Raw genomic sequence first — 57,671 nt, forward strand, 5'->3', positions numbered from 1 at the left:
GACGAGCAGCGCGAGTTCCTACGCGAATGGCGCGGTTCCGGATACTCGCGCTGCTCGTCGCGGAACGGAAGCCACAGGATTTCCGCGCTACATTTCACGCCGCCTGAGTAGCACCTACTGCGGCATCGTGATCTTGAAGATCTGGTAAGGCTCGGTGCGCTGCGAGCGGGGAATGTGCAGCTGCGAGGTGGTAACGTAGAGCCCACCGTCGGGGCCGATAGAGAAGCTGTCGGGCCACTTCAGTTGCTGGTCCCGGGCTACAATCTGAAACTGCCCTTCCGGCGTGATGCGGGTCACGGCGTTCAGCTCTAGATTGGTAAGATACAGATTGCCAGCGGGGTCGAAAATCATGCCGTCGACGGGGCCGGTGTCCCCTACCAGCTCGACGCGCTGGCCTAGCTGCGAAGCCGATAACGCTTCATCGAGCAAGTACTGCGTCCGGATGCGGTAGAGCGTCCGGGCCGTGAGGGCGTGGTAGTAGAGATACTCGCGGTCCGGCGAAAGCGCAATGCCATCGGAGTCGAGGGACGGAAGCTTGCCGCTACGGTTGCGCCACACCCGGCCTTCCACCGTCAGAATCAGGTTCTCCGACTTAGTGGACGGATGATTGCCCAACAGGCGCCGGCTGCGGCCCGTGGTTAGGTTCACTACGATGATGGCGCCCTGGTTGGAGTCGGTGAGGTAGGCCACGTTGCGTTCCGTATCCACGCGGACGTCGTTGAGGTAGCTGGTGGGGTAAGCCACCGTTTCATCGAAATCGATGCGCTGCACCAGCTGGCGGGTGTTGCTGTCGAACTTGAGCAGCTTGGCCCCACCGCGCACCACACCCCGCATTTGGGGCGAAGCCGCGTCGAGCACCCACAGAAAGTTATTGGCATCGGTGTACACGCTCTGCACGCACACAAAGCGGTTTTGGGCCGGCAACGACGGTTTCCAGTTGTTCCAGGTGGTATCGGGGAACGGAATGGCCTGCTGCCCCCGAATTTCAGCCACCGAATACGGCACTGTGTCGGTTTCCATGCGGGGGAAGTTGGCAAAGATGCGGCCGTCGCGCAGCACGGCTACGCCGGTCCACTGCACTTGCGAAGTAGCCGTTTGGGTTAGCGTTGCGCCCGGAACGGTAGGAGTATCGGGCTGTTCGTCGTCGTCGTTGTGGCAGCTGGTGAGCAGGGGTAAGCTGGTGAGGGCAACCAACAACGGAAGTAAAAAGCGTTTCATAGCAGCAGTGGCAAAAGGGCGCAAAAGCGTTTTCCCTACGCAAGGCCACCAGCGGGAGGTTGAAAGCCAAGCTGGCTTCTGTTTGATTTTAAGTATTCATACTCAGTAAGTTTGTGGCAAATACGTATGGCTCAGCTTATACGTTTAAGCAACCAGGGCCAGTATTAGGTCGAGCAGAAGCGCCCCTTGAGTGGCCGCCGTACCACAGGTTTCCCAAGGGAGAGGGTACCTAACTACACACCCTGCACAACCCCACCACAAGCTGAGCCGTAACAGCCGCCTGTATAGGCATGTTGCTATATGTACTTTTCCTCGATGCTTTCACTTATGCACAAGACCTTGCTCTTCCTCTTGGCCGCTGCCACCCTCACGGCTACTTCCTGCACCCAAGACAAACCCGCCGCTGTTGATGCAGCAACCACGCCCTCGGCCGATACGGCCGTAGTGGCCAGCAACGCCGACACGGCCGCCTACCGCTCCGACGCTGATGCCCTTGCTGCCCGCGTGGCCGGCGACCTCAAACTCAACGATACGGTGGTGGTAACGCGCATCCAGCGAACCTACTACACCCGGGGCCGTCGCCTCAACGAGGCCACCACCCGCTACACCACCGACACTACCGGCCGCTACGCCGCCCTGCGCACCATCAACGATGAAACCGACCAGCAGGTGCGCACCATCATCCCCGATCAGTACGACACCTACACCACCAACCGCGCCACCTACTACGACGGCACGCCCTACACCGACGCACCGGCGCCTACCGCCACGGCAGTTGCCGCTCCACCTCGCCGCCGGGGTCCCGCCATCGAGAAGTACGACCGGAAAGCCAACGGCTCAACCAAAATCAAGTACGCCAACGGCAAAACCGTGAAAATCGACAAGGATGGCGACACGAAAGTGGAGTACCCCAACGGCACCAAAGTAAAGCGCGACGCCGACGACGGCGAGCGGAAAGTGAAAAACTAGCTTTTCAGATCAACAGAGACAATAGCGCGAAGCCTGCGCTTCACGTGTCGTAGAACGACGGGCACTGCTGATGTAGCAACGGCCTCGTTCCACGACACGCGAAGCGCAGGCTTCGCGCTACAGTCTTTTATATTCACCGGTAAACGGCTGTGGCTTTATTGAGCGGTTGACACCCTCTACGGCTGGCCGCTTAGCGCCGTCTGCGGCTTGCTGCTAGGCGAGTGGAGCAGTTCCAGGGTATGGTCAAGCAGGCTGGCATTGCCCCATTGCCCATGGCCGGGTACAACCAAGGCAACTTTCGGATAACGGGCGGCCACTTTGCGCACCGCTACCGGCCATTGTTTCAGGTTGGCATCATCGATATTGCCGAGCGTGGTAGCATCGGCACCTTTTACCAGGCAGCCGCCGAAAAGCACCTGCTGATTAGGAAGCCAAGCCACCATGTTGTCGGGGGAGTGGCCGGGGCCGGGGTAGAACAGCTCGAGCCGGGTACGGCCCGCCCGGACGACGGTGTAAGGCTTGATGGCCGGGGTAGGCACGCCAAACGGCAAAGTAGCCGCATGCTCGGCGGTAGGAGGCGTGCAATACACCTTGATATTGTTGGCTTGCAGCACGGGCAGCCCGCCCAGCCGGTCTTCGTGAGCGTGGGTGATAACCACCAGCCGCACGCGCTGGTGCAAGGTATCGGCCACCCAGCGCAGCAGCTCCATGGTTTGGTCGGGGTCCCAGGCGGTGTCAACTACCAGGGCACCCGTTTTAGTTTTGATGATAAGGCCATTGGATGGCACCGGTACCGGGTTGCCGGGGTAGTAATGATAGGAGGTGTGCACATACACATCCGGGGCTATAGCGTGTACCCGCAGGTGCAGCGTGGGCTGCTTCGGGGTAGGCGGGGCGCCAGCCAGCAATAGCAAAGAACAAGCTAAGAAGAGGGTTGCCAGACTTAGCCGGCGCAAAGGAAACGGAAAACGTAAAGGCAAAACGGGCATTCAAAAAGTAAAAGACAAGCTAGCTTAACGTACTGCCGCTGCAAATAGTGTCTTTGCCTTCAGAGTGGCTTTACAGCCAGTAGCTTAAATTATTTGGGCAGCTTAGCACCTAGCTGCAACAGCCAACTACTTGCGCAGTAAGAAAGAGCAGAGGCACCGGCCCGAAGCCTTTGGGAAGCAGTAAAACTTTGAACGATACACAACAGTTGGCAATTCCAGGAAAGCTGCCAACCTTACGTAGTGCTTCCCGCCTTCAGCCCTTGCCCATGGAACCCCTTGTCTCTCCTGTGTTGTCTTCACTTGAAACCTCTGAGCTGCTGCAGCTCTTTCAGCGGCAAAAGGCCCGCTCAGAAGCCCTGCGCCGCGAAGATGCCGGTCCGCGGGCGGCGCGCCTGCGCAAGCTAGGCCAGTGGCTAGACCAAAACCGAACCGCCATCCAGGAAGCGCTGTACGCCGATTTTCGCAAGCCCCCCACCGAAACCGACGTTACTGAATTCTGGCCCTCGCAAACCGAGCTGAAGCACACTCTCAAGCACCTCAAGCAGTGGACTGCAGTGCAGCCCGTTGATACCCCCCTGGCGCTAATGGGCGCGCGGGGCTGGAAGCAGGCCGAGCCCAAAGGTGTCTGTCTCATCATTGCGCCCTGGAATTACCCTTTCTACCTGGCCATCGACCCGCTAATATCGGCATTGGCGGCCGGCAATTGCGCTATCATCAAACCTTCCGAAATGACGCCCGCCGTGGCGGCCCTGCTTGGCCGTATGGCCCGCGAAATTTTCGATCCGGCGGAAGTAGCCGTGGTGGAAGGCGACAAAGAAGTAGCCACCGCCCTGCTCAAGCTGCCCTTCGACCATATCTTCTTCACGGGCAGCCCGCAGGTAGGCAAAATAGTAATGCGCGCCGCCGCCGAGCACCTCACCAGCGTCACGCTGGAGCTAGGTGGCAAAAGCCCCGCCATCGTCGACGAAACCGCCGACCTGCGCGACGCCGCCGAGAAAATTGTGTGGGGCAAAGGCATCAACGCCGGCCAGACCTGCGTAGCCCCCGATTACGTGCTGGTGCACGAGTCGGTGCAGGAGCCACTGCTGGCGGAAATGCGAGCTGTGGTGCAGCGCTTCTATAATCCTGACGGGCAAGGCGTAGCCACTTCCGAGTCGTTTGCGCGCATTGTCAATCAGCACCACTTCGAGCGGGTGGCGGGCCTGCTGGAAGACGCGCAGCAGCACGGCGCCACCGTGGCCATGGGTGGCCACGTCGATGCCCGGCAACGCTTCATCGAGCCCACCGTCCTCCTGAACCCGGCCGCCAACAGCCGCGTGATGCAGGAAGAAATCTTCGGGCCGCTGCTGCCCATTCGCACCTTCCGCACTCTCATGGAAGCCACCGACGAAGTGAACTCGCGGCCCCGGCCGCTGGCGCTCTACGTCTTCACTCAAAGCAAAGAAAACCAGCGTTATCTGCTGCGCAACATCCCGGCCGGCGGCGCGGCCGTCAACGAAACCATCCTGCAACTGGCCCACCCCGAACTACCTTTCGGTGGCGCCGGCAACAGCGGCATCGGCCGCGCCCATGGCTACGCGGGGTTCCTGGCTTTCTCCAACGAGAAATCGGTGCTTAAGCAGCGTACCGGCTTCACGGGCATCAAGAACTTCTACCCACCCTACACCCCCAAGGTGCAGCGCATGGTTGGCTGGCTGCTGCGCTGGCTGTAGGTGAGATTGTGAAATGGTGAGTGGTGAGTTTGATGTGCTGCTTGCTAGTCTTGCGCAGTTGGAACAGTCAACTCACAACTTCGCAACTTCACAATCTCGCCATTTCGTATGCAAGCCGAGTATTTTCACTGAAAAGGTCTTATATTTTCAGACCCCTTCCGCTTCCCAAAGCCAGCAAATTCCCCGCCTTGCCTTTTCGAGTAGTATGATCTTCACCGAAGCCCAGCGCGTCACGCTCCGCGCCCTTGCCGACACTTTTGTTCCGCCCATGGAAGGCCCCCCTGAACAGGCCGCCTACTGGCAGCGCCGCGGTTCCGAAGGCGTGGATCTCAATAAGATAGGAGAGGTGCTGGACGAGCAGCCCGTGGCAGCGCGGGCTGAGTTTCTGAAACTGCTAGACTTACTCGATACCGTCGCGCTGGGCCTGACTTGGTTTGGACCGTTGCGGCCGTTCAGCCACTTACAGCCTGCCCAGCGCGAGAAAATGCTGCAAAGCTGGTCGCAGAGCAACCTGCCGCAGCTCCGCAAAGGCTTTCACGCCCTGCGCAAGCTGTTCGTGTTTCTGTACTATGGCAGCTCCTCAGCCGAAGCCGGTAACCCGGTGTGGGAAAGCATCGGGTACGAGGGGCCGCTACCAGCTGACAACGTGGTCGACACGCCCAAACCCATCCGGACCCTACAACCCACCCAGGACGTCACCTACGACTGCGAGGTGCTGGTGATTGGCAGCGGCGCGGGCGGCGGCGTAGTAGCCGGCGAGCTGGCTGCCGCCGGCCACGACGTGCTGGTGCTGGAAAAAGGTCCCTACTGCCACGGCTGCGACTTCACCCAGCGCGAAGTGGATATGCTCGGCAAGCTCTACGACGGCAAAGGCGCGCTCAGCACCCAGGACGGCAGCATCAGCCTGCTGGCGGGTTCCTGCCTCGGCGGCGGCACCACCATCAACTGGGCCGGCGCCTTTCGCACCCCCGACTACGTGCTGCAGGAGTGGGCACACGAGCATTTGGTGCCGCATTTCACGTCGCCCGATTTCCAGAGCAGCGTAGACGCCGTGAGCCAGGCCCTAAGCGTAAATACCGATTACCCGCGTCACAACGGCCAAAACCAAGCCCTTTGGGACGGCTCGACCAAGCTCGGGCAGCACGTAAAACTAATTCCGCGCAACGAAAAGGGACTCAACAATTCAGAAGCGCACTTTCGGGGCCTTGGCTACAGCACCATGGGCGACGCCTACGGCATCAAGCAGGGTACGCTGAACACCTACTTGCTACGGGCCTTCGAGCACGGTGCCCGGCTGCTGGCCGATACCCGCGTGGAGCGCGTAACCATTGCCAATGGCCGGGCTACGGGAGCCATGGCTGTGTATACGACAGCCGCCGGCCAGCAAGTGCGCGTAACAGTGCGGGCCCGGCGGGTGGTGGTAGCAGGCGGGGCCATTCAGACGCCGGCCTTGCTGTTGCGCAGTGGTTTGAAGCACCCACACCTGGGCCGGCACCTCAATCTGCACCCTACGGTGGTGGTATCGGCGCTGTACGAGCAGGCGATGCACTCCTGGTTCGGGCCGAGCATGTCGGTAGTAAACGACAGCTTCACCAAGCTCAGTGGCACCAACTACGGCGCCAAGCTAGAAACCCCACCGGCCCACGCCGGCCTGATGAGCATGGTGCTGCCCTGGCTGTCGGGCGCACAACACAAGCAAATGATGCAGCAGGTCGCCCACATGGGCTCGTTCATCGTTCTGACCCGGGACCGGGACGGGGGCCGCGTCAACATCGACAAGCACGGGCATGTGCTGGTTGATTATACCCTCAGCGAGTACGACCGCCACCACATGCTGACCGGCGTGCGGGGCGCCGCCGAAATACACGCGGCTGCCGGGGCGCACACCATTTTTCTGCCGCACGGCACCTTGCCCACCCTGCACGCACAGCAGGGCCAGATCCAGAACCCCGAGGTGCTGGATCGGCTCCCGCACCTTAGCTGGAAATCCAACCAGTACGGCCTCTACAGTGCCCACCAGATGAGTAGCTGCCGTATGGGCGGCGACTCGTTCACCCACCCCGTTAGCCCCGCTGGCGAAACCTACGAAGTGAAAAACCTGTTCGTGGCCGATGCCTCGGCCTTCCCGGCTTGCAGTGGGGTAAACCCCATGCTCACGACGATGGCCTTGGCGCACTACACGGCCCAGCACCTGAAAACCAGCAGCGTAGTGGGAATAGCGGCCACGTCCGCAGCTAATGCATCCCTTGCGGCTACGGCATCTTGAATGCCGAGGTAGAAGATATAGGTCATTCGGAATAGACGACTAATGCGATTTTCGCGTATGGGGTCCACATACCCCTACTTTTTCTTCTTTATGTCCTTTTCCCGCCCTCTTCTCGCCCTCTGCCTGCTGGTTAGCCTAGCCAGCGGCTGTGCCCGTCGCAACAAAAATATTCCCGAAGCTAAGTCCGTAAGCGTAGCCCCGGCTCCAACTCCCACCGTAGCCCCCACCGCCGCCCGCGACCTGACCGACGTCATGACCGACGAGCTGAAGCTGCGCCCCGACCAGCAGCAGAAGGTTCGGGCCATTTTGACTAGCACCGCCCAGCAAGCCAACACCGCTCAAAAGCAATACGCCACCAACCGGCCGGCCCTGATGGCAGAGCTGAAACGCATCAATGCGGCTTCCAACCAGCAAATGCAGCAGGTGCTCACGCCCACGCAATACCAGCAGCTCAAAACCAAGCAGCGCCAGATGCAAGCTGAAATGCAAAACCGAAAATCCGGCCAGTAAGCTTAGCTGTTAACCTCTTGATTTTCTGACTGTTGCTGTCTCGTGGCGCATTACGCGGCTACACAAGCTAATTTGAAAAGTATAACGCGTCTTACAGCCGTTTCGTGAACGATGTAGAGACGCGACACTTAGCTGCGCCGACCTTTGGTTCGCGTCTCGTCGTTGCTGATGTTGTTTAGCCCGCTATGCTCTATGTGGGTCGTTCAACGCCGAAACGCGAACCGAAGGTCGGCGCAGCTAAGTGTCGCGTCTCTACATCGTTCAGATGATTACTATAAGCTGCTTTTAGCAGTTGTGCGTCAACAGGAGCGTGGCTGTAAGATAGCGCGCTTCGGCGCGGATAAGCAGGCAAGTAGTGGGTACAGTAACTTCCTAATTATTGGCTGAGTCAGGTACGGGCTGTTGCATTGGATGCTAAGTTGCACCTTGGGTTCCAGTTAAATAATAGTTGAGTTTCTACACGGTTGAGGACTGGGTTGAAAGAGCTGGTTCATCTTGCCTCACAAAACAAAGTGAGCAGCTCCCGAGTATGCTGTTGCCTGAATTCATCTTTTGTTAGCTGCTCTCCCTCTTATGGCTTTACTCCGCACGCCCGAATCTACGTATCGTGTTCATTTTCAGGACTGCGACATGATGGGTCACCTCAACAACGCCCGTTACCTCGACTATTTCCTCAACGCGCGCGAAGACCACACCACCGAGCACTACGCCCTCAACCTAGGAGCGCTTACCCGGGAGCTAGGCAGCAGCTGGGTTATTACCAAGCACCACATCAGCTACCTGCGCCCGGCCAACCACAACGAAACGGTGCTGGTCCGCAGCCAGCTTATTCATTTTGACAACTCCAACCTGGTAGTGGAAATGCAGATGCTCAGCGAAGACGGCCAACGCCTGAAAGCGTTGCTGTGGTCGGAAATGGCTTTTGTAGCGGTGAAGGCCGGTACCCGCACCGAACACCCCGATGCCCTGATGGACATGCTGGAAGAGCTGGACGTACCCGACATAGAATACGACCCCGACGGCTTCGATGATCGGGTGAAGCGGGTGCGCAAACAACTCAAGCAGTTCCGCCAGGAATAGCGGCCTGCCACTTGGTGCATAACTCGGGCAGAAACTAATAGAGACCAAACCCCTCGCGGAAGCCAGGCGTAAGAAAAATAGGCGCGGATACCCCGCCGCCCTGTTTTTTCTAACAAGTATATAGCATGAGTATCTTCAGCAGCGACAAACTGAAAGGCAAAAAAATAGCCATCGTAGCCACCGACGGCTTCGAGCAGGTAGAGCTTACCGAGCCAAAAAGTTACCTGGAAGGCGAAGGGGCCGAGGTAGACGTTATTTCCTTGAAAAGCGGCTCCATCAAGGGTTGGGACAAAACCGATTGGGGCGACAAAGTGGACGTCGATAAGCTGATCGGGGACGCCCGCGTAGCCGACTACGACGCCCTGGTGCTACCCGGTGGCCAAATCAACCCCGACAAGCTGCGCGTCGAGCAAAGCGTGGTCGATTTTGTGAGCGAGTTTATGCGCTCCGGCAAAGTGGTGGCCGCCATCTGTCACGGCCCCTGGACCCTCATTGAAACCGGCCTGGTGCACGGCAAGAAAATGACCAGTTTCCCGAGCATCAAAACCGACCTTAAAAATGCCGGTGCCCAATGGGAAGATTCCGAAGTAGTGGTCGATAAAGGCCTCATCACCAGCCGCAACCCCGACGATATTCCCGCCTTCAACAAGAAAATAGTAGAGGAAATACTGGAGGGCACCCACGCCCCACGCAGCTAGTAGGCTAGCTGGCTATATAGGCGCTGTAGCGCGGAAATCCGTTCCGCGCCGAGCAACGCGAGTATCCGGTGCTGCACCGAGCGGCTCATACGCGTAGGATACTCGCTCCGCTCGTCGCGGAACGGATTTCCGCGCTACAGCGTGCCCTATCTTTAACTCAGCAGTGCCAATAGCTTAGCGGCTTGCTGGTGATAGACGAGGTAGAAACTTAAGTCAAACAGCAGCAGAAACGCGCCTTGTAGCCAGAGCGAGCGGCCAAAACCTAATAATCGTTCTGGAAGCTTGGGGGCCGTAGCTGCGCGAGCACGAAGCCAACTCCCAATGCACAGGTACGCCACGTCAAGGCCCGCATTGAAGAGCAGAATTTTCTCGAAGTTGAACTGCGCCATGAGGCTGTCGGGCAAGGTGAGGCCCGCTACTTGGTTGGGATGCGCCTGCAACATGCCCCACACGGCTAGCAGTACATTCACGAAGTTCCAGCCCAGGTTCATTTGGTGAAAGTACGTGGCCTCTGTGCGCACTCCCGACTGGTTTATGTTGTAGCCGCTCACCAACAAGTTCAGCAGGGCCCAAGCGCCGAGCACCGCCATGCCGCGCTCGGCCAGCAGTTCGCGACTGTGGTTGATGGCAGGCAATAAATCGAGGAGAAGTGTCATAAGGTGGCAACGTACAATAGGCCAACAACAAACAAAAGGGAAGCCGGCGCGGCTTCCCTTTTGTTTGTTGTTGCGGTACTAGAGAATATCAGTTGGTGAAGCCTATGCCCACATATAATTGGAAGACCCCGTTCTTTACGTCCTTGTATATCGATTGACTGGCACTACTAGAATCTTTGTAGATATCGGCTAGGCCCAGATCATAGCGGGCACCTACACGGGCAGGACCTACGCGGGCCTCAAGGCCACCTACTACGCCGTAGTCCAAGCTGTGGAATCCGCCGCTAGCAATGCTTTTCTCTTCTCCAGCGTCCTTCACGCGCACTAGCAATGAGGCCTGTGGTCCAATATGCACGCTCACATTGTCGAGGAAGTTGTAGACGAACAGCACCGGTACTTGAATGTAGTCGAGGCGGGTTTCGCGGCGGGTTGAACTAACCGGCGGAGTTGGGCCAGGGCCAATAACCATCACTGGACCTTCCTTATCATCAAAGCCCTTGCGGCTGAGCAGCAGCTCAGGCTGAATAGAAATTTTGTCGTTGATGCCGAACTGGGCATACACGCCAGCATGGAAGGTCTTTAAGTTCGACAAGTCGGTGTACTTCTCGGTGTCACTGCCGTGCAAGTCAACCAGATTGAAGCCGCCCTTGATACCGAAGCCGTTGTTGCGTGAGTCGCTGGTAGAAGGAGCGTAATCGGTGGAAGACCGCACGCCGTCAACGCTTTGCTGCGCCGTTGCGGCAAAGCTGCAACTGCAAATAGCCAGTAAGAGAAATAGTTTTTTCATGGGTGGTATAGGTTAAGAGAGAAAGCAGAAGGGTCGCGCGTTGAGGTGGAAGAGCGTAGACCCAACTAAGCCCCTATACTTGGGGCGCTGGGTAAAGTTGCGTGGCCCTTACATTCGTAGCATAAAAGTTTCACCAAGGAGCTAGCATCTTTAAGAACAGTTACTATCTTTGGCTCTTTACGGCCGCCGCCAGCCGATTTGCGGGGTGTTAGCTCAGTTGGTTTAGAGCACTACCTCGACAAGGTAGGGGTCACTGGTTCGAGCCCAGTACGCCCCACGCAAATCGCCCCGAATCCGAAATAACCGTCTGGAAAGACGGTTATTATCGTTTTAAGGGGTTGGAGTAGAACGGAAAGTTTGGAACTCAGAACAAAGAGACGAACTAGGCGCTGCTCATATTAAGTGGAAATATCAAGGCTTCTTTTAAGCTCTAAGTTCTTCTATCTCGCTTCTCTATCGAATGCTTTCTGTTGCTTGGGCACCACTTTACGCTCATCCGTTGCCCGCCAACCACCGCTTTCCCATGCTGAAGTACGAGTTGCTGCCCGAGCAGCTTGTGCGGGAAGGCACCGTGCCAGAAAGTGCCTTTTTTCCTCCTGCGGCACCAGCACCCGCCGACATCCTGCGCACCCACGACCAAGACTACTACCAACGGCTGCGCACCGGCAACCTTACCCGCCAGGAAGAACGAGCCACCGGCTTCCCGTGGAGCCCGCAGTTGTTTGAGCGCGAAGTAACCATCTTGGGTGGTACCCTCGAATGTGCCCGCCGGGCTCTGCGCAGCGGCATTGCGCTCAACATTGCAGGCGGTACCCATCACGCATTCCGCGACCGGGGCGAAGGATTTTGCCTGCTCAACGACCAAGCCGCCGCCGCCGATTACCTGCTGGCCAGCCCAGAACTAGGCATTAGTAAGATTCTTATCGTTGACCTTGATGTGCACCAGGGCAACGGTACGGCCGCCATTTTCCAGCACGAGCCGCGGGTGTTTACCTTCTCGATGCACGGGGCCCGCAACTACCCGCACCGCAAAGAGCACTCCGACCTCGACTTGCCCCTGCCCGACGGCACCGACGATGCCGCTTACCTCGCCTTACTTCATAACACCCTGCCGCGCCTCCTCGACGAAGTACAGCCCGATTTTGTGTTCTACCTCAGTGGCGTCGATGTCCTGGCCACCGACAAGCTCGGCCACCTGGCCCTAACTCGCGAAGGCTGCCGCCAGCGCGACCAGTTCGTGCTTGCCCTCTGCCATCGTCACGCGCTACCGGTGGTCGTGTGCATGGGCGGCGGCTACTCCCCCCGCATTGCCGACATCATCGAAGCCCACGCCAACACCTTCCGTGTAGCAGCGGATCTGTGGTGATATGGTGAAGTTGTGAAATTGTGGGGCTATGAATTGCCCAAAGGGGTTCGTGGTACCGTTATCGTTGGACAATTTATCTTGCTCAACATTGAACAGGCATCAGCAACGATAGTGGCACCACAACTTCACAAGCTCACAACTTCACCATATCACCACTTGCCACCGAAACGCCCAGCGCCAGCGCAACGTGTAGCGGCTGATGCCTGCCTGCTGCAACAGCCGCTGCCAGTCAGCCCTGCTGAAGGAGCGGGCTACAGACAGCGGAGCGTCATTTTGCACCAGGTAGGAGCCACGAAACAAGCGCGTTATCCATTTGATGCTGTAATAAGCCAGCGCATGGCGGTGTAAGTCGTTGATGATAACAGCGGTAGTGGCCTGCGTGTGGCACTGCGCCAATAGCTGCGCCAGGGCTTCATCGGGGAAGTGGTGGCAGAACAGGCTGCAGGTAATAACGTCGAAGCGCTGCTGTTGAAAGGCCGGGGAGAATATATCGTACTGTTGAAAACTGATTTCAGGATATTCGCGGGCCTTGGCCGCGGCGTATTCCAGCATAAAGGCGTTGGCATCAATGCCAATCAACTCCACTGGAATCTGGTGTCGGCGCGCCCAACGAGCCACGTGCCGCAGCGTATCGCCGCCGCCGCTACCTAAGTCGGCGAGGCGCAATGGCCGGTTTGCCGGGAACTGTGGGCGCAGGCGCTCCAGCGCGTTTAGCACCGGGGCGTAGCCACCTAACCACGTATTGATGGTTTCCAACTCGTCCAGGTTCTGGCGCAACGCATCCGTGGCCAGCGAGTGGTCGTCCATCAACTCTTCTTCGGTAGCTCGGCGCGAGAAGTCAACTGGCATTATGACATTTAGCAATTACCATTTAACAATTAACAGATGGTCCAGCAGGCGAGGATTCTACGAATTACGCACTGGATAATTCGCAGAATCACACGGCTATGCCGCCGCGCCATTCAACAACCAACAGCCAATAAGTAGCAACCAACTGAAACGGCAACACCTAGCAACCCTCTTTTTCAGGCTGCAAAAGCGGCCAATTGACTGATAAATGTTAAATGATAATCGTTAACCGGCAAATGTCACCCGTAGCAGCATCGCTTCCAGCGTTAGGCCTGGCCCAAAGGCAAAGCTAAGGATAGGCGCCCCGGCATCAGCGGTGGTAAACGTTTTCAGTAATTCGTGCAGCACAAACAGCACCGTGGCCGACGACATGTTGCCGTATTCGCGCAATACGTGGTAGGCGCAGGCATTGTCGGCGCGGCTTAGGTTTAGCTCGTTCTCGATGGCTTCCAGAATACGCCGCCCGCCCGGATGAATGGCAAAGTGCCGGATGTCGGTGAGCTTGACCGGCAACTGACGCAGCAAGTCGTCGGTGAGTTGCCGGATGCCGCGTTGAATCAGCTTGGGCACGTAGGAGGAAAGCGTCATTTCAAAGCCGAAGTCGTTGACGTGCCAAGCCATATCGGCGTGGCCGTCGGGCTCCAGGCCGCAGTGGAAGGCTTCTAGCGCTAAGTGGGGCCTCGTGCCTGAGGGGCGGCCAAGCACCAGCGCGGCCGCGGCGCCATCTCCAAACAAGGCATTGGAAACCAGATGGTCTTCTTCGTGGTGCTTCTGAAAATGCAGGGTACACAGCTCGGTGCACACCACCAGCACCCTTGCCTCCACATCGGCGCGGCAAATAGCATCGGCGAGCTTTAGGGCATTGAAGGCCGCGTAGCAACCCATGAAGTTTACGCAGGTGCGCTGCACATTCGGCCGCAGCCCCAAGCCGTTCACCAACTCGATATCCAAGCCCGGTGCGTACATGCCCGTGCAACTCACCGAAATCAGGTGCGTGAGAGATGCCGCCGAAATTTCGGGTGCGTTTTGCAGGCAGTTTTCCGCCGCCGCCGTTGCCAGGGGCAGCGCTTCTCGCCGATACGCTTGCATGCGCGCGCCTACCGAGGGAAAAGGCTCTAAGTCAGGGGTATTAGGAAAGAAAGTAAAGTCGCCGTTTTGGCGTCCGTAGTCGGGCAGGGCCGTGTACCGATGCCCGATGCCCGAAACTCGGTACAAAGCCCGCAGCTTGCGGGTGGCGGTTTCGTCGAATTGCAGGGCCCGCGCCATGAATTCGCCGATTGAAGCTTGGGGTAGACGGTGCGGTGGGTTGGCCGTGCCAATGGCACTGAGGTAGCTGGTCATTAAGTGCAGTATACGGAAATACTTACGCGAGGGACTGAGGAACTATGTGCAGCATCCTGGCCGAAAAGTGTAATTAGCCTGCCTAAGCAGCACGCCTCTGGCACCGGGCTAAGTATCCTTACCCTGTAACAGAAATGTCAAGGGCTTGTCCTAGTGTTGAGATTAGGTTAAAGGAGCCGCCGCAAATTGCCAAGCCACCTCAGAACTCCTGCCCGTGGGTGCGGCGCATCAGCGTCCGAACTCCACCGGGCCAGTGCCGCAGCCCCCCTACCACGGCTTCGCTGAGCAAGGGTTTGCCAAACAGTCCCTGAACCAGCCGCCCCACCTGCAACCGCTGCCCAAACTGCTGCTGCCAGTCGCGGCGGTAGCGGGCCTCAAGCGTGGCGCGCGTAGTGCGGCCTTGCAAAAAGTCATGGATATGGGCACTGGCAATCTGTGCGCCGTGCAGAGCCATGGCCATGCCGTTGCCGCAAAGCGGCGTAATCAGGCCGGCGGCATCCCCACACAAGAGTACGTGGTCTTCCACACTGCTTTTAGGGGCAAATGATATTTCGTTGATGACCTCGGGTTGCGGATACAGGAATTCGGCATCCGTAAGAATGGCCCGCAACAAAGGATTGGCCGCCAACACGTTCTGTTCCAGCGCCGCAATGGTACCTTGCTGCTTCAGGTTTTGGCGGGTGGTCAGGTAACAGAAACAATAGCGCCCATCTTCCACTGCCGAAATACCCGCGTAGCCATCAGCGAAATTGTGTAGCGCAATCAAGTCGGGTGCGTAATCGAGGCGCAGGTGGTGCTTCACCCCGAGGTAGGGCGAGCGTTGTTGAAAAAAAGACCGTTGCCGGTCGAGGGAACTGCGTTTGCCATACGCGCCAAGTACCGTGCGCGTGGTCAGGGTGCGGCCGTCGGCCAGCGTGGTGGTATGCGAATCGGTGGCCGGGTTGTAGGTTACCGCCGCCACGGTGGCTCGCTGCAGTACCGTGACGCCCCGCGCTTCGGCCAGTTGAAATAAATAATGGTCGAGGGCGAAACGGCTGACGCCAAAACCTCCTAAGTCCAGCGGCGCCGATAAGGTGCGGCCAGCCGGGGAGGAAAGCAGGAAGCGGGTAATGCGGGCCGGATGCAGCGCCGCAGGGTCGGCCTGGAGCCGGCGCAGGTACGGCAGCACTTCATTAGACACGTATTCGCCGCACACCCGGTGAAAGGGATACTGCTTTTTTTCTACTACCGTCACTTGGTGGCCACGGGCTCTTAGGTCAAGCGCCGCCGTCAGGCCCCCGAGCCCTCCCCCAATAATAAGAACGTCCAACTTTTTTTGTCCAGTAAAGAAGTGAATTTCTAGTAGAGAAACGAGGATTAGTAGCGAAAGTGTTATATTTTACATACTTAATTAAGATTCATCGGGTATCTTTGCAAACCAAATCAGATAGACAACGTTTTATGCTACTATCTGAGCGCGCTGACTTTCTGCTCCAATTCCCCTTATGATGAGACTCTTACGCTACTTTCTTTTAACGCTACTGCTGGTCTTTGGCCCTTTATGCAGCAGCTTGCCTTCTGCTTTCGCCAAGCCTACTCTCGATGGTACCCGGCCCGCTGGTAAACAGTCTGAAGAACGAAATTTGCTGGTATACCCAAATCCAAGTACTGGTATTGTTCATATTGCCATCAACGGCTTTGAAGGACGCAAGCTTGAGCTGCGGGTGCTAAACGTAATTGGCTCGGTAATCTACCGCGAAGCCATTACCGAGTTCAACGACCGATTCACGAAAACCCTCGACCTAAGCAAATTTGCCAGCGGCCTCTACTACGTACGGCTCGAAGGTGATAATGCCAGTCAAATGCGCAAACTGGTTATCCGCTAGTTTACCGCTACCAGTAGGCTGATGCTCGTCGCGAGGTGAGTTATCAACAAAAAGCCCCGCCTGAAAACAGGCGGGGCTTTTTGTTGATAACTCACGGAGAGCAAAAGAGAATCGACCGGAATTAGCTACGGTTATTGTTGGCGCGAACGGGCACCGGCTTCAACGAAGCTTTCAGTTGGTCGAAGGTATTCATTGCAAGGAGGGCGGTTGCAAGTGCAATTCCCAAAAAGATCAACAGGGACATACGAATGGAGTTAAGAGACGAAAGAAACACAACAACCAACTCAAGTTGCAAAACCACACAATACTGTTGTTGGTAACTGTAAAGCTAACCATAAACAAGCATAACTAGTTGCAGTATAATTATGTGCTTTTTATAAGTTTTGCACCACAAATTCGGCGTCAGGTCCAGCGCCCCCCATCAGGGCCGAGCTGCGGCTGTTCAGCCAAGGCAGCCCCAAGAAGGCTAATCCCGGCGCTTCGGTAAGACCCCGCTTATGCCGTGGAACGCCATCTGCGTCGAAGATAGGCAGCTTAATCCAAGTATAGTCAGGGCGGAATCCGGTGGCCCATACTACGGCATCGAGGGGTGGCGTAGCCCTGCGTCGGGCCAGCAAAGCTCCCGCAGGCGTGGCCCCGGTAGCCCGACCAACAAATTCAACATTTGTAAAATGCCGGAGTCGTTGCAGGTCGCCGCTCACGACTGGCTCGGGGCTGTGCATCATACGGCGGCCCAAAGCATTGTAGCGCGAGAGTTGCAGCAGGCCGGTGCTCTTCAGCAGCACCCACATGAGCTGGTTGTTGGGTAGGGCGCCCGTTTTTTCGTCGAAAGCCACGAACACCGGTCGGCCTGTGCCGGCTAGGTCGGCGGCAATCTGGAGGGCCGAGTTGCCACTCCCAACTACCGCTACCGGGCCGGGGCCGGTAATTTGGCTGGGCTGTTGGTAGAGGCTACTGTGTAGCTGTTGCACCTGCGGCGGCAAATCGGTGGCAAAGGCGGGCACTTTGGGCGCAGTGTAGGCGCCGGTGCTCACAATAACGTGCTGCGCCTGGTACGTAGCCCCGGTGGCGGTTTCAACTACATAGCCCACTCCATCGGCAGGCCTTAAAATAGTTGCCCGTCGGCCTAAGTGCACCGGAAAATTGAAGTGGGCAGCATAGTTGCGCAGGTAAGCAGCGGCTTCGTCTTTGGACGGATAGTGCAGCTTTGAACCCGACCAAGAACAACCCGGCAGCCCACTTACCCAAGCCGGTGAAAACAGGCGCAACGCATCGAAACGGGTGGCCCACACTTCGCCTACGGCGGTCCGCTCATCGAGCACCACAAACGCTACGCCGCGCTGCTGCAAGTAATACGCTGCGGCCAAGCCCGCCTGCCCGGCTCCAATAACGAGCGTGTCCACAGTGGTGACCGTCATGCTTTCTTCTTGAATGAAATAATGCTTAACGCTTCGCCAATAATATTTAGCTGTACTCTACAAGCAAAAAGTCCGGGACTTGGTTTGCGTCCCGTGGCTTTAGCGGCTGGTAGTACGTCGCAGACAACGGTGGTTTTGCTGGTGTATATGAACAGTAAGTGAAAACTGGTTTCAAATTCAAAAAGCAAAGAACGTCCTGCTGAGCACAATCGAAGCATCTCGCTCGTGTGGTAAACTCAACCTCAGTACGCGAGATGCTTCGACTGTGCTCAGCAGGACGTTCTTTGCTTTACTGACTGTCTAAACACTTTAGGGCGGCTCCGCTATAGTCCCGGGAAATCCTGCCGCAGACCTTCCATCACTTGCTCCGTCACGTTGTGGACCAGCGTCACCAGTAACTGAATTTCGTCAGGTGGCAGGGTGGTGTCGCGGCAGGCTTCCAGGCGGCGGATGGGAGCGTGCAGCTGGCGGATGTGCAAGCCGTCGAGCGAACTTTTCAGGTTGTGCGCCGAGGCTGACAGCTTTTGACAGTCGCCGGAGGCAGCGTGCTGCTCCATGTCGCGCACGGCCGGTGGGGTGGTTTGCACGAAAAGCTGCGCTAGTCGCCGCACAAACTCTTCGTTGCCGTGGGCCAGCCGCCGGATACCGCTTAAGCTGTAGAGGGAGGTAGCGGGCGGCGTTTCCTTGAGAGGCTCTTCTTTGGGCGTGATGAATACCGCTGGCCGCTGGCCTAGCGCAGCGGATATAGTTTGGAACAATTCTTCTTCACGGAAAGGCTTGGAGAGATACCCGGAAAACCCGGAGGCTAAGTAGCGCTCCGCTTCGCCGCGCAGGGCGTGCGCCGTCAAAGCCAGAATAGGCGTTGTCGCACGGGCCGGCTCGGGGTGCTGCCGCAGGAGTCGCATGGCCGTTTCCCCGTCCATGCCGGGCATCTGAATATCCATCAACACGATATCATAGAAGTTCCGCCCAAACAAGGTCAGCGCTTCAGGGCCAGTGTTGGCCGTATCTACACTCCACCCCCAGTTGCGCAACAACGATTCCACCAGAAACTGGTTAATGGCATTGTCTTCGGCCAGCAAGACCCGGCGCGGCCCCAAACTCCGGTAGTCGAGGGCAGGAGCGTACGATTCGCGCGTGATGGTCGCATTGGTGGAACGGAAGGGCAGCGTGAACAGGAAGGTGCTCCCTTCGTTTAGCTGGCTTTCGGCCGTCATGGTGCCGCCCATTAGCTCCACAAGCCCCCTCGAAATACTTAAGCCAAGACCTGAACCTCCAAATTCGCGGGCGGTACTGGCCGAAGCTTGCGTAAAGGGCTCGAACATGTCCTGCAACTGGTGCGTTGGGATGCCCGGACCGGTATCCTGCACCGAAAAGTGAAACAGCAGCTTTTCGCCTGGCTTGCTGAGCAAACGGCAAGTCAGGGCTACTTGGCCTCGCTCCGTAAACTTAACCGCGTTAGACAGCAGGTTCAGCAAAATCTGGCGTAAGCGGTACGGGTCGCCGAGCACGGTAGTGGGCACTTCGGTGGGCGGTAGGTTCAGAGTAAGACCAATTCCTTTCTCTTCGGCCCGGGGCAGCAACGACTCTTGGCTGGCTTGCAACACGTCGCGCAGGTCGAACGGAATGGTTTCGGTTCGAATCTTCCCAGCTCCTAGCTGCGCCATGGCCAACACATCGTTGATGACCACCAACAGGTGGTCGGCAGAGTGCCGGATGTGACCCAGGTACTGGCTTTGCTGGTCGTCGAGCGGAGTTTTGGCCAGCAGCCCGGCAATGCCCAGGATGCCGTTGAGAGGCGTGCGGATTTCGTGGCTCATGTTGGCCAAGAAATTCTGCTTGGCTTGCGCGTTTTCCTCGGCCGCCTCTTTGGCTGCCCGCAGGTCTAGCTGCATGCGCTTGAGCTCGGTGATATTACTGTCGATGCCTAACACCTGTACGCTGCCATCGGCCAGCACGAAGGGCCGCTTGATACTATAAAACCAAAGCAGGGAGCCGTCGGGCCGGGTGAAGGTTTCTTCTTGCGCCAACTCTTTGCCCGTGCGAATCACTTGCTCGTCTTGGCTGCGGTAGCGTTGGCTGTCGGCCAGGCTTATGGGCCGCTGGCCAAGCTGTGTGTTTACTACCTGGGCAGGCGTCATGCCATAGAGCTCGGCCGTAGCGCGGTTGGCCAGCAAGTAATGGCCTTGGGTGTCTTTAAGGTAAATCAGGTGAGGCGTTGTATCAATTACCTGTCGGAACAGCCGGTTTTGTTCGGCTAGTCGGCGGTTGGCCGTGCGGCGCTGCTCGTCGGCTACTTTCCAGCGGGTGATGTCTTCGGCGGTACCTACTATCTGTCGTACCCGGCCTTGCTCGTCGCGCTCAAAGGGAGTGGTGGTAATGCGCAGCCAACGCACGGAGCCGTTGAGATGGGTAAGGTGGTACTCCAGCGTTACCACTTCGCCATCTTCGGCATTTGCCATCTGCATCACGTGCTGGCGCAGCTTCTGGGCCTCTCCCTCGGGCATCAGCTTCAGGAAAGCCTCGTCCCCCATAGCTATGATTTCGGCCTCCTTGTAACCCGTAATGGTTTCGATGTAGCGGTTGCAGTAAATCGTACGCTGCCGCTGGTAGTCGTAGATGTAAATCAGGTTGGGAATGGTGTTGGCTACACGCTCCTGGCGGCGCCGTATGCGGCGTAGTGACTCCTCTGCTGCTCTACGCTCCGTCATGTCCTCGGCGCTGCCCACTAACTGTCGAATCGAGCCATTGGCATCGCGCAAAAAAGCGTTGCCCTGAATGCGCAGCCAGCGCCAGCTGCCATTTTTGTGGCGTACCCAAAACTCGTAGTTGATAGTTTGGTCGTCGGTAAGGGTGGCTAGCTGTTCCGGGAGGCTAAACAGCTGCTGCTGCCCATCGGCGTCTAGCAGGTACGGAATAACACTGCTGCCTAGCTCCAGAATCTCGTGCTCGGAGTAGCCCATGATGCGCTCTACTTGCCGATTGACGTACACAATGCGCTGCTCCTGCACATCGAACAGCAGCACGATGACGGGTACGGTGTCGTTGATGCGCGAAGCAAAAAGCTGGCTGTGTCGCAGTTCTTTTTCGGCCTGGCGACGGGCGGTAATGTCGGTGAGGTAGATGTTGGCCGCTGCTTCACCGGCTAGCGGCACCACGGTCCAGAGGTAGTGCTGGTCAGCCAAGCCATGCTCGACGGTGCGCGGCGTGTTGGCGACTAAAGCTTCCGCTACTGCATCCCGCATAAAATCGTAGGTGGCGCGCCACCTGGGCAGTGCGAGTGCCTCCAGCACGTGGCTGGCAGCAGAGTTGGCATAGCGTGCTTGTCCATCGTTGCCGAAACAGATGATGGGAGCCGGGCTTTGCTCGGCTAGCTGCGAAAGTTCTCGTACCCGCGCCAGCACTTTCTGCTGCTCCGTTACATCCTCATAGCTCCATAAGTGCAACACCGTGTGACCGTCTTGCACCAAAGGCAGATATTCCCGTTGCAGAATAGTGCCGTTGGTTAACGGCACAAGCTCCATAATGCGTTGCTGGTCTTGCATAGCTTGCCGCGCCTGCTGCCGTATTTGCTCGGCATTGCAGAATTGGGTGCCCTGCGGGAAAAAATCGTCACATTCGATACCGATATACGTGGCCGCCGGCTCCGATAAGCTTAATAGCTCACACAAACGGTCATTCACAAGTACTATGCGCAGGTTCTCATCCTGTGCTAGTATACCAGTGCTCATCGTTTGCAATAAGGCCTTCAACTGGCTGGCGGCTTGCTCGCTCTGCTGCTGTAGTTGCTGCCGCAGTTCCTGAAGCTGCTGTTGAGCAGCCCGGTGCATGGTTCGTGCCTGCCGCAGTTGACGTTGCTGCTGACGGTGTACAATAGAGGTCATAGGATATAATCACTGAGATTTGCGTGCTCTTGTTGTATTATACGATAACAAGTTAGGTTTAGAGCAAGAGGCCCATAAGCACTACTCGAAAAATAATTTTCCCTGGGTAGCCCAGCCATTGCCGAACAGGCGTAATTTCGTAATATTTGAATTGCAAGCTGGCTATCACTGACTATCACTGACTATCACAAGGCAACAAGCCAGCCTAAGCACTAAGCCGGTAGCAGCATACCCACGATTAACTTATCAGCAGAGCTTATAGTGCCACTACTAGCGCAGCTTCACTTCGTTGTTTTGAGCCATCCGATAAATAGTGGATTTGCCAATTTGTAATTTGGCTGCTACCTGCAAAATATTGCCTTGATGCGCATCTAAGTACCGTTGCACAATAGTAGCTACTTGCACTCGCAGCGACTCGTTGCCCGTTAGCAGTGCGTTAGAGCCATTCGAGCTAGCTTGCGCACGTAGCGACAGATCTTGTGGTTGAATGGTATCGTTTTCAGCTAGCACGGCAGCAAGTTCCACCACAGCCCTCAATTCGCGCACATTGCCCGGGAAAGGATAGTGTAGCATCAGATCCTGCGCCTCGCGTGAGAAAGTGCAGTTAGCCATCTTGTTTTGACTGCAGAAGTCTTTTAAAAACGACTCGGCCAGCAGCAAAATGTCTTGGCCCCGCTCCCGAAGCGGGGGTAGCATAATAGGAAGTCCGAGCAGGCGGTAATACAAGTCTTCGCGGAAGCGCCCAAGTTTCACTTCCTCGCTCATGTTGCGGTGGGTGGCTACTATCAGGCGTGCATCGAAAGGAATAGGTTGCCCTCCGCCCACGCGCTGGACTTCGCGTTCCTGTAGCACCCGCAAAAGTTTGGCTTGCAAATCCAACGGCAGCTCGCCGATTTCATCGAGGAAGAGCGTGCCCTGATGCGCTTCTTCGAAGCGGCCGATGCGGCGGCTGATAGCTCCTGTAAAAGCGCCTTTCTCGTGCCCGAACAATTCACTTTCCAGCAATTCATGCGGAATGGCAGCCACGTTCACCGCTACAAAAGATCGGTTTCGCCGGGGCGACTGGTAATGAATGCCTTTGGCTACCAGTTCTTTACCCGTTCCGGTTTCGCCACTGACTGAAACGGTGATGTTGGTGCGGGCCGCTTTTTCGATTAAGGAAGCAAGTTGCTGCATTTGAGGACTCTCGCCCAGGATGGCACGGCTCGGATCGTATTTCTGCCCGATTTGCTCCCGTAGCCGCTCGTTTTCGCGGCGTAGCTGCAATTGTTTGCGCACGTTGCCTACTACATTCCACAAACGGTCAGCGGTTTCCTCGTCTTTCACCAAGTAGTCGTAAGCTCCTTGGCGAAGCAAGCCAATAGCCGTACGGACATCTTCTTGGCCGGAAATAACGATGACGGCCACATCAGGAAGCCGCTCTTTGATCTGACGCAACACCTCGTCGCCCTTGCCGTCGGGCAGATTATAGTCTAAGGTGATGAGGTCTGGCTGCTCGTAAAGATGAGCTAAGCAGGCCTGTGCCGTAGTAAAGCGCTGAATCTGGTAGTCAGGGTTCTGCGCTAATTTATATTCGAGTAACTCGCCGTACCAGGCATTGTCCTCAACTATAAAGATGTTAACAGGTAATGAAGTAGACATTTGGAAAGGGAAAACTTAACCGAGCACCAATGAAAGCAATCGGTCTGCATGCTGCCAACAGACAGGCTTTTGAATGGAAGGAGCCATTGCGATTGTGGAAGTTTCAGGGACCGGTACTTGGTGGGAGGAAGGGTGCGAGTATAATAGGGAAAAGTGGGCTTTGCCATATTTTCCCGAATTAGGAGGAGGAGTCTAATAAGGAGAAGATATACATTAATATATATGTACGTAAAATTCTGTAAATCAGATATGTTTAGTGGAATTTGTATGTTGGCAGCCTGATTGTACTGTGCTAAGGACTGACGGGCGAATGTACTGCACCAATCCTTATTGCAATGAAATATAGTTCTTACTTCCGCATACTACCCATTTTGAGCCTGTGCTTGCTTGGAGTGTTCCAGATTCAGGCACAGCAAACAGGTCCTGCTTATTATTCTAATACTGGGCGCTCTAGTTTTCAACGAACTTGCCCCTTGGGTGGTTTGCTCGGCGGTGCTATCTGCGGAAGCGTTAGCAATGAAGCTGGTGCAGTGGACGCGAATTTCGACTCATTTGCCACCTTACGTTCTTCAATACTGTTAGGGCCGGTTGCGTTGCGCATGGACATGTCAGGCGTCGTGCCCAAAAACCATCGGGCAGGGGTAGTGATAGGAGCCAATACAGGCCTGTCAACTATCGGCACAGTTATACTACGAACCTACCTAGGCTCCGATGCAAAGCAAACCCTGGACGTTACGTCGCTTGCGCTAGCAGCATTGGGTTCCACTCGGCCAGGGCGGGTGGAATTCTTAGCTACTGAAGCCTTCGACAAAATCGAAATCGAAACCGGCTCGTTGGTTAATGTCAGCTACGATGTTAAGGTTTACTACGCTTATGGCATTGATGCCAATCTAGTAGAAACGGCCCATGGGGTGGCGTCTCGTTTTACCACGGCTACAGAGGGGGTTAACTACAGCACAGCAGTAGTCGACAACAACGTAACCGTATGTACCAATTCCGGCGTGCTTAACCCAGAGCGAGCTGCTGATCAAACGCTGACTAACTACGCCACCTTCACTACGCTGGCAGGAGTAAGTTGCCCCAGCGCTTTGCGCGTAAAATTGGAAGCTCCTTCGCCGGCTGGCTACTATGCGGGTTTTGTGGTGGGCGAGCGGGGTGTGCTTGATTTGAACGCTCTGGCTAGCATGCGCATTACCACTTACAAAAATGGGGTAGCACAAGAAACGGCTACCGGTGCTCAGCTGCTGCAAGTAACGCTGCTCCCGGACGGTAAGCAACAGGTAAGCTTTCCAACTACCTTGAGCTTTGATGAAGTGCAAATAACTCGCACCTCGGTAGTTAGCGCCCTCGATAACCTGAGTGTATATTATGGTTTTGGATTGGAGCCTAGTGTTTTTCGCGACCAAACACCAGTGCTGTCTAACTTCTCAAGTGGCGCAGGTCAGTTCACCGTTTCATCCGACGGCGTGCTGTGTGTGTTGTGCGCCAACACCAGCGTACTCAACCCCGAGCGGGCTGCCGATAGCAATACAAGCAACAACGACTATGCTACCATGCGCACGGGTTTAGTAGGAGCTCTGACTTCTACGGCGCTACGCCTGAACCTGAACGGGTCGGGAGTGGCTGGCAACTCGGCCGGCATGGTACTTAATCAGGGCAGTGGCTTGCTTAATACGCAGTTGCTCAACGGCATCACGCTGCGCACCTACGGCGGCCCCAATGGCGACCAACTACTGGAAACTGCTAGCGGGGCAAGCTTGCTGCAACAGGGGCTGTTACCTGATGGCCGCGTGGAAGTTTTCTTTCGCACCACCCAGAACTTCCAGCGGGTGGAAATCGAGGTTAACAATGCGGTCAGTGCCCTCGACCAAACGCGTGTTTACTATGCCTTTGCACAAGACCGTCCTATTGGTTTTCCTACCATCATCAACGCACTGGCCGCGCCATTACCCGTGACGTTGAAAGCTTTCGAGGCAAAACCAATGGGCCGCGCAGTGAACGTGACGTGGCAAACTGCCTCCGAGTTGAACAACAGCTATTTCGTGGTAGAGCGCACCCAGTATTTGAAAGGCAGTTTCACGGCGGTTGGTCAGGTAGAGGGAGCTGGTACCAGCACCAGCGGCCGTACCTATAGCTTCCGCGATGAAACGGCCGCCACCTCGGGCGTCACGACCTTGTATTACCGTCTGCGTCAGGTAGATTCTGATGGTAAGGAAAGCTTCTCACCCGTGGCCGTAGTAACCTTAACCGAACTATCCGCTGCAAAGCTAGAGGTGTATCCTAACCCCGCCGCCACGTCAGATGAAGTAGAGGTGCATGTGCCTACGAGCAGCGCCACTACACTGGCCATATATGATCTGCGCGGAGTGCTGCTTCAACAACTTCCAGTAACAGAATCCACCGTAAAGTTAACGCGCTCGGTATTGCCTGCGGGCCTCTATCACCTCGTATTAAAAGGAGCTAATGGCCTGACTCTCGGTATGCAGCGGTTGGTAATTTTAAGACAGTAAAAACATATCTTAATAAATTGCACTTTTAAAAAAAAGTGTAAAAAAAATATGCTCCTTGACGTTGCCAGATAGATTGCAGCTACTTATATTGCAAAATGTTTTAAACTATTACAAGCTACTTAACTAGCTATATAACCCTATGGAAGCAGAAGAAGAGTTCCTGCAAAACGCTACCACCATGCTTCGCTTTGCTGAAGAGGAAATTAAGCAGTTTTTGGCTTGGACTGGTAAACGTAGTCCGTACAGCCGCCCGGCTGAAGAACTCAAAACCAAGTTGCAAACGGCTGCTTCCGACCTCAAAAACTTGAAGAAGGAATACAGCAAAAGGCCATCCAGCAATTCGTATGGCATAGCTCAGCCACTCACCGCTTTTGGTGGTATACCCGCTACTGAGTAAACTAAGTGCCTACTAGTAAAGCAAAGCCTCTGTTGGAAGTTTCAGCAGGGGCTTTGCAATTGAACACCAGAGGATATTTACAATCAGTACGAAGCAAATAAGCTATTTGCCGACCATCAAGCGAGCGAGCTTAGTAAAGACCTGCAGATACCTGTGAGCCAGGTTGCCATGTTACTCTGCCAATAGGCGAACTACGTAGTGGGCTTACCTGCCGGCCCAACTGATCAAATACCACCATGGGTTGCACCCCAGGCTTGACCATGCGGAAGCCGGTTAAGCGTGATGGTGGGCTCCGTGCCGGGTGCGGAGGCTACAAAACCGGCATTGGCTAGAACTTGCTCGGCATTACTGTTCAACGCTATAACCTGAGTGGCGTTGGCATCATTGTCTGTTAATTGCAAGCTCAGAAGCTGGTCAGCAACGGCCAGAATCGCCGGAGTAGCCACCACTGGAGTCGAGTTGTTGTTGACCCGCACCGGAGCCAAAGTTGGGTTTTGGTTGGAGCCACAGTCTATACGTGCAAACAGCATATCGCGCGTGCTGCCCACCAGGGTACAGACGTTATTTAGGTGTCGGTAGTGATCTGCCTTCATCACACAGGGTGCTGCTTGAACTCATTGCGTTGTGCTGATGCCGGGCATAAAGGAGTACGAGGTAGATGGCTTTGCACTGTAAATGTGTTCGAATAAGCACCTCATTAGGAGGTGGATGATAGAAGTAGCGGGGTATGGATGTAGAGGATAATATAAATATATAATTGATTAGTTCTACGACAGTGAGTCAGATTGTGCTAGGTATTAAAGGATAAGGCACTAGAACAGTGAGGAGGTGATTAGTAATATTCCCATAACATTTAGTTATGTGTAATTCATAACCTTTGCTACACTTACGCTGCTCACCTCATCCAACCTAAACAGCTTAGCGCATGAATCGTGTTTTTTACCGGTTGCTGACATTTGGTTCACTCGCTACACTTGCTGTATCCTGCGCCAAAGACGAACTAGTATCTCCCCAAATTGACACCGTCGTTCAATCGTCGGACGCGGTGGCTACGCGTGATAGTAACTTAGCCATGGGCAACCCGAGCGGCGCTGTTGCCAGCACGACGCAGTACACCAACTATCTGCTGGTGAAGCCACAATTCACGATGTCATATCACCGCGACCGGGCTATTCCCAATTGGGTAAGCTGGCATCTGAGCAGCGCTTGGTTGGGTAGTACGCCCCGGCAAGACAATTTTGCGCCTGACAACGCTTTGCCCTCCGGTTGGTATAAAGCCACAAGCAGCAGCTACAGCGGCTCAGGCTTCGACCGGGGCCATAATTGCCCTTCCGCCGACCGGACGGGCTCCGTCGCCGATAATACGGCTACCTTCCTGATGAGCAACATGATGCCGCAGGCCCCCAACAACAACCAGCGTACCTGGGCCGGACTCGAAAACTACTGCCGCACGCTCGCCGATGCCGGCAATGAGCTGTACATTATCTGCGGCAGCTACGGGCGCGGCGGCACTGGCTCCAACGGCTACGCTACTACGGTGGCAGGCGGCAATATCACTGTGCCCGCACGTTGCTGGAAAGTAGTAGTGGTGCTGCCCAACGGCGCGTCCGATGCCAGCCGCGTCAGCACTAGCACCCGCGTAATCGCCATCGACACACCCAACGACAACAGCCTAAACACCAGTTGGGCAACTTACCGCACCACCGTCAACGCCATTGAACAAGCCACTGGCTACGACTTGCTGTCCGCTGTAAACAGCACAGTGCAGAGCACCATTGAGGCCCGTGTCGATGCTGGCCCCACAAACTAACCGCCTGCTTTACAGAAAGTAATAATTCGATTATTTATACTCGACCTACTAAAACCCTGAGAAACTTGATGCTTATCCAAGGCATATAGTCTAATGTTATTAGAATGTATTAACATTTTATTATACAACTCTTTATCCTAACTTATCCTCGCTTGAATTCGTACTTTTGTAGCGAGTGAAGTGAATGAGAAAGTGAAGAGAACGGAGAGCCGCGCTGCAACGCGGCTCTCTGCTTTTAAGACTAGGCGTATCCTAAGCCTAGCTAATCTTAATATTATAGTAATCAGTTGATAATGGATTGCTAATTTGTATTTCAGAAGTTTGGGAACCTATATACTTTATTGATTGCCCTAAATATTCTAAATGGAGTTACTTCCATTGCACCTCCTGTCTTTTCCAGGAGCTTTGCGTCGTTCACGGGAGCTACTGCGCCCTTTATGGGAGCAGTTTGCGCATCTGCGTGACTTACAACAGCTTTATGAGCAGTGCCGTCATCAAAACGGATTAGCTTTTGTGGCGCAACTACTGCAGCAGCTCGGCATTACTGTACAGTACGATGTCAATGAGCTCCGACGGTTGCCTGCTGGTGCCTTTGTGGCTGTAGCCAATCATCCGTGTGGCCTCATCGACGGTATGGTGCTGTTGCACGTGCTAGGGCAAGCCCGCCCTGAGCTGAAGGCCGTGGCCAACGAGCTACTGGCTCCCTTGCTGCCCCATCTGGTGTCGCAAGTAGTGCTGGTTAATCCGGAGCGGGCAGCAGCTAGTCGGAATGTGCCGGGGGTGCGGCAACTGTTGCGCTACTTGCACAACGATGTGCCGCTGCTTCTCTTCCCGGCCGGCGAGGTGGCGCACAGCACCATTCCTTTCCGCCCGGCCATCGATTCCGCCTGGAGCCCTACGGCCGGCCGGCTGCTAGATGCAGCGCGCGTGCCGGTGGTGCCGGTGTGGTTAAGTGGGCAAAATAGCGCCGGCTTTAGTTTTTTGGGCTTTGTTCACCCGTTGCTACGCACTGCCCGGTTACCAGCCGAATTACTTGACAAGCGCGGCCAAACTATTCAAGTAAGAATTGGGCTGCCCGTGGCGCCGGTTGTCTTGGACCGGCTGCCAGCCGCTGACCGCTTGGCGTATCTCCGGGCGCGGGTATATGCGCTTGGCACCTCAGTTGAGCGCTATCTGGCCGCCATGCTACCACCACTGCCGGTACCGCTGGTTATTGCCGAAACCCCTTCTGTACTTATCGAGGCCGATATTGCGGCTTTGCGCCCGGGCCGGTGCTTGCTCGTGAGCAGGCGTTGGGAAGTATACGTGGCGAAGCGCTGCGAAATACCAAACGTGCTGCGCGAAATCGGACGCCTGCGGGAGTTAACCTTTCGGCGTGAGGGTGAAGGCACCCAACAACCTGCTGACCTCGACGCCTACGACGAATACTACCGTCACTTGTTTCTCTATGACCGTGAGAAGCAGCTACTTGTAGGCGCCTATCGTATCGGGCTAGGGAAGGCTATTTTGCGCCAGCACGGACGGCGAGGCTTTTATTTACACTCCTTGTTTCGCCTAAAAAAGGATCTGAACCCAATGCTGCGCCAGTCGCTGGAGCTGGGTCGTTCGTTTGTGCGGGTAGAGTATCAGCGCCAGGCGTTGCCGTTGTCGTTGCTCTGGAAAGGCATTGCCGAATACCTGGCCATGCACCCGGAGTATCGCTACCTGATTGGGCCGGTGAGTGTCAGCAACCGGTTTTCTGATGTGTCGAAGGCCGTGATGGTGGAGTATTTAACCCGCCACTTCTTTGATGCAGAACTGGCGCAACACGTAAAGCCACGAAAGCAGTTTCGATACAAGCCCTTGGATACCAGTGAGGGGCCTGCCTTGCTCCAGACCGGACTGTCCAGCTTGCAGGACTTGCAGCAATTCATCAGTGGTTTAGAGCCTGGCGGCAGTGGGGTGCCCGTGCTGCTGCGGCAGTATCTCAAGCAAAACGCCCGCCTGCTCGGCTTCAACCTCGACCCTAACTTCAGCAACGCCCTCGACGGCCTGCTCCTGCTCGATGCCCGCGAACTGCCCGCCCGCACCCACCGACTTCTTGATAAGTGAAGTTGTGAATTGGTCGGGTTGTGGTGTCACAAATTGCCCGGAAAGCTTCGGGTGCCAATAGCAATCTGCGCCGTACAGAATGGCTGTTCAACCGTGGTGGTACTACAACTTCACCTCATTCAACTGCGCCAGGGGCGGGGCGGCTGTTCATGTACGAGCGAAAGGACATTGCTATTTCGCTAGCCAGTGAGTTGACTTGCGCCGTTATGCGTCGGTCATTGTGCGTGCGAGCATTATTTTTATCCATTGCCAACTGCGTCACATACTCTTCGACAGCCACCGTTTCGTCGGGTTTTCGGGTGTCCAGAATCACTCGAAAAAAACTTACGCTATAGTCGTAGCCACCAGTGGGAAGCGCGTGGAAGTTGAATTCGAAAACAACCGGGTGCTCTTGGATTTGTCCGGAAGTAGAGGTGGTCTTGACTTTTACTGTGCCGGTCATCTTTACTTCTCCTTTGCCGGCGTCTGCTTTGAGTGTCGCTTTGGGAGTGTAGGCAAAATGGTTTTCGCTCCAGTCTACCGTACGCTTGTAAAGGACGCTCGCCTCGGCTTCATCGTCCAGTACTTTCTCACTGTATTGAATAGGGCCGTCGGGGGCAGAATCTTGTGCATATGCCGCTTTAGTGAAAAGCAGTAAGCCAATTAATAAGAAGCTAAGGAAAGAATGTTTCATAGTAAAAACGAAAAGAGCTAAGACTGTATTTGCAAAGTTACTGCTTACTAGCCTAATTGAATTTATTGAAGTTGGTTATCATTATGTTAATGCGTCATGAACGGTTCAATTGTCAGCACTCAACAGTGGAGTTGCACCTTAATCATTTCTAGTTGTTTTATATACTATACTATAATAGGAGGCATGGTTATAAATTGAACAAATCTAATGAGGTGTTTTGGGCTTTCAAAATATGCATCACGCCTTTCGAAATATTTCTTAAATTAAAAGAAGATTTGAAAGCTAAATAGATAGTCTGGCAGTACTTTTAAAAACATTGATATTCAGCTGGATGTGTAAGATTTTGGGATTTTGAACTACATATACTTCTGAGCCTACTCCGAAAGTGAGGTAACATGAGAGCAACAAAAAAATAATCAGAGTATTTGGTGGCGAAATAATGGTTTGGTACTTTTGCGACATGCTTCAACTAAATCAAATTTGCTTGATGAAGCGCGGGACTTGCTTGGAAGCTGTCCTGCGAGACAACCGGAAGGTCGTTTCGTCCATTGATTCTTTCGTTTTTCTGATTTTTAGCCTTTTTGCCGCTCCGGTTTCCGAAGCGGCTTTTTTGTGCCCTGCTAATTCGGGTGGACCCGCACCCACCGACCACCTCCGCCCTTTTTAATCTTCACCCCTCATATCAGTCACCCTCTGATGGACACCAACACTCTCGCCCCCGATGTGGCTGCCGCCACCCTCACTGCGCCGGTGGTAAAGCGTGGTGGTTCGCTAAGAATGGCCTGACGCAAGTTGCGCCGTTGGAACCTTCCCCTGTTGGGTTGGGGCTCCTAGTAGATTTTCACTCCGACAATATTTGAAATAAAGTCCTTCGCATTCCGACGGACTTTTTAGTTTTTACGCTATGCAACTCGGTTCACTCACTTTGCAGAATCCCGTTTGTTTGGCCGCTGCCAACTGGCACTTGCCCGACGGGCTTGGTTATGAGCGGTTAGGCGGCATCTTCACCCGAACCGTCACCATGGAGCCCAAGCCCGGGCTGTATGAGGAAGGTATCTGGCAGGTAGCCGAGCAAACTCTACTCAACGCCACCAACATGCGCACCGAAAGCGCAGAAATACTAGCCAACGAGCACCTACCCCATTTGCGCCGGTTCGGCGTGCCGGTGTTCGTTAGCATCACGGCGCCGGGCGTGCCAGGTTTCCGTAAAATCGCACGCTTCCTGGCCCGCGAAGTAGCCGGCCAGATAGCCGGAGTGGAAGTATATATAGCCGCACCCGACACGGCAAACGGGCAAGACCTGACCGCCAAGTTTGTGCGTGAAGCCACCCAAGCCGTGCGCAACGAGCTAGGACCCGAAGCTGCTGTAGTAGTGAAGCTTCCCCCGTGGCCCGAGCACATTCGTAGCCTCGCTGTGGGGGCCCAGGAGGGCGGCGCTACCGCGCTGGCAGCCACCAACGTACTGAAAGCGCTGCACCTTCCCGATGATGCCACGGCCGAGCCGCTAGTAGGTGGCCTTTCGGGCGAGGCATTGCGGGCTGTAGCCCTGCGGTGTGTGTGGGAACTAGCCCACGACGAGCGAATTACGCTGCCCATCTTCGGGACGGGTGGGGTATTTACGGCCGCGCATGTCACGGACTACTTGCGTTGCGGCGCTTCCGCCGTGCAAATAGCCAGTGGCGAATGGCTGGAGCCCGGCCTTTCAGCTCGTCTAGCACACGAATGTGCCCACATGAGCCCTAGCTCAAATCTGGTAAATCGGTAGTCTAGTAAGGCGAAGCTTTGGCTTGGCACTACACCCAAATCCTGCTCTACTTTCCAACCTACACTTCATGGACAAATTAACCACCCGTGTTCAAGCCTCTAACTCACTCCTTTGTGTAGGGCTCGACCCTATTGGTGACGATGCGCAAGTGGAAAGCCGCTTGGCCGAAGTTATCGAGCAAACGGCGGAGTATGCGGCGGCCTTCAAGCCCAACTTAGCCTTCTTTCTGAGCCGGCTAGGCGGGGTGGAACTGTTACAGCGCACGGTACGGCGGATTCCGTCGGAGGTGCTGGTGATTCTGGACGGTAAGTTTGGCGACATTGCCAACACCGCCGACCACTACGCCCGCTTTGCCTACGACGTAATTGGCGCCGATGCCGTGACTGTAAACCCCTACATGGGCGACGACTCCATCGTGCCCTTCGCCCGCGAAGGCAAGATGGTATTCGTGCTGGCCAAAACATCCAACAAGCCCGCGCACTCCTTGCAAGACGTGGCGCTAACCCAAGGCGGCGACCTGGCCGACCACGCGGCCCGCGTGGCACAGGAGCTAAACGACCAGTACCACAACATTGGGCTCGTGGTAGGCGCCACCAACTCCGACACCATGGCCCGGATGCGGAGCATCACCCCGCAGCAATGGTTTCTGGTACCCGGCATCGGTGCGCAAGGCGGAGACCTGGAAGCCACGTTACGTGCCGGTTTGCGGTCTGACGGACAAGGACTTTTGATTAATACGTCACGGGCCATTTGGCAGGCATTGGATGCCGAGGCCGCAGCCAAAGAGCTAAACGAACAAATCAATCAACTGCGGCCAATAGGCGTGTAGCCCTATCTGAAACGCTGGTGGTACAGATGCCTCCGGGAACGGAACTGTAGCACACGTAATGTAATGGCGGGTTATGATTGAGAATAACGAAAAGTGGCATCAAATACGCATCCGTCTATCTGAATTTCCTCCACATTTTCAATCCGAAAAAACTATTCAGTTGCTAGATGCCTGTCGAGCTTCAAGGAGCCTTCGTCAGTTGCTGCCATACATTAGTTTAGGCCGTTTGGGCTTATGGCGGTATGATGCTTATGAGCGTGGACAAGCGGACGAATTTGTATGCCTGTATTTTCATGATGACCAGTACACAGTTTCAAGTTATGACAATACTGAAAAGAGGTTTTTCGCTAGTGCGCAAGAGGCAATTGGCTTTGTCGAGCAAAACATAGACAAGGAAAACCCTTTTGTTAAACTCACATAGCTATGAGCTTCAGCCCATAAGATTACGAACACGACTGGCACCCTTGCCTTTTGGGTGACGGCTCATGCCACTCTAACTTCTCAAGTTTCACATCTAAGTTCTAACAACACACCTCTTGAATACCACCCTTACCCCCGAAACGCTGGAGCAGCAACTGGTGCAGGAAGACGCCCTGTTGCGCGGCCACTTCCGGCTTTCCTCTGGCTTGCATTCCGATACCTACGTGCAGTGCGCCCGGTTTCTGCGGCGCCCCGATTTGGCCGGACCAGCTGCTGCTGAGTTAGCGCAGCAGCTACGAGCCGCTGGCTTGCAGCCCGACCTCGTGGCAGGCCCAGCCATGGGCGGCGTGGTAATCGGCTACGAGTTGGCCCGTCAGCTCGGTGTGCCGGGCATCTTCACGGAGCGCGACGATTCCGGGCAGATGACCCTGCGCCGGGGCTTCACGGTGGAGCCGGGTCAGACAATTGTTATTGCCGAAGACGTGGTGACTACCGGCAAGAGCACCAACGAAGTAGCGCGCGTATTGGAAGGATTAGGAGCAAAAGTTTTGGCTGTTGCGAGTTTAATTGACCGGACGGGTGGGAAAGCTGAGCTAACTTTTCCGAACTTTGCACTGCTGTCGGTAACGGCGGCCACCTACGCACCCGATGATTGCCCGCTGTGTCGGGCAGGTATTCCGGTGGTGAAGCCCGGCAGTCGGCCGGAAAAAGCGTTTTCTTAAACCTACTTCGGCGCAACCGGCGCAGGAGCAAGGCATTTTCGGCGTACTCTGCGCGGGTATGCTTCCTCACGCGGGCACCTTCGCCTAAGCGTGGGAAACCCGAAAAATAGATAACTCATTTCTCCTTTTGGACTCTACCCAAAGAACTATTCAGCTTCTGCTAAAGCCCGGCCAACATGATGGCGAGGGCCAACGTGTGGCAGAAGCTGCCCAACGCCACCTCGGCCTCACGACCGGCCGGGTGCAAAGCACCGCCCTTTACACGGTGCGCTACCCCGTAACCGACGAGCAGCTGCGCGACTTCGCGACCCACTGCCTGCAAGACCCGGTGCTGCACGATGTGGCGCTCGACGAGTTTCGCCACGACCCTACGTATAAGAGTTACATCCTGGTGGCCAAGCTGCCCGGCGTGACCGACGACGAAGGCATATCAGCACAGAACGCCCTCGGCGACTTCCTGAACCAGCCCCTCGATACGCACACGCAGCATATTTTCAGCAAACGGCTGTACTTCCTGGAACACGAGCTGCCCGAGAGTAGTTTGCGCCGCTTAGCCGAAGAGCTGCTCGGCAACAAGCTCATCAACCGCTTCGAAACCGGCCCCATAACCGACATCCGCGACTACACGCCGCGGCCCGGTGGTGGGGCCGAATCCATTACCAACCTCGTGCAACTCACCAACTTGGCGGACAGCGAGTTGGTGCAGCTGTCGAAAGACAACCTCTACGCCCTGAACCTAGAGGAAATGAGGGCGGTGCGCGACCATTACGTGGCCATTGCGCCCGAGCGCCAAGCCGCTGGCCTGCCCGCCGACCCTACCGACTGCGAGCTGGAAATCATTGCCCAAACCTGGTCGGAGCACTGCAAGCACAAGGAGTTCAGCGCCGTTATCAAGTATAAGGATGCTGACACCGGCGAAGCGCGTGAAATAGACGGCCTGTTCAAGACGTACATAAAGGATGCCACCTCCGAAGTGGACCGCCAGCTGCGGGCCAACGGCAACGACTGGCTGATTAAGGTGTTCTCCGACAACGCCGGCGCGGTGCGCATCAACCCCGAGTCGTTGTTTGTGTGGAAGGTGGAAACCCACAACTCGCCCTCGGCCATTGACCCGTATGGCGGGGCCATAACCGGTATTTTGGGCAACAACCGCGACCCGCTGGCTACCGGCATTGGGGGCGCGCGGCTGCTGTTCAACACCAACGTACTGTGCTTCGGCAACCCCGAGTTCAATGGCACGCTGCTCAGCAACCAGCTGCACCCGCGCCGCATTTTTGAAGGCGTGCGCAAAGGCATCGAGGACGGCGGCAACAAGTCGGGCGTACCGACGGTGAACGGCGCTATTGTGTTCGATGATCGGTATGCCGGCAAGCCGCTGGTGTATTGCGGCACTGGTGCCGTAATGCCAATGCAGCTAGCCGGGCTGGACTCGTGGGAAAAGAACATTGACGCGCAGGACCGCATCATCATGGCCGGTGGCCGGGTGGGCAAAGACGGTATCCACGGCGCGACTTTCTCTTCTATTGAGCTAGACGAAACCTCACCGGCTACGGCCGTGCAAATTGGCTCCCCGATTACGCAGAAGCTGGCCATGGATTTCCTGGTGCTGGCTACCCGCCGCGGCCTGATAAAGTGCAGCACCGACAACGGTGCGGGCGGCTTGTCTTCCTCTATCGGCGAGCTGGCCACCATCAGCGGCGGGGCCGTGGTGGAGCTGGAAAAGGTACCGCTGAAATATCCGGGGCTGCGGCCGTGGGAGATTTTCGTAAGTGAGTCGCAGGAGCGTTTCTCGCTGGCTGTGGAACCCGCTAAGCTGGACGAGCTGCTGGCGTTGGGCCGCGAAATGGAAGTGGAGCTGACTGATATCGGTTACTTCACCGCCGATGGCTACCTCGATGTGCGTTTCGATGGCGACTCGGTGGCCCGTTTGAACATGGAGTTTCTGCACAACGGTGTGCCGCGCAAAGTGCTGGAAGCCGAGTGGAAACGGCCGGAACTTCGGGAACCTGCCTCACCCCCCGGCCCCCTCTCCTTCAGAGAGGGGGAGCCAGTTCCGTTTGCGCTGTCGTCAGGCTCCCCCTCTCTGAAGGAGAGGGAGCCGGGGGGTGAGGCAACAAACTACACCGATGTTGTCACCCGTTTGCTCGGTAGCCTCAACATCTGCTCCCGCGAATCGGTGATTCGGCAGTACGACCACGAGGTGAAGGGCCGGACCATCATCAAACCGTTGATGGGTGCTACCGGTCAGGCGCCGCAAGATGCCGCCGTGGTGCGCTTCAACTTCGAGAGTTGGGAAGGCGTGGCCGTGAGCAACGGTATTCTGCCCCGCTTCGGTGATTTGGACGCCTACCATATGTCGGCCGGGGCTTTTGATGAAGCCGTGCGCCAGATTGTAGCGGTAGGTGGCAAACTGCCCAACCTGAGCTACGGCGACGGCAACTTCTGGTCGGTAAACGACAACTTCTGCGTACCCGATTCGGTGTACGACGCCACTACGAATCCCGATGGTAAGCTCAAGCTAGCCAAGCTGGTCCGGATGTGCGAAGCCCTGCGCGACGCCACGGCCGCTTACTGCATCCCGCTCACCTCGGGTAAGGATTCGATGAAGAACGACTTCAAGGCCGACGGCGTGAAAATCTCGGTGCCGCCAACCGTTCTGTATTCGATGACAGCCAAGATTGAAGACGTCCGCCATACCGTCACCTCCGACTTCAAGCAGGCCGACGACGTTGTCTATCTACTAGGTGAAACCTACGACGAGCTTGGAGGCTCGGAGTTCTACCAGCTTTTCGGCGAGCTAGGCGCCAACGTGCCGCAAGTGCGCTTCGATAAGGCCAAGGAACTCTACACCCTCATGGGCCAGGCCAACAACCAGCATCTCATCCAGTCCTGCCACGACCTGTCGGACGGCGGCTTGGCGGTGGCGCTGGCAGAAGCCACGTTCGGCCACGGCTACGGCGCCACGGTTGATTTGCCCGAAGGCTTGCCGGTGCACGTGCAGCTGTTCTCGGAGTCGCACTCCCGGTTTGTGGCCACGGTAGCGCCCGAAGATGTAGTGGCTTTCGAGCAGCACTTCGGCGCCCGCGCTACCCGTCTCGGGGTGGTAACGCCGGATGGTCAGCTTACGGTGCGCCACGCGGGGCAGCCAGTCATTGCGGCCCGCACCGCCGTGCTGCGCCACGAGTGGACCAACGGCCCGGTGAACCGCATCATTGGCTTCGGCCAGCCAGCAGGAGAGGGGGTGGCCCGATGAACGACCAACACATGAACGATACCAGCCAGAAAGTCCAAGCCCTGATTCTCACGGGCTTCGGCATCAACTGCGAAGAAGAATACGCTGCTGCCTACCGCTTGGCGGGCGCGGAAGCAACCATCGTGCATCTCAACCAAGTGCTGCACGGCCACGTCAGCATCCACGACTACGACATCCTAAATTTCCCCGGCGGCTTCTCGTTCGGCGACGACTTAGGTTCCGGTGTAGTACTGGCCAACAAGCTGCGCTACCGCAAAAACGCGGAAGGCCGTACGCTACTCGACGACATCAAGGATTTCATCGCCAACGGCAAGTTCGTGATGGGCATCTGCAACGGCTTCCAAGTGCTCGTGAAGCTCGGGCTGCTTCCCAACCTGAGCGGCACCGTGACCCCCGAAGTAACCCTAACGCACAACGCCTCGGGTCGCTATGAAGACCGGTGGGTGCGGCTGAAAGTCAACTCCAAGTCAAACACGCCTTTTCTCAAAGGCATCGAGTCGATGGAAGTACCCGTGCGCCACGGCGAAGGCCGCCTCATCATCTCCGGCACCGACACGCTGGCCCACATCCAAGAGCAAGCCCTCAACTGTCTGGCCTACACCGATTTCGACGGTTCGCCAACCGACGTGTACCCGCACAACCCTAACGGCGCCGATCTCAACTGTGCCGGCCTGACCGATACCACCGGCCAGGTGTTCGGGCTGATGCCGCACCCCGAGGCGTTCCTCTCCTTATATAACCACCCCGATTGGGCACGAAGGAAACGGGCGAATCCGGGGCTGAGTGAGGAAGGGGATGGGTTGAAATTGTTTAGGAATATTGTGGAGCACGTGGCATCGTTGCCTCACCCCCCGGCCCCCTCTCCTTCAGAGAGGGGGAGCCACGGCGGCGCTGACGAGGTAGGGCAGCCTTTGCATTTGACGGCGGATAAAAAGGGGTGGTTTAAAGGGCTGAAGGAGCATGGTGCGGAGATGCGTCGGAAGCCAACGCCCGCGGAGGACTTTTTATGGCAGCAACTGCGCGGTCGGCAGATGGATGGGTACAAGTTTCGTCGTCAGCATACGATCAAGCAGTTCATCGTTGACTTCATCTGTCTTGACAAACACTTGATAATAGAAGTCGATGGCAGAATACATAATGAGGTGGAACAGGCCGAGTACGACCAAGGCCGCACGCATCAGTTGCACGAGCTAGGATATCAGATTCTCCGCTTCAGCAACGAAGAAGTGATGTATCAAACCCCTCAAGTACTAGAGCGAATCTACCAAACCCTGGAATCAATAGAAACTACTCCCCGCTAACAGCCACCAACAGAAATCCAAAACGCCCGCTGTCGTCAGGCTCCCCCTCTCTGAAGGAGAGGGGGCCGGGGGGTGAGGCAAATCATCCGCACGACGCAACACCAATCATACAAAATGAACACCCTCAACCACTTCGCAACCCCTCAGCTCGAACTCCTGCACCGCGGCAAAGTCCGTGATTCGTACCGCGCCCCCTCGGGCGAGCGGCTCATCGTCGTCACCGACCGTTTGTCGGCCTTCGACTCGGTGCTGGAAACGCCGATTGCGCACAAAGGCGCGGTGCTGAATGGACTGGCCGCTTTCTGGTTCGACAAAACGCAGCACATCATTCCCAACCACGTTATCAGCCTGCTCGACCCCAACGTGACGCTGGCCAAGGAAGCCGAGCCGATTCGGGTGGAGATGATTGTGCGCAACTACATCACCGGCTCGATGCTGCGAGGCTACCTGAAAGGCCAGCGCGCCTTCTCGGGCGTAACCGTGCCCGACGGCCTGACCAAGCACCAGCAGTTCCCCGAGCCAATTGTAACACCTACTACGAAAGAGGAGTCGGACCGCGAAATCACGCCCGAGAATCTGGTGTCGGAGGGTTGGGTGTCGGCTGAGCTGTACGAGAAGATGCGGGTGAAGGCGCTGGAGCTGTTCAACTTCGCTTCGGCGTGGATGGCCGAGCGCGGCATCATCCTGGTGGATACCAAGTACGAATTCGGTTTGCTGAACGGCGAGCTGATTCTGATCGACGAAATTCACACGCCCGATTCGTCGCGGTTCTGGAGCGCCGAGGACTACGCCAAGAACCCGGAGACGGCCGAGCAGATGGACAAGGAGTACGTGCGCCAGTGGCTGATTGCCAACAAGGTAGACGGCCAATACCCCCGTGCCCTCACGCCCGAAGTATCGGCCGAAGCCAGCCGCCGCTACCTCGATATCTACGAGCGTATCACTGGCGCCCCGCTACCCACCGGCAACGAAACCACTACCGGCGGCGACGTCCGGGCCCGCCTCGTGGGCAACCTGGTGCGCGCCGGTATTATGAAGGATGCGTGGGTGAACATCGTTATGGGTTCACCAGCCGACAAGGAGCACTGCCTGAAAATCCGCTCGAACTTCGAGGCCTACAACCTCTTCACCCAACTGCGCGTGACTTCGGCCCACAAAAACGGCGAGGAAATAGCCGGTATGGCTGAGGTATGGAACAACTCGGTAGAGCCAGGCGTGATTATCGCCGTGGCCGGCCTCTCCAACGGCCTCGGTGGAGCCTTGGCCGCCAACGTGAACGTGCCCGTTATCAGCTGCCCGCCGTGGAAGGACTTTGCCGAGCTGACCGCCAACCTGAACTCGTCGGTTATCATGCCAAGCGCCACGCCGAACCTCACGGTAGTACGCCCCGATAATGCTGCCCAAGCCGCCGTGCGCGCCCTGAACCTGCCCCGTCTGCGTGAGCAGCTGAGCCAGGAAATTGCCGCCACCAAAGCTAAGCTACGTGCCGCTGACGCTGAGCTGCGGGTGCTTTAATAACGACTGTAAAATGGATTTGTCGCAGGCTCAATTGTTGGTAAACTCCTACATCGAAGGCTACAATGACTCTGATGTGGCGGGTATGTTAGCGTGCTTGCAGCCAGACATAATCTTTGAAAACATAGAAAACTCTAGGGTGACGCTTCGGCTTGATGGCAAAGCTGCTTTTGAAGACCAAGCTTCTAAATCGGTGGGGTGGTTTATGGAGCGTCATCAACAGGTTACAGCGTTTCGTTTTGAAGATGGTAGAGCTGAAGCTGATATAGATTACTTCGCAATTACGTCTGTCGATCTGCCGAAGTATGGTTTGAAAGCAGGTACCATACTTCAATTCACTAGCAAATCCATCTTTACCTTCCGCGACAACCTCATTGATTCCATTCAGGACATCAGTCAAGGCGCATCAAGCTAATCGAAATGAGCGAGTGGAAAGACACGTTGCAGGTGGAAGCCCAAGACTTGAAGGCCACAGGGCCTGTGACTCTGGCGCAGCTAGCCCGGCGTCTGGCTACCGCCGCGGATTTCGAGGTTACGCTAGCTATCAAGAAGCAGGCGCTTGGTCCTTATATAGAGCAGGTGTGGGGATGGGAGGACGAGTTTCAACGAGTGTTTCACGCCGAGAACTTCAAGCCTGACAGTACCACGTTGCTCCTGTATGAAGAGCGGGAAATCGGCCTTCTGGAAGCGGAAGAACAGCCCGACAGCTTTTTCATCCAAAGCCTATTGATTGTGCCTGAACTTCAGGGCAAAGGAATTGGCACCGCTCTTTTAAACGAGTTTATAACGAAGGCTTCGGCAGTCAATAAGCCTGTTCGTCTGGATGTGCTACAGGTAAATAAAAGTGCCTTGAAGCTTTACCAAAGACTTGGTTTCACGATAAGGGATACTACAGAACTGACTTTTCAATTGATTCTTTCAACACAACATGAAGTCAGCAACTCCTAAAACCATCGTACTCCTCGGCGGCGGGGCCCGTGAACACGCCATGGCGTGGAAGCTGACCCGCGACGGTGCCACGGTGCACGTACTGCCCGGCAACGGCGGCATCCCGAACAGCCACCCCGACATCAGCGACACCGATTTTCCAGCCGTGCAAAGCTTCTGCGAAGCGCACAACGTGAAGCTACTAGTGGTAGGGCCGGAGGCGCCGTTGGCAGCGGGCGTGACGGACTACTTTGCTGGCTCCGACATTCGCGTGTTTGGGCCGAGCCGGGCCGGGGCGGTGCTGGAAAGCTCCAAAGTGTGGAGCAAAAACTTCATGCGGCGGCACGGCGTAGCTACGGCGCTATCGTGGCAGTACCGGAGCGACAAGCTGGAAGAAGCTCGCGCCAAAGCTACCGAACTGGAAGGGCAAGTGGTGGTGAAGTACGACGGTCTGGCGGCGGGTAAGGGCGTGTATGTGTGTTCTTCGGTGGAAGAAGCCCACGCGGCCCTCGACGAGCTGGCCGCCTTGCACACCGGCTGGTTCAGCTTTCTGCTGGAAGAAAAACTGACCGGACCGGAAATCAGCATCATCGGAATTACCGACGGTAACCGGATCCGGCTGCTGGCGCCTTCGCAGGACCACAAGCAGCTGCTAGCCGGCGACAAAGGCCCCAACACCGGCGGCATGGGCGCCTACTGCCCCGTGCCTTTCGCCGACGACAACGTGCTGGCCGCTATCCGCACCGACATCGTAGACCCGACTTTGCTCGGTCTGCAAAGTGAGCCGTTCGATTTCAAAGGCTTCCTCTATTTCGGTGTCATGCTTTCGCCGCAGGGACCGAAGCTGCTGGAATATAACGTCCGCCTCGGCGACCCGGAAGCGGAAGTGCTGCTACCCGCTCTGGAAAGTAGCTTGCTCGAACTCATTGAAGCGACGCTTGATGGTAACCTGGCCCAAACCACCGTTTGGCAGCGGCCCGGCCATTATGTAGGTGTGGTGTTGGCCTCGGGTGGCTACCCAGCCGCGAAGTTCCCGACTGGTTTCCCCATCACCGGCCTCGACCAGTTGCACCCCAACATCCTCGCTTTCCACGGCGCCACCCGTCAGCAAGACGGCCAATTAGTAACCAGCGGCGGCCGGGTGCTGGTGCTGGTAGCCCACGGACAGGAGCTGGAAGAAGCGGTGCAGCTCGTCTACAGTGAAGTAGGAAAAGTTAACTTCCAAGATGCTTATATTCGGAGTGATATTGGCCAACGGCCCGCTCCCGAAATTGCCTTCAATCAAGTACGTTGAGCCAGTTACCGAATCATAGCGCCGCCTCACGGGACCCCTCCGGGGCCGGCCCCCTCTCCTTGAGAGAAGGGGAGCCAGTTCCGGCTGCATTACCGTCAGGCTTCCCCTCTCTGAAGGAGAGGGGGCCGGGGGGTGAGGCAAAGCGCCTGGCCATCCTGCTTTCGGGCCGGGGTTCCAACATGGTGGCCTTGGTGAAGGCAGTGCAACAAGGCGAGCTACACGGCCTGGCCGAAATTGCCGTCGTGTTCAGCAACAAGCCTGATGCACCCGGCCTGACCACCGCGGCAGACCTAGGTTGCCCAACGGCCAGCCTCACTGCCCAAGGCCTGAAGCGCCCCGACTACGACGCCGAGGTAGTGAAGCTTCTACTCACTTACCAGCCCGACTACGTGGTGCTGGCCGGCTATATGCGAATTCTGTCGCCGGTGTTTGTCCAAGCGTTTGCGGGGCGCATCCTTAACATTCATCCCGCGGATACGCATCAGCATCAAGGACTTCACGCTTACGAATGGGCATTTAATAACAGACTTGCGGAAACCAAAATCACGGTCCATATGGTTGATGAGGGCCTCGACACTGGCCCCATCCTGGCGCAGCGCACAGTGGATTTGCGCGGGGCCGATACATTGTCGGAAGTGGAGCGGCGCGGGCTGTTAGTGGAACATGAACTGTACGCCAACACGCTGGTCAAGCTACTTCGCAGCGAATTAAAAATTGAGAACTAGGAATTAACAATGGCCTGCTACTTCACCTCCCAAGCCTGCTTAAATCACTCAATTATTAATTCATAATTCATAATTTTTAATTGAAACTGCCATGTGCGGAATAGTAGGTTTTTACGGCCCCGATGACGTTGTTCAGGACATCGTGATTGGCCTTACCGCCCTCCAGCATCGGGGGCAGGATGCTGCGGGTATTGCCACCTTCGACGACAACTTCCATTTGCATAAAGGCAACGGGCTCATCAATGACGTGTTCAAACCCAAGCAGCTCAAGAAGCTGAAGGGCAACATCGGCATCGGGCACGCGCGCTACACCACCCAAGGCTCCGGGGATACCGAGCTGGCGCAACCGTTCACCACGAGCTACCCCTTCGGGTTGAGCATGGTGCACAACGGCAACGTCATCAACTTCCGGCAGGTAGCCAAGCTGATGCATGAGAAGTACCACGTGCTGCCCAAAACCAGCAACGACCTGGAGCTGATCATGTACACCTTCGCGTCGGAGCTGCGCCTCAAAAACCTCGACCGTCTTTCGGTGGTGGACATTTTCGATGCCGTGGAAACCACGCAGGAGTTGATTAAAGGCGCCTACGCTACCATCACCATCATTGCCGGCCACGGCTTGCTGGCCTTCAACGACCCATTGGGCATCCGGCCGTTGGTGATGGGCCGCCGTGAAACCCCGAAAGGCCCGGTCTACGCCTTTGCCTCGGAAAGCACCTGCTTCGACTACTTGGGTTTCGACTTTGTTAAGAACGTGGGGCCGGGGCAGGCGGTGTTCATTGATAACGACTACAAGGTTCACTACAAAAACCCGTATCAGCAGCCCAAAAACTTCTGCGTTTTCGAGCACATCTATTTTGCCCGTGAAGACTCCACTATTCATGGCCGTCTGGTGGCCCGGGAGCGGGTACGGTTGGGTAAAATGCTGGCCCGCAAGGTGATAGAGTCGGGTATTCAGCCGGATATGGTGATTGATGTGCCATCGTCGGGCTACTTTGCGGCGTCGGGTTTGGCCGAGGCTATTGGGGTGCCGTATCGGCGGGCGTTGGTGAAAAACAACCACATGGGGCGGTCCTTCATCGTGAGTAGCCAGGCTGGCCGCGAGGATGTGGTGAAGAAGAAGCTGAACCCCATCCGCGAGTTTGTGGAAGGCAAGAAAGTGGCGGTAGTCGACGACAGCATCGTGCGCGGCACCACCTCCCGGCGTATCGTGCGGATTCTGCGGGAGGCCGGCGCCAAGGAGGTATACTTTATTTCCAGCGCCCCGCCCATCGTGAGCCCCTGCATCTACGGCATCGATATGGCCATGAGCACCGAGCTGATTGCCGCCAACTACACCGAGCAGGAAATCTGCCAGTTCATTGAAGCTGATCGGGTTATCTACCAGTCGCTGGATGATTTGCAGGAGCTATTCGCGGAAGACAAGGGCCATGGCGGCAGCTGCTTCGCCTGCTTCACCGGCAACTACCCCACCGGCGACGTAACCAAGTACCTGCGCCACATCCAGGAGGAGCGCCAGAGCCACCGCCACGACAAGAAACATAGTCCCGACGCGCTGCCATCGGTAAGCGCCAAAGCCCCGGAGCCAACTGAACATTAACGGAGGAGCTAGGAGATAGAAGCTAGGAGTTAGAATTGTTTTTGCGGGCTCCTTGGCAAGTGCAAACCAATCCCAATGCTTCAATCATTATTCTCTTGTTTCTGTCTCCTCGCTCCTAGCTCCTAACTCCTATCCATATGTCCTCTACCATCAAAGAAACCGCCGGCTATTCCATTGAAGAAGGCAATGCTGCCTCCAAGAATGCATACCATTGGGCGCAGAAAACCTTCAGTACCCGCGCTGGCAAGCCAGGCGAGCCGGCTCAGGATTTAGCCGGGGGCTTCTCCAATGAAATCCGGTTTGGCAGTGAGCGGCTGGGGATTGGCTCCGATGGTATTGGGACCAAGATTGAAGTGGCCGAGCGCACCGACCGCTACGACACGCTGGGCTACGACCTGATTGCTATGGTGGCCGACGACTTGGTGGTGGCGGGCTTCATCCCCACCAACCTGTCGAATATCATCGACGTGAACACGCTCAACTACGAGGTGGTGGATGAGTTGATGCGCGGCTTGCACGACGCGGCGCAGTTCAGCCAGATTGCCGTAACGGGCGGCGAAATTGCCGAGCTAGGCAACCGGATCGGCGGCTACCCCGGCGCCCGCATGAACTTCAACTGGTGCTCGACGGCCGTGGGGGTATTGCACCCTAGCCTGGAGCGCCCGTTGAGCGGCGCTAACGTGCGCGCCGGGCAGGCCGTGGTGGCGCTTCGCTCGCCTTCGTTCCGATCCAACGGCTATTCCCTGGCGCGCCGCGCCCTCACCAAAGCCTTCGGCGAAGCCTGGCACACAGCTTCCTACACTGGTTCTGATGCAACTGAAATGGGTGATACCTGGGGGGAAGTGATGCTGGCTCCCTCGCTCATCTTCGCGCCCGGTGTGGGAGCGGTGCTCGACGCGGGCCTGCCGCTGCATGCTGCCGCGCACATCACCGGCGGTGGCATTGCCGATAACTTCAAGCGCGTCCTCAAAAACGGTGTGGGCGCCGAGCTAACCAATCTATTCGAGCCACTGCCTGCCATGCAGCAATTAGCCGAGCTGGCCGGTATCACACCCAAGGAGGCCTACCTTTACTGGAACATGGGCAACGGCATGCTGCTTGTTACAGAGGAAGCGCAGGCCGAAGTCGTAGCAACTCAGCTCCAAGCCGCTGGCTACCAAGCCCAAGTAGCCGGCCGCATTACCGCCGAGCCCGGCGTCCGCTTGCGAGTAGGAGCTGGCGAGTTGAGCTATGAGGGCTGACACTGCAACGCGATAAAACGCTGAGTGGTGAAGTCTCAGCCAAGGTTAAGCTATTGCAGGTATAGATAAGAGCACCTGCTACACCGGTTGTGAGACTATAACACATCAGCTACGACTAGCAAGCAATAAACAAAGCCCGGCATCCATATGGATGCCGGGCTTTGTCTTTTATAGCCATGAACTGCCGGTACTACTTCTAGCATCTGTCGACGAGAGCTTAAGACAGAAGCTATGAGTTCTAAGCGGAACAGTGTGACATGCATAATAAATGAGTTAAAGGCGTATCAGATTTTAGGGCAGTTTTTGGTTTTAATTGTAAAATTTAGCCTAATAGACCTAAAATTTCATAGGTATATGCTGAATTTAATGTGATGTTTGTATATATTGCCCTTGAAATAAAGGGGAATAGTGAAATGTGTTGTACAACCTGCTGTTGTTTTAGCTGCTTTATTCTATTAGCCGCTCAAGCTTAGCAGCAGCGCTGATACTTCTAGCTGACAACTAGAGACGACAGCCACCGACTCACAACCCACGCCTAAGTGAGTCAACCAAAAAAGCGTTTTCAAGGAGAGTAATAAGTGTGCTTCCCCACCTAAATGCGCGGTGTAGTAGAAAGACCAACAACTACGCCTGCTGCTATTTTTTCGGGGAGTAATGATGAAAAGTACCACGCCCGCATGAGTGGCCTATGCCGGTATGCCCATTCGCGCTACACTTTGCCATTAATCACTCATAACCCCATAAGTATGCTGCTTTTTACTGCCGCTGTTGCTTTATGCGCACCGCTTACTGCCGAGCCGGGAGATTCCGTCAAGACCTCGCCGTTCAAAATATCCGGTTACGCTGACGCTTATTACCGGTACAATTTCAATAACCCTGGCGAGGCCCCTTACAACAACCTAACAAGCTTCACCAATAGCCACAAGTCGTTTGAGTTAGGCATGATTTCGGTGAAGGCCGAGCACACCATTGGGAAAGTAGGACTGGTAGCTGACCTTGGTTTCGGGCGGCGGGCTGAAGAGTTTTCTTACAATGACAGCAACACGCGCTTTGCCATCAAGCAGCTGTATATAACGTATTCGCCGACGGCCAAAATCAAGATAACCGGTGGTAGCTGGGCCACGCATATTGGGTACGAATCGGTTGATCCATACCTGAATCGTAATTACAGCATGAGCTATATGTTCTCGTATGGCCCCTTCTTTCACACCGGTATCAAGGCTGATTTCGGGCTCGGCGACAAAACCACCTTGATGGTGGGTCTAGCCAACCCAACCGACCTGAAAAGCGCCAGCAGTATGCCTAAAACCGTTATTGCGCAGCTAGCCACCGGCTCGTCCGACGATAAAGTGAAGGCGTATTTCAACTACCAAGGGGGCGCGCAACACGATTCGTTGCGTGTGCAGCAAGGCGATGTTGTGCTGACCTACGCCCTATCGAGCCAGTTGAGCTTCTCCTACAACGGTACCATGCAGTACCGGCAGTTTCGGAGCGAAACCGGCTGGGGCGACTACCAGGCGTGGTGGGGCAGTGCCTTGTACGTCAACCTCGACCCCGTGCCTTGGTTCGGAATGACGCTGCGCGGCGAGTATCTAGGCGATAAAAAAGCAGTTTTGGGCTTCAATGGGAGTGTGTTTGAGTCCACGCTCTCCTCGAATTTCAAGATTGATAATCTGACGATTATACCCGAGTTGCGCCTGGATAATGGCGACGTAGAGTCCGGTTTATTTATCAATAAGTCGGGCAGTATCAAGAAAACCACGGTGAGTGCTTTGCTGGCCGCCGTTTACAAATTCTAACTGGCATACGCTGTAACTGCTTGCTTGACAACAGCTAACACCGGTTATACATTTCACTTCACCTGAAAAGACTGTAGCATTTTACCCAACTCATTGACCATGGAAAAGTCATTGCCATCAAAATTCAATTACGGGACGCTGGCACTCATCGTCTTATTTATTCTGGGAGGGGTAGCGGCGTTTGTAAAAGTAGAACACCCTACGGCCGCGCCGAACACCATCAATGGTGCTGACGTGGCCTGGATGCTGACGGCCTCGGCCTTCGTGCTGCTCATGACGCCCGGCTTGTCGTTCTTCTACGGCGGAATGGTGCGGCCTAAGAACTTGATTTCCACAATGCTGCAAAGCTTTGTGGCCTTGGGCGTTATATCCTTGGTGTGGTATTTTGTGGGCTTCTCGCTGGCCTACGGCAACTCAATTGGGGGCTTCATTGGCGACCCGCGGACCTTCCTGCTGTTGAAAGACGTGGGCACGGCTACGCACCCCACGTTGTCGCCGACTATTCCGCTGGTTCTGTTCTTTGCCTTTCAGCTCAAATTTGCCATTATCACGCCAGCACTCATTACTGGTTCGTTTGCCGAGCGGGTACGTTTCAAAGGCTACCTGGCTTTTATTATCCTGTTCTGCTTGTTTATCTACTGCCCGCTGGCCCACTGGACCTGGCATCCCGATGGCTTTCTGCGCAAGTGGGGCGTACTCGACTTTGCGGGCGGTACCGTGGTACACATTTCGGCCGGGGTAGCGGCTTTGGTGGGCGCCCTGGTATTGGGTCCGCGCAAAACGCACCGGGGCCAATCTTTCTCTACGCCTAACGTGCCTTTCGTGCTGCTTGGCACGGGCTTGCTGTGGTTTGGCTGGTTTGGCTTCAACGCGGGCTCGGCCTTGGGCGCCAACGAAATGGCTTCCCTTTCCTTTGTGAATACCAACTTGGCGTCGGCCGCGGCGCTGGTGGCTTGGATGCTGCTGGAAGTGTCGCGGGGCGGCAAGCCTACGGCCATGGGGGCTTGCATTGGAGCCGTAGTTGGCTTGGTGGCCATTACGCCCGCTGCGGGCTACGTTGACTACGGGCAGAGCATCCTCATCGGGGTGGTAGGTTCGGCCGTCAGCTTTTTAGGGGTAAACTGGAAAAACAACCGCACCGGCATCGACGACACGCTGGATGTATTTCCCTGCCACGGCCTGGGCGGTATCGTAGGGATGCTGTTGACGGGCGTTTTCGCCGCTAAAGTGGGCTTGGTAAATGGCACGGCTACGGTCTTCAATTACCACTTGCTCGGCTTGGCCATCGTTATTGCCTACACCGCTACCGTGTCGTGGGTGCTGCTGAAAGTAACCGATGCCCTGTTTGGCCTGCGTGTGAAAGAAGCCGACGAAGAGCTAGGCCTCGACTTGAGCCAGCACGAGGAGTCCACCTACCACGTAGACGAGGAATTCGAGAAGACGTACCGCAAGGAGCTGGTGTAGCCAAACGGCAGGCCCATTTGCTAACTGGTTTTTAGTCGGCAAAGGGCACTGAAGCTGGCGTGTAAGCAGACGGCCACTTGTGGGCTAGCCTAACCAGACAATTCCATCACCAACAAACTTAGCTCCTAACACAAAGCCAGCATTCCATCCGGGGTGCTGGCTTTGTGTGTTTGATTGGAACGGCTACAGCTGAGTTGTCAAACGGGCGGGCTTGCCTTGCATGGCTAGATTGAGGCTAGCCAGTACTGCCCGCAGGCGGGTGTCAACTTCAGTAAGCTTTTTGTCTCGGCTCTTGCGAGGCCTGGTGTATACAAGCGCCTCAATGGGAACAGTTTGCGGAGTAGGGGAGCTGTATTTGCCTTCGCGCGGGTTTTGAGGTTGGGTGCGCGTGATATTGTCGAGCTGATAGGTGTAGCTTCCGTCTTCAACGGACACCGCGAGCTGAAATCCGAAAGACTCTTGCCCTTGCTTGATGCGTCCCCGAAACTGTAGGGCGCCGGTTTCAGGATGAATTTGACGGATGGAAGCTTTGTAGACGGGTGTTATCTGTGAAACCCACTGCTGTGCCCGCGAAAAAAGCTGGTCTTTGGTGGTGTCGGTTACGGGTACTACGGCGGAGTAAACGGCTCGGTTGGTTGTTGGGGAAAGGGGGAGGGGGGAGAAGTTAAAGGGCGTCTGTTGGGCACTTGCCGCGCTGCCTAGCAGCAACAGCAAGAAGGTGAGGTACACTTTCATGGGTGGGTGGGAATAAGGGGCGGGAGATAGCCTGCATACAAGGATTTATCGGGATGTATAGCATTTTACGCACGGTCAGAACGGATGTCTATTCAAAGCTACTGATTTCACTTATCCACCGACTCCACCCATCCACGCCACTACCTGGCACAGGTACCCGGAGCGGCCCTAGATGAATATTTAGTGACTGATCCGTAGTTAGTTATAAGCCATGGTTCAACAAAAAGCGGTCTGGCAGTTACCGAAGTAACCACCAGACCGCTCTTACACAAGCGCGCAAGCTTATTTCGTCACCGGCTCGATATCGAAGCCCGCTTGTGCCACGGCTTTCATGACCAATTCTGGAATGACGTTTTCGCCTTCCACCGTCAGCACTTTGTCGGGGTTGTTGGTGTCCACGTTCCACTTTTTTACGCTGGCTTCGGCGTCGAGAAAAGGTGTAACAGCGCGCAAACAGTTGGCGCAGTTGATGCTGGTTTTGAATTGTAAGGCTGGCATGATCGAGTACTGGTTGAAGCCAGCTGCACGGGAAGCAGCCAGCGGTGTAAGAGGTGTTGCTATAACAGCGAAAGCGCATCAAAAGTACCGGCAAAAGCGAGGCTGGTAGGTACAGGCTTTGGTTGCTGAAGTGTAGAGTTTTGGTGTACTTTACTGCCAGCAGTTACAACGTATAGTTTAGTTTGATACTATCGAAAAAGTGGATAAGGATGAATTTTGGTGGTTGATTGACACAGCCAAAGAAAAGTCAGAAGGCAACCAGCAACTACAGGAGCAACTACTTATTAGCAGCTTAACGGAGTGCTTACTTAGTGAAATAGTGGAGTTTGAGTGTATCCTTCGCGAATATTTGATTGAGGCAGATGATTTTAAGGTTGTCGCCGCACAAAAAATTATTGATGGATACGTGATAGATGATCCTTACCTGTACTTCCGTTGCTGGCTAGTTGGGCAAGGGCAGAAGGTATTCATAGATGCTCTCCATGACCCTGATACACTGGCTGACATCTTGGAAGAACCATACCAGGACTTCGAAGAACTGCTTTATGTTGCCACCGCGGCCTACGAACAACGCACAGGTAAGCAAGAAGATGACGATAAAGACAATGCCTTTCCTAGAGGAGTAGCCTCTACTCGTGGGCTGGATTACGACTTTGGTTCTGCCACCAAAGGAGATGACTGGACCGAAGACCAGCTGCCAACCATGTTTCCAAAGCTGTGGGCTAAGTTCAACGAATAGCTGCTTTAGGCCGGCCGCAGCGGCCGTTTCTCCAGAATCAGGTTCATGCGGAAAGTGTTGAGGCTTTCCTCCAGGCCCACCGGGTAAGTGTGCGGGTTTAGGAAGCGGCGGATGCTCGGGTCGAGGCTCTGCACTTCGCGTTGGGCGTGGGCGCGACTTTCGGCCAGGGTGGGCAGGTCGAGTACGCGGCGGCCCTGGCGGAACACCGGCTCCAGCAGCTCCCGGAAATGGGTGGAGCGGATAGGGCGGCGGCGCGTTGGGTCCAGCGGGTCGATGATGGTGAGTAACTCGGGAAGGGGCTCGGTGGTGTTGTAGAGCATGTCGGCGCGGGGGTGGCCTTTCTCGCTGAGGTAGCGGCGCACTTGCAGGATGCCGGGGATGCTGGTTTTGGCGAGCTGCTCGGAGAGCTTGAGAGTGAAGTCCCAACCCGAACCGTCGGCCGTGCGCATGGCCGCTAGCTTGTACACGCCCCCCAGAGCTGCTTGGTTGTAGGCCGTAACGAGCTGTGTGCCAATGCCCCACGTGTCGATGCGGGCGCCTTGTAGCTTGAGGCTGGTGATGAGGTTTTCTTCGAGGTCGTTGCTGGCCACGATGCGGGTTTTGGGGAAGCCTGCTTCATCAAGCAAAGCGCGGGCTTCGCGGCTCAGGTAAGCCAAGTCGCCCGAGTCGAGGCGGATGCCGCCTAGCTCGTGGCCGTTGGCGCGCATTTGGCGGGCCACGCTGATGGCATGGCGCACGCCTTCGAGCGTGTCGTAGGTGTCTACCAGAAACACCGAATCGTCGGGGAAGGCCTGGGCGTAGGCGGCAAAGGCAGTCGGCTCGTCTTCGAAGGCCATTACCCAACTGTGGGCGTGGGTGCCCTTCACCGGAATGCCGTAGCGCATGCCGGCCAACACATTGGAAGTAGCATCAACGCCGCCTAGGTACGCGGCCCGGCTGGCTCCTAAGCCCCCGTCAAAGCCCTGCGCCCGGCGCAAGCCAAACTCCAGCACCTGGTCGGTGGGGCCGGCGGCTTCGCGGATGCGGGTGGCTTTGGTGGCAATCAGGGTTTGGAAATTGACCAGCGTCAGTAAGGCCGTCTCCAGCAGTTGCGCCTGCAACAGCGGCCCCTGTACCCGAATCAGCGGCTCGTTGCCGAACACCACCGTGCCTTCGGCAATGGCTTCTACGTCGCAGGTAAACTTCAGCTCGCGCAGATATTGCAGGAAGTCGGCGGGAAACATAGCAGCACCCTTGCTGCCTTTCAAGCTGCCGAGGTAGGCAAGGTCATCTTCCGAAAAACTGAAATTCTCCATCCAATCGACGGCCAGCGCAAGGCCGGCGGCTACGGCATAGCCGCCCTGAAACGGCGTTTTGCGGAAGTAGAGGTGAAACACGGCTTCCCGATCCTGCATGCCCTGTTGCCAGTAGCCATAAGCCATGGTGAGCTGATAAAGGTCGGTAACGAGGCTGAGTGAGGGCGCGTAGAGGCCCGAAAGGGGAGCAGGATTCATGGGCAGAAAAAACAAGTAGTGCCCCAAGGTACGGGGAGTAACTATATTGGTGCGTAGCTGTTGCGGTTGCAACGTAAACGGGCGTCCGTCTGCTGTCGAATCAACCCGTGGCAGACGGGAGGATACCTGTCAAATCAAGGCTACAACTTCCTGCGCTATGAAACACTTTTTGATGCTCCTGGTTTGGGCAGGTCTGGTACCTGCAGCATCCGGGCAGGGGCAGTTGGCCAAGGTTAGCATCTCGGGCGCCACCGTCGAGCGAGTCGAGAAAACGTTGTCGGCCGATGCCATGCAGGGCCGCGCCCTCACCACCAATGCGGCGCAGGCCGCCAAGTTTTTGGCCACCGAGTTCAAGCGGATTGGGCTGAAGCCCTTGCCGGGGCAAACCTCGTTCGGGCAGACGTTCAAGGTGTATGAAACCCGAACGGTACAGGTGCAGGCCGTGCTCAACAAAGTGCCGGTAGCTTCGGAAAACGTGCTGCTGCTCTCCGGCCAGCCCCAGTTGCGCTGGACCAACAGCCTGCCCAACGCGCCGCGCGTGGTACGAGTAGGACCGACTGCCGATTTCCGGAAAGAAGTGATGCCCTTACTTGAAACGAAAGAGAACCTGCTCGTCCTCCTCGACCCGGCCCACGCCGAACGGTTTCGGGCTCAGGCGCTACGCTTCAAGCAAAACGGGCGTTTCAACCTCGGCCCGCCTAGTTCCACGTCGGTGGTACTGGTGTTGTTGCCGGCGGCCTTGCCCGCTGCCGTAACATATCAGGTAGAAGGCACCACCCGCATCAAAGAGCTGGAAGCGCAGAACGTGGTGGGCATCTTGCCGGGCCAGGACAAAGCCAAGGCCCCCGAGCAAGTCGTCTTTTCTGCCCACTACGACCACATCGGGATTCAACCAGCCGTGGCTGGCGACTCTATTGCCAACGGCGCCAACGACAATGCCAGTGGCACGGCCGCCGTGGTAGCCCTGGCGGAATATTATGCGCAGCAAAAAAGCAATGCGCGGACCCTGGTGTTTGTGGCTTTCACGGCCGAGGAAGTAGGCAGCCTAGGCGCTCAGTATTTCTGCCAACAGCTCGACACCAAGCAAATAGTAGCGGGGTTCAACCTGGAAATGCTTGGCCAACGCGCTAAATTTGGGCCCGGTACCGCCTTTATCACGGGCTTCGACAAGTCCGACTTAGGCGCCATTCTGCAACGCAACCTGCGGGGCACGCCGTTTCGGTTTGAGCCCGACCCATACCCCGAGCTGAGCCTGTTCTACCAGTCCGACAATGCTGCACTGGCCCTGACTGGCATTCCGGCGCACACCATTAGTACCGCCCAGCTGCCCACTGATAAGTTTTATCACTCCGTCGATGATGAAATGCAAACCCTGGACCTAGCCAATCTGTGTACCATCGTCGAGGCCGTGGCGCGCAGTGCCAGCAGTATCATTAGCGGCCAGGATACGCCCACGCGCATAGCCACCGACGCGGTTGCGGGGCCTACCAAGTAGATGCCCTGGTTGAAAGTTCAGCTTGAAATTCCTCAGCTTACCTATTCGGTTGGTTGCCGCATGTCTTCCCATCCTACTTCGCCTAAGCTGACCCTGCAACACCGCATAGGCCTGCTACCTACCTGGCTGCGGCTGTCGTTGGGGTTGGTACCGGCGGTGGCGGCATTCCTGTTGAGTCCCGTTGCCTGGCACCCCATGACGCGGCTTATCCTGGCTTGGGACTTCTTCTCGCTTACGGCCTTGGGTTTGGCTTGGAGCATTTTTATGAGTGCCGAAGTAACGCACATCCGGCGTATTGTGGCCCGCGAAGACCCTGGCCGCCGCCTCGTGTTTGCTTTTGTGCTGGTGGCGGCTAGCAGCAGCTTGTTGGCAGTCGTGTTTCTGCTCTCGTCGGTGCATGCTACCACGGGCTATATGCGCTATCTGCACGTAGGTTTGGCTATTGCGGGCGTGCTTTCAAGCTGGCTGCTGGTGCACACCATGTTCACGCTCCGTTACGCGCATATTTTCTACGGCGCAGGCAATGGCTGGCCTGAGGGTGGGCTGGATTTTCCTGGCGGCGAAAAGGAGCCTGACTATTTCGACTTCGCCTACTTCTCGTTTGTGGTGGGCATGACCGCCCAAACGGCCGATATCAGTATCTCCGGCCAGAAGCTACGGCGGCTGGCGTTGCTCCATGGCTTACTTTCGTTCGGCTTCAATACGGTGGTAGTGGCCCTCACTATAAGCGGCCTATCCGTGCTCATCTAGCCGTTGCGCAGAACAGCTCTATCTCGCCGAAGCTGCCTTTAAATAACCCGGCTTCATCTGCTGGTTGAATACGTAAACAAACAGCATCAACCGCCACAGCAAGTATGACTATTTCTCTGGAGAGAAGCTCTACAGTAGCCGTGCAAATAGTGAGTTACTAGAAGCTAACAGCGGGACAGTACAAATTTTGTAAGGCCACCAATTTCTAACAGGCAACAACGAGCTTTTACCAACCCCTAGCAGGGACTTTCGAAGGCTTAACCGTATAAGCTGCGCTATGCCGCTGACAGCTGGCGGGTAGCGTGCAGGTTGCGGCAGTATAAAGAGGCATCGAGCAGCGTTGCGAGTACGAGCGGCTGCGAGGAGGGCGGTAGCTGGAGTATTGCTTGCTGGAGCCCGTCTTCTAAATGACACAATATCAGCTGAATGTGCTGATGGCGGAGCCTAATGTAAAAGTCGCTCAGCAGCTTGATTATTGCTTGCGAGGGCTGATGAAGCTCACTGCAATCCACCCACACGTTATTTTTGCCACTCCCTCCGGCCCGTTGCAAAGCCCGGTGTAGTGCTTCTGGTTCGGCGCTGTGCTCCTCATCCGTCAGAATTAATAAGTAGCTGTCCGGCAGAATCTCGCGGTATACGTTCATCATGGCAACAAACTGAAAAATCAATTCAGGAAAGCCTTTGAAAGACGATAAAGTGGTTTTGTGAGCTCTGAGAAAGGATTGAACCGACAATTACTTACTCTGCTAGTGCCTTCTCAATTCTCCCCTTCACTTCTTTGGCACACTTCCCACTACTATCGTAAAGCTAATATATTGCAAATAGCTTAGAGTACAGTTAAATACGTAATCTAACTAGGTGATTAATACTTATTTAATCTGCCCGATCTAAGAACTAAACGAAACATAACGGAGGTTTGGTATCAATCTGCTCGAAAAGAACGTATAGCCTTAGCCTGTTGGTCAAGACTGCTTCGTATCTGTCCGAAGCGTCTTCTCGGGTAGTGCAGTTACTGTTGCACGTACCACGGGTTCAACCGTTTCTTTGTTCTTTTTTCTGGCCGCTATGATTCGAGTTTTGCTAACCGACGACCACACCATTCTGCGCGACGGCATTCGGGCCTTACTGAGTGTGCAGCCTGATTTGGAGGTGGTAGGCGAAGCTAGCAACGGGCAGGAACTGCTGGACTTGCTGACTACTACGCCCACTGATGTGGTGCTGATGGACATCAACATGCCCGTCATGGATGGCTTTGCTACCATGGAACATCTGCGCGAGCAGTACCCCGAAGTGCGGGTATTGGTACTGTCCATGCTCAACCACGAAAACTACGTGCACCGCATGATAGAAGCTGGTGCCACCGGTTACGTGCTCAAAAACGCCGACATCGCCGAAATTACCTATGGCATCCGGACGGTGGCGAGTGGCCGGCCGTTCTTGTGCACGGAAATTGGGATGGATATGCTCTTTAAAACCGTACGCAACACAACCTCGCCTATCGATACCGCACGCCCTCGGTCAGGTGACTTATCGAAACGGGAGCTGGAAGTGCTACGGCTTATATCGGAAGGCATGACCAATGCCGAAATAGCCGACAAGCTGTTTACCAGCAAGCGCACCATCGAGACGCACCGCCAGAATATAATCGAGAAAACGCAGGCCAAGAATACGGCGGCGCTTATCAAGTATGCTGTTTCTAATGGTCTGCTCGGCGAATAGCTGCTAGAGTGCTGGCAGTTCACCCACTAATACCTCGCTAGGACAAGTGCCTGGCGCGTACTCTAGCTGTTGCCCTAGTCGCTCTACGGCTGATTGAAAGGATTCCTTGGCAGTTGGGAACCCCAACATTGATTCAGCAGGGTGGTGGTAATTGCGGTAGCCAGCATGAGGCATTGTTAGCTGCGCTACTAATGTGGTTGCTTCGTGTTCGGAAATAGAAGTGGGGCTACCACGCCAGAGCGGCTGATAGCCGGGCTCTTGTGCTAGTTCGTTGTGCTTGAAGTAGAGCGGTATCCCGTCGGGCACGGCATACAGGTACACCCGACGACCTTGTGGTGTCGGGCTCAAGAAGAGGGATTCCATTACGTAAATTAAAGTTGCAAAGGGTATTGGTATGGCACTCAGGGCGTAAACCATCTACGAGGGGACGCAGAAGACTGGTTTTGATTATACAAATCTGATATAAATATTATAATAGCCAAATTAATTATTTTAAATATAAGATTAATACAAAAAAATACCCTCTCTGCTTCAGGCAAAGAGGGTGGCTGGTAGCCCCGGCGAGAATCGAACTCACATCTAAAGTTTAGGAAACCCTTATTCTATCCGTTGAACTACGGGGCCAGTAAGTGTAAGGCAAAGGTACGTCGAATCGGA

At 55.8% G+C, this 57,671-nt stretch carries 49 protein-coding genes and 2 tRNA genes; 32 read left to right on the forward strand and 19 right to left on the reverse strand.

Annotated features, from left to right (window positions below):
• Positions 1-114 precede the first annotated feature (114 nt).
• Positions 115-1,218 carry an L-dopachrome tautomerase-related protein gene (locus VF639_RS18765; protein WP_331147472.1) on the reverse strand — a complete coding sequence of 368 codons (1,104 nt, stop codon included), beginning with the start codon at positions 1,216-1,218 and terminating at the stop codon, positions 115-117.
• Positions 1,219-1,545: 327 nt separating this feature from the next.
• Here VF639_RS18765 and VF639_RS18770 point away from each other — a divergent pair, with 327 nt between their 5' ends.
• Entirely contained in the window at positions 1,546-2,187 is a 642-nt protein-coding gene (locus tag VF639_RS18770) for a T-complex 10 C-terminal domain-containing protein (RefSeq protein ID WP_331147473.1), read from the forward strand.
• A 176-nt stretch (positions 2,188-2,363) separates the two neighbouring features.
• Here the strand turns inward: VF639_RS18770 and bla are convergent, their stop codons facing one another.
• Complete coding sequence (gene bla, locus VF639_RS18775; RefSeq protein WP_331147474.1) at positions 2,364-3,101, reverse strand: subclass B1 metallo-beta-lactamase; 738 nt, start codon at positions 3,099-3,101, stop codon at positions 2,364-2,366.
• Positions 3,102-3,442: 341 nt separating this feature from the next.
• On the opposite strand from bla, the gene VF639_RS18780 reads away from it, so the two are divergent.
• The 5 genes from VF639_RS18780 to VF639_RS18800 all read left to right on the forward strand — a co-directional run bounded on the left by VF639_RS18780 (position 3,443) and on the right by VF639_RS18800 (position 9,442).
• Positions 3,443-4,888: an aldehyde dehydrogenase family protein gene (locus VF639_RS18780; protein WP_331147475.1), complete on the forward strand. Its 1,446-nt coding sequence runs from the start codon at positions 3,443-3,445 to the stop codon at positions 4,886-4,888.
• A gap of 205 nt (positions 4,889-5,093) precedes the next feature.
• Positions 5,094-7,154 carry a GMC family oxidoreductase N-terminal domain-containing protein gene (locus VF639_RS18785; protein ID WP_331147476.1) on the forward strand — a complete coding sequence of 687 codons (2,061 nt, stop codon included), beginning with the start codon at positions 5,094-5,096 and terminating at the stop codon, positions 7,152-7,154.
• 90 nt (positions 7,155-7,244) lie between these two features.
• Complete coding sequence (locus VF639_RS18790; protein WP_331147477.1) at positions 7,245-7,664, forward strand: hypothetical protein; 420 nt, start codon at positions 7,245-7,247, stop codon at positions 7,662-7,664.
• A 573-nt stretch (positions 7,665-8,237) separates the two neighbouring features.
• Positions 8,238-8,744 (forward strand): acyl-CoA thioesterase, encoded by a 507-nt coding sequence (locus VF639_RS18795; RefSeq protein WP_331147478.1) that lies wholly within the window; start codon positions 8,238-8,240, stop codon positions 8,742-8,744.
• A gap of 125 nt (positions 8,745-8,869) precedes the next feature.
• The gene (locus VF639_RS18800) at positions 8,870-9,442 is read left to right on the forward strand and encodes a type 1 glutamine amidotransferase domain-containing protein (protein WP_331147479.1); all 573 of its coding nucleotides are present in this window, start codon (positions 8,870-8,872) and stop codon (positions 9,440-9,442) included.
• Between the two features lie 152 nt (positions 9,443-9,594).
• On the opposite strand, the gene VF639_RS18805 is transcribed toward VF639_RS18800, so the two are convergent.
• Both VF639_RS18805 and VF639_RS18810 read right to left on the reverse strand, forming a co-directional pair.
• The gene (locus VF639_RS18805; RefSeq protein WP_331147480.1) at positions 9,595-10,098 is read right to left on the reverse strand and encodes a DUF6992 family protein; all 504 of its coding nucleotides are present in this window, start codon (positions 10,096-10,098) and stop codon (positions 9,595-9,597) included.
• Between the two features lie 88 nt (positions 10,099-10,186).
• Entirely contained in the window at positions 10,187-10,885 is a 699-nt protein-coding gene (locus tag VF639_RS18810; RefSeq protein ID WP_331147481.1) for a porin family protein, read from the reverse strand.
• A 202-nt stretch (positions 10,886-11,087) separates the two neighbouring features.
• On the opposite strand from VF639_RS18810, the gene VF639_RS18815 reads away from it, so the two are divergent.
• Positions 11,088-11,162: transfer RNA gene (locus VF639_RS18815), tRNA-Val, on the forward strand.
• A 183-nt stretch (positions 11,163-11,345) separates the two neighbouring features.
• Positions 11,346-12,251 carry a histone deacetylase family protein gene (locus tag VF639_RS18820; protein WP_331147482.1) on the forward strand — a complete coding sequence of 302 codons (906 nt, stop codon included), beginning with the start codon at positions 11,346-11,348 and terminating at the stop codon, positions 12,249-12,251.
• A gap of 141 nt (positions 12,252-12,392) precedes the next feature.
• Here VF639_RS18820 and VF639_RS18825 read toward each other — a convergent pair whose 3' ends face one another.
• From VF639_RS18825 to VF639_RS18835, 3 genes are all read right to left on the reverse strand, one after another.
• Positions 12,393-13,100 (reverse strand): methyltransferase domain-containing protein, encoded by a 708-nt coding sequence (locus VF639_RS18825; protein WP_331147483.1) that lies wholly within the window; start codon positions 13,098-13,100, stop codon positions 12,393-12,395.
• 225 nt (positions 13,101-13,325) lie between these two features.
• The gene (locus VF639_RS18830; RefSeq protein WP_331147484.1) at positions 13,326-14,441 is read right to left on the reverse strand and encodes a type III polyketide synthase; all 1,116 of its coding nucleotides are present in this window, start codon (positions 14,439-14,441) and stop codon (positions 13,326-13,328) included.
• Between the two features lie 199 nt (positions 14,442-14,640).
• Complete coding sequence (locus tag VF639_RS18835; protein ID WP_331147485.1) at positions 14,641-15,750, reverse strand: NAD(P)/FAD-dependent oxidoreductase; 1,110 nt, start codon at positions 15,748-15,750, stop codon at positions 14,641-14,643.
• Between the two features lie 175 nt (positions 15,751-15,925).
• Here VF639_RS18835 and VF639_RS18840 point away from each other — a divergent pair, with 175 nt between their 5' ends.
• Positions 15,926-16,306, forward strand: coding sequence for a T9SS type A sorting domain-containing protein (locus VF639_RS18840; RefSeq protein WP_331147486.1), 381 nt, complete (start codon positions 15,926-15,928; stop codon positions 16,304-16,306).
• Positions 16,307-16,427: 121 nt separating this feature from the next.
• On the opposite strand, the gene VF639_RS18845 is transcribed toward VF639_RS18840, so the two are convergent.
• The 4 genes from VF639_RS18845 to VF639_RS18860 all read right to left on the reverse strand — a co-directional run bounded on the left by VF639_RS18845 (position 16,428) and on the right by VF639_RS18860 (position 23,249).
• Positions 16,428-16,550 (reverse strand): hypothetical protein, encoded by a 123-nt coding sequence (locus VF639_RS18845; RefSeq protein WP_331147487.1) that lies wholly within the window; start codon positions 16,548-16,550, stop codon positions 16,428-16,430.
• 130 nt (positions 16,551-16,680) lie between these two features.
• Positions 16,681-17,724, reverse strand: coding sequence for a flavin-containing monooxygenase (locus VF639_RS18850; protein ID WP_331147488.1), 1,044 nt, complete (start codon positions 17,722-17,724; stop codon positions 16,681-16,683).
• A gap of 323 nt (positions 17,725-18,047) precedes the next feature.
• On the reverse strand, positions 18,048-21,608 hold the full coding sequence (locus tag VF639_RS18855) for a PAS domain S-box protein (protein WP_331147489.1): 3,561 nt from the start codon (positions 21,606-21,608) through the stop codon (positions 18,048-18,050).
• A gap of 270 nt (positions 21,609-21,878) precedes the next feature.
• Complete coding sequence (locus tag VF639_RS18860; protein WP_331147490.1) at positions 21,879-23,249, reverse strand: sigma-54-dependent transcriptional regulator; 1,371 nt, start codon at positions 23,247-23,249, stop codon at positions 21,879-21,881.
• A gap of 473 nt (positions 23,250-23,722) precedes the next feature.
• Here VF639_RS18860 and VF639_RS18865 point away from each other — a divergent pair, with 473 nt between their 5' ends.
• Together VF639_RS18865 and VF639_RS18870 are read left to right on the forward strand one after the other, a co-directional pair.
• Complete coding sequence (locus tag VF639_RS18865; protein ID WP_331147491.1) at positions 23,723-25,759, forward strand: T9SS type A sorting domain-containing protein; 2,037 nt, start codon at positions 23,723-23,725, stop codon at positions 25,757-25,759.
• A 139-nt stretch (positions 25,760-25,898) separates the two neighbouring features.
• On the forward strand, positions 25,899-26,156 hold the full coding sequence (locus tag VF639_RS18870; protein ID WP_331147492.1) for a hypothetical protein: 258 nt from the start codon (positions 25,899-25,901) through the stop codon (positions 26,154-26,156).
• Positions 26,157-26,380: 224 nt separating this feature from the next.
• On the opposite strand, the gene VF639_RS18875 is transcribed toward VF639_RS18870, so the two are convergent.
• Complete coding sequence (locus tag VF639_RS18875) at positions 26,381-26,686, reverse strand: hypothetical protein (protein ID WP_331147493.1); 306 nt, start codon at positions 26,684-26,686, stop codon at positions 26,381-26,383.
• A gap of 395 nt (positions 26,687-27,081) precedes the next feature.
• Between VF639_RS18875 and VF639_RS18880 the strand changes: the two genes are divergently transcribed.
• Both VF639_RS18880 and VF639_RS18885 read left to right on the forward strand, forming a co-directional pair.
• The gene (locus tag VF639_RS18880) at positions 27,082-27,966 is read left to right on the forward strand and encodes a DNA/RNA non-specific endonuclease (RefSeq protein ID WP_331147494.1); all 885 of its coding nucleotides are present in this window, start codon (positions 27,082-27,084) and stop codon (positions 27,964-27,966) included.
• Between the two features lie 363 nt (positions 27,967-28,329).
• A complete protein-coding gene (locus VF639_RS18885; protein WP_331147495.1) occupies positions 28,330-30,057 on the forward strand; it encodes a lysophospholipid acyltransferase family protein in 1,728 nt (575 codons plus the stop codon).
• A 115-nt stretch (positions 30,058-30,172) separates the two neighbouring features.
• Here VF639_RS18885 and VF639_RS18890 read toward each other — a convergent pair whose 3' ends face one another.
• A complete protein-coding gene (locus VF639_RS18890; RefSeq protein ID WP_331147496.1) occupies positions 30,173-30,730 on the reverse strand; it encodes a hypothetical protein in 558 nt (185 codons plus the stop codon).
• A gap of 904 nt (positions 30,731-31,634) precedes the next feature.
• On the opposite strand from VF639_RS18890, the gene VF639_RS18895 reads away from it, so the two are divergent.
• From VF639_RS18895 to VF639_RS18965, 15 genes are all read left to right on the forward strand, one after another.
• Positions 31,635-32,495: a dihydroorotate dehydrogenase gene (locus VF639_RS18895; RefSeq protein WP_331147497.1), complete on the forward strand. Its 861-nt coding sequence runs from the start codon at positions 31,635-31,637 to the stop codon at positions 32,493-32,495.
• Between the two features lie 67 nt (positions 32,496-32,562).
• Entirely contained in the window at positions 32,563-33,324 is a 762-nt protein-coding gene (gene pyrF, locus VF639_RS18900; RefSeq protein WP_331147498.1) for an orotidine-5'-phosphate decarboxylase, read from the forward strand.
• A gap of 73 nt (positions 33,325-33,397) precedes the next feature.
• On the forward strand, positions 33,398-33,745 hold the full coding sequence (locus VF639_RS18905) for a DUF6193 family natural product biosynthesis protein (protein WP_331147499.1): 348 nt from the start codon (positions 33,398-33,400) through the stop codon (positions 33,743-33,745).
• A gap of 115 nt (positions 33,746-33,860) precedes the next feature.
• On the forward strand, positions 33,861-34,466 hold the full coding sequence (gene pyrE, locus VF639_RS18910) for an orotate phosphoribosyltransferase (RefSeq protein ID WP_331147500.1): 606 nt from the start codon (positions 33,861-33,863) through the stop codon (positions 34,464-34,466).
• 127 nt (positions 34,467-34,593) lie between these two features.
• The gene (locus VF639_RS18915; protein WP_331147501.1) at positions 34,594-37,719 is read left to right on the forward strand and encodes a phosphoribosylformylglycinamidine synthase subunit PurL; all 3,126 of its coding nucleotides are present in this window, start codon (positions 34,594-34,596) and stop codon (positions 37,717-37,719) included.
• A gap of 11 nt (positions 37,720-37,730) precedes the next feature.
• Positions 37,731-39,020 (forward strand): phosphoribosylformylglycinamidine synthase subunit PurQ, encoded by a 1,290-nt coding sequence (locus VF639_RS18920; RefSeq protein ID WP_331147502.1) that lies wholly within the window; start codon positions 37,731-37,733, stop codon positions 39,018-39,020.
• Between the two features lie 114 nt (positions 39,021-39,134).
• On the forward strand, positions 39,135-40,535 hold the full coding sequence (locus VF639_RS18925; protein ID WP_331147503.1) for a phosphoribosylaminoimidazolesuccinocarboxamide synthase: 1,401 nt from the start codon (positions 39,135-39,137) through the stop codon (positions 40,533-40,535).
• A 13-nt stretch (positions 40,536-40,548) separates the two neighbouring features.
• On the forward strand, positions 40,549-40,950 hold the full coding sequence (locus VF639_RS18930) for a nuclear transport factor 2 family protein (RefSeq protein ID WP_331147504.1): 402 nt from the start codon (positions 40,549-40,551) through the stop codon (positions 40,948-40,950).
• A 5-nt stretch (positions 40,951-40,955) separates the two neighbouring features.
• Positions 40,956-41,483: a GNAT family N-acetyltransferase gene (locus VF639_RS18935; RefSeq protein ID WP_331147505.1), complete on the forward strand. Its 528-nt coding sequence runs from the start codon at positions 40,956-40,958 to the stop codon at positions 41,481-41,483.
• A complete protein-coding gene (gene purD, locus VF639_RS18940; RefSeq protein WP_331147506.1) occupies positions 41,464-42,756 on the forward strand; it encodes a phosphoribosylamine--glycine ligase in 1,293 nt (430 codons plus the stop codon). The genes VF639_RS18935 and purD overlap by 20 nt, the downstream gene beginning before the upstream one ends.
• A complete protein-coding gene (purN, locus tag VF639_RS18945) occupies positions 42,753-43,481 on the forward strand; it encodes a phosphoribosylglycinamide formyltransferase (protein WP_331147507.1) in 729 nt (242 codons plus the stop codon). Before purD ends, purN begins: the two co-directional genes overlap by 4 nt.
• A gap of 91 nt (positions 43,482-43,572) precedes the next feature.
• The gene (gene purF, locus VF639_RS18950; protein WP_331147508.1) at positions 43,573-45,081 is read left to right on the forward strand and encodes an amidophosphoribosyltransferase; all 1,509 of its coding nucleotides are present in this window, start codon (positions 43,573-43,575) and stop codon (positions 45,079-45,081) included.
• Positions 45,082-45,218: 137 nt separating this feature from the next.
• Complete coding sequence (locus VF639_RS18955) at positions 45,219-46,322, forward strand: AIR synthase-related protein (protein WP_331147509.1); 1,104 nt, start codon at positions 45,219-45,221, stop codon at positions 46,320-46,322.
• A gap of 746 nt (positions 46,323-47,068) precedes the next feature.
• Positions 47,069-48,121, forward strand: coding sequence for an outer membrane beta-barrel protein (locus VF639_RS18960; RefSeq protein ID WP_331147510.1), 1,053 nt, complete (start codon positions 47,069-47,071; stop codon positions 48,119-48,121).
• 99 nt (positions 48,122-48,220) lie between these two features.
• The gene (locus VF639_RS18965) at positions 48,221-49,585 is read left to right on the forward strand and encodes an ammonium transporter (protein ID WP_331147511.1); all 1,365 of its coding nucleotides are present in this window, start codon (positions 48,221-48,223) and stop codon (positions 49,583-49,585) included.
• Positions 49,586-49,768: 183 nt separating this feature from the next.
• On the opposite strand, the gene VF639_RS18970 is transcribed toward VF639_RS18965, so the two are convergent.
• Both VF639_RS18970 and VF639_RS18975 read right to left on the reverse strand, forming a co-directional pair.
• A complete protein-coding gene (locus VF639_RS18970; protein WP_331147512.1) occupies positions 49,769-50,320 on the reverse strand; it encodes a DUF4468 domain-containing protein in 552 nt (183 codons plus the stop codon).
• A gap of 282 nt (positions 50,321-50,602) precedes the next feature.
• A complete protein-coding gene (locus tag VF639_RS18975; protein WP_331147513.1) occupies positions 50,603-50,818 on the reverse strand; it encodes a heavy-metal-associated domain-containing protein in 216 nt (71 codons plus the stop codon).
• Positions 50,819-51,017: 199 nt separating this feature from the next.
• Here VF639_RS18975 and VF639_RS18980 point away from each other — a divergent pair, with 199 nt between their 5' ends.
• On the forward strand, positions 51,018-51,557 hold the full coding sequence (locus VF639_RS18980) for a DUF4240 domain-containing protein (protein WP_331147514.1): 540 nt from the start codon (positions 51,018-51,020) through the stop codon (positions 51,555-51,557).
• 5 nt (positions 51,558-51,562) lie between these two features.
• Here the strand turns inward: VF639_RS18980 and VF639_RS18985 are convergent, their stop codons facing one another.
• The gene (locus tag VF639_RS18985) at positions 51,563-53,050 is read right to left on the reverse strand and encodes a nicotinate phosphoribosyltransferase (RefSeq protein WP_331147515.1); all 1,488 of its coding nucleotides are present in this window, start codon (positions 53,048-53,050) and stop codon (positions 51,563-51,565) included.
• Positions 53,051-53,207: 157 nt separating this feature from the next.
• Here VF639_RS18985 and VF639_RS18990 point away from each other — a divergent pair, with 157 nt between their 5' ends.
• Positions 53,208-54,545, forward strand: a complete 1,338-nt coding sequence (locus tag VF639_RS18990; protein WP_331147516.1) for a M20/M25/M40 family metallo-hydrolase — start codon at positions 53,208-53,210, stop codon at positions 54,543-54,545.
• A 60-nt stretch (positions 54,546-54,605) separates the two neighbouring features.
• Entirely contained in the window at positions 54,606-55,295 is a 690-nt protein-coding gene (locus VF639_RS18995; RefSeq protein ID WP_331147517.1) for a DUF1345 domain-containing protein, read from the forward strand.
• Positions 55,296-55,570: 275 nt separating this feature from the next.
• On the opposite strand, the gene VF639_RS19000 is transcribed toward VF639_RS18995, so the two are convergent.
• A complete protein-coding gene (locus tag VF639_RS19000) occupies positions 55,571-55,942 on the reverse strand; it encodes a hypothetical protein (RefSeq protein ID WP_331147518.1) in 372 nt (123 codons plus the stop codon).
• A gap of 418 nt (positions 55,943-56,360) precedes the next feature.
• Between VF639_RS19000 and VF639_RS19005 the strand changes: the two genes are divergently transcribed.
• On the forward strand, positions 56,361-57,014 hold the full coding sequence (locus VF639_RS19005; RefSeq protein ID WP_331147519.1) for a response regulator transcription factor: 654 nt from the start codon (positions 56,361-56,363) through the stop codon (positions 57,012-57,014).
• Between the two features lie 3 nt (positions 57,015-57,017).
• Here the strand turns inward: VF639_RS19005 and VF639_RS19010 are convergent, their stop codons facing one another.
• Together VF639_RS19010 and VF639_RS19015 are read right to left on the reverse strand one after the other, a co-directional pair.
• Complete coding sequence (locus VF639_RS19010; RefSeq protein ID WP_331147520.1) at positions 57,018-57,377, reverse strand: hypothetical protein; 360 nt, start codon at positions 57,375-57,377, stop codon at positions 57,018-57,020.
• 186 nt (positions 57,378-57,563) lie between these two features.
• Positions 57,564-57,638 (reverse strand) — tRNA-Arg (locus tag VF639_RS19015).
• Positions 57,639-57,671: the final 33 nt, after the last annotated feature.

This window comes from Hymenobacter sp., assembly GCF_036387835.1.
Classification (GTDB): domain Bacteria; phylum Bacteroidota; class Bacteroidia; order Cytophagales; family Hymenobacteraceae; genus Hymenobacter.

What these genes read in the sequence shown, in the direction of transcription:
- VF639_RS18765 (WP_331147472.1), bottom strand. Translation starts at nt 1,218, where the DNA reads ATGAAACGCTTTTTACTTCCGTTGTTGGTTGCCCTCACCAGCTTACCC.
- VF639_RS18770 (WP_331147473.1), top strand. Translation starts at nt 1,546, where the DNA reads ATGCACAAGACCTTGCTCTTCCTCTTGGCCGCTGCCACCCTCACGGCT.
- VF639_RS18780 (WP_331147475.1), top strand. Translation starts at nt 3,443, where the DNA reads ATGGAACCCCTTGTCTCTCCTGTGTTGTCTTCACTTGAAACCTCTGAG.
- VF639_RS18785 (WP_331147476.1), top strand. Translation starts at nt 5,094, where the DNA reads ATGATCTTCACCGAAGCCCAGCGCGTCACGCTCCGCGCCCTTGCCGAC.
- VF639_RS18790 (WP_331147477.1), top strand. Translation starts at nt 7,245, where the DNA reads ATGTCCTTTTCCCGCCCTCTTCTCGCCCTCTGCCTGCTGGTTAGCCTA.
- VF639_RS18795 (WP_331147478.1), top strand. Translation starts at nt 8,238, where the DNA reads ATGGCTTTACTCCGCACGCCCGAATCTACGTATCGTGTTCATTTTCAG.
- VF639_RS18800 (WP_331147479.1), top strand. Translation starts at nt 8,870, where the DNA reads ATGAGTATCTTCAGCAGCGACAAACTGAAAGGCAAAAAAATAGCCATC.
- VF639_RS18805 (WP_331147480.1), bottom strand. Translation starts at nt 10,098, where the DNA reads ATGACACTTCTCCTCGATTTATTGCCTGCCATCAACCACAGTCGCGAA.
- VF639_RS18810 (WP_331147481.1), bottom strand. Translation starts at nt 10,885, where the DNA reads ATGAAAAAACTATTTCTCTTACTGGCTATTTGCAGTTGCAGCTTTGCC.
- VF639_RS18820 (WP_331147482.1), top strand. Translation starts at nt 11,346, where the DNA reads ATGCTTTCTGTTGCTTGGGCACCACTTTACGCTCATCCGTTGCCCGCC.
- VF639_RS18825 (WP_331147483.1), bottom strand. Translation starts at nt 13,100, where the DNA reads ATGCCAGTTGACTTCTCGCGCCGAGCTACCGAAGAAGAGTTGATGGAC.
- VF639_RS18830 (WP_331147484.1), bottom strand. Translation starts at nt 14,441, where the DNA reads ATGACCAGCTACCTCAGTGCCATTGGCACGGCCAACCCACCGCACCGT.
- VF639_RS18840 (WP_331147486.1), top strand. Translation starts at nt 15,926, where the DNA reads ATGATGAGACTCTTACGCTACTTTCTTTTAACGCTACTGCTGGTCTTT.
- VF639_RS18845 (WP_331147487.1), bottom strand. Translation starts at nt 16,550, where the DNA reads ATGTCCCTGTTGATCTTTTTGGGAATTGCACTTGCAACCGCCCTCCTT.
- VF639_RS18850 (WP_331147488.1), bottom strand. Translation starts at nt 17,724, where the DNA reads ATGACGGTCACCACTGTGGACACGCTCGTTATTGGAGCCGGGCAGGCG.
- VF639_RS18855 (WP_331147489.1), bottom strand. Translation starts at nt 21,608, where the DNA reads ATGACCTCTATTGTACACCGTCAGCAGCAACGTCAACTGCGGCAGGCA.
- VF639_RS18860 (WP_331147490.1), bottom strand. Translation starts at nt 23,249, where the DNA reads ATGTCTACTTCATTACCTGTTAACATCTTTATAGTTGAGGACAATGCC.
- VF639_RS18870 (WP_331147492.1), top strand. Translation starts at nt 25,899, where the DNA reads ATGGAAGCAGAAGAAGAGTTCCTGCAAAACGCTACCACCATGCTTCGC.
- VF639_RS18875 (WP_331147493.1), bottom strand. Translation starts at nt 26,686, where the DNA reads ATGCTGTTTGCACGTATAGACTGTGGCTCCAACCAAAACCCAACTTTG.
- VF639_RS18880 (WP_331147494.1), top strand. Translation starts at nt 27,082, where the DNA reads ATGAATCGTGTTTTTTACCGGTTGCTGACATTTGGTTCACTCGCTACA.
- VF639_RS18885 (WP_331147495.1), top strand. Translation starts at nt 28,330, where the DNA reads ATGGAGTTACTTCCATTGCACCTCCTGTCTTTTCCAGGAGCTTTGCGT.
- VF639_RS18890 (WP_331147496.1), bottom strand. Translation starts at nt 30,730, where the DNA reads ATGAAACATTCTTTCCTTAGCTTCTTATTAATTGGCTTACTGCTTTTC.
- VF639_RS18895 (WP_331147497.1), top strand. Translation starts at nt 31,635, where the DNA reads ATGCAACTCGGTTCACTCACTTTGCAGAATCCCGTTTGTTTGGCCGCT.
- pyrF (WP_331147498.1), top strand. Translation starts at nt 32,563, where the DNA reads ATGGACAAATTAACCACCCGTGTTCAAGCCTCTAACTCACTCCTTTGT.
- VF639_RS18905 (WP_331147499.1), top strand. Translation starts at nt 33,398, where the DNA reads ATGATTGAGAATAACGAAAAGTGGCATCAAATACGCATCCGTCTATCT.
- VF639_RS18920 (WP_331147502.1), top strand. Translation starts at nt 37,731, where the DNA reads ATGAACGATACCAGCCAGAAAGTCCAAGCCCTGATTCTCACGGGCTTC.
- VF639_RS18925 (WP_331147503.1), top strand. Translation starts at nt 39,135, where the DNA reads ATGAACACCCTCAACCACTTCGCAACCCCTCAGCTCGAACTCCTGCAC.
- VF639_RS18930 (WP_331147504.1), top strand. Translation starts at nt 40,549, where the DNA reads ATGGATTTGTCGCAGGCTCAATTGTTGGTAAACTCCTACATCGAAGGC.
- VF639_RS18935 (WP_331147505.1), top strand. Translation starts at nt 40,956, where the DNA reads ATGAGCGAGTGGAAAGACACGTTGCAGGTGGAAGCCCAAGACTTGAAG.
- purD (WP_331147506.1), top strand. Translation starts at nt 41,464, where the DNA reads ATGAAGTCAGCAACTCCTAAAACCATCGTACTCCTCGGCGGCGGGGCC.
- purF (WP_331147508.1), top strand. Translation starts at nt 43,573, where the DNA reads ATGTGCGGAATAGTAGGTTTTTACGGCCCCGATGACGTTGTTCAGGAC.
- VF639_RS18955 (WP_331147509.1), top strand. Translation starts at nt 45,219, where the DNA reads ATGTCCTCTACCATCAAAGAAACCGCCGGCTATTCCATTGAAGAAGGC.
- VF639_RS18960 (WP_331147510.1), top strand. Translation starts at nt 47,069, where the DNA reads ATGCTGCTTTTTACTGCCGCTGTTGCTTTATGCGCACCGCTTACTGCC.
- VF639_RS18965 (WP_331147511.1), top strand. Translation starts at nt 48,221, where the DNA reads ATGGAAAAGTCATTGCCATCAAAATTCAATTACGGGACGCTGGCACTC.
- VF639_RS18970 (WP_331147512.1), bottom strand. Translation starts at nt 50,320, where the DNA reads ATGAAAGTGTACCTCACCTTCTTGCTGTTGCTGCTAGGCAGCGCGGCA.
- VF639_RS18975 (WP_331147513.1), bottom strand. Translation starts at nt 50,818, where the DNA reads ATGCCAGCCTTACAATTCAAAACCAGCATCAACTGCGCCAACTGTTTG.
- VF639_RS18985 (WP_331147515.1), bottom strand. Translation starts at nt 53,050, where the DNA reads ATGAATCCTGCTCCCCTTTCGGGCCTCTACGCGCCCTCACTCAGCCTC.
- VF639_RS18990 (WP_331147516.1), top strand. Translation starts at nt 53,208, where the DNA reads ATGAAACACTTTTTGATGCTCCTGGTTTGGGCAGGTCTGGTACCTGCA.
- VF639_RS18995 (WP_331147517.1), top strand. Translation starts at nt 54,606, where the DNA reads ATGTCTTCCCATCCTACTTCGCCTAAGCTGACCCTGCAACACCGCATA.
- VF639_RS19000 (WP_331147518.1), bottom strand. Translation starts at nt 55,942, where the DNA reads ATGATGAACGTATACCGCGAGATTCTGCCGGACAGCTACTTATTAATT.
- VF639_RS19005 (WP_331147519.1), top strand. Translation starts at nt 56,361, where the DNA reads ATGATTCGAGTTTTGCTAACCGACGACCACACCATTCTGCGCGACGGC.
- VF639_RS19010 (WP_331147520.1), bottom strand. Translation starts at nt 57,377, where the DNA reads ATGGAATCCCTCTTCTTGAGCCCGACACCACAAGGTCGTCGGGTGTAC.